The organism is Neobacillus sp. S1227 (assembly GCF_055385255.1).
The window spans coordinates 1,292,501-1,350,171 of the sequence record NZ_AP038276.1 but is presented as its reverse complement, the minus strand read 5'-3'; the positions used below and the strand labels follow the sequence as shown (position 1 = coordinate 1,350,171).

General features: G+C 40.5%; 50 protein-coding genes, 16 tRNA genes and 1 rRNA gene (1 of these 67 cut by a window edge). 11 read left to right on the top strand and 56 right to left on the bottom strand.

The annotated features are described in order from the left end of the window. The 12 genes from ACZ5AE_RS06815 to ACZ5AE_RS06760 form a co-directional block, all read right to left on the bottom strand. Nucleotides 1-460, bottom strand: partial view of a sugar kinase gene (locus ACZ5AE_RS06815; protein ID WP_464570670.1) — the beginning only. 524 nt of this gene lie to the left of the window's left edge; 460 of the gene's 984 nt are visible here — the first part of the coding sequence; its start codon is at nucleotides 458-460; its stop codon lies beyond the left edge, outside the window. Further along, nucleotides 447-1,097 (bottom strand): bifunctional 4-hydroxy-2-oxoglutarate aldolase/2-dehydro-3-deoxy-phosphogluconate aldolase, encoded by a 651-nt coding sequence (locus tag ACZ5AE_RS06810; RefSeq protein ID WP_464570668.1) that lies wholly within the window; start codon nucleotides 1,095-1,097, stop codon nucleotides 447-449. The genes ACZ5AE_RS06815 and ACZ5AE_RS06810 overlap by 14 nt, the downstream gene beginning before the upstream one ends. A gap of 64 nt (nucleotides 1,098-1,161) precedes the next feature. Continuing rightward, on the bottom strand, nucleotides 1,162-2,649 hold the full coding sequence (locus ACZ5AE_RS06805) for a UxaA family hydrolase (protein ID WP_464570666.1): 1,488 nt from the start codon (nucleotides 2,647-2,649) through the stop codon (nucleotides 1,162-1,164). 14 nt (nucleotides 2,650-2,663) lie between these two features. Further along, the gene (locus ACZ5AE_RS06800; protein ID WP_464570664.1) at nucleotides 2,664-4,133 is read right to left on the bottom strand and encodes a tagaturonate reductase; all 1,470 of its coding nucleotides are present in this window, start codon (nucleotides 4,131-4,133) and stop codon (nucleotides 2,664-2,666) included. Between the two features lie 89 nt (nucleotides 4,134-4,222). Then, on the bottom strand, nucleotides 4,223-5,221 hold the full coding sequence (locus tag ACZ5AE_RS06795) for a LacI family DNA-binding transcriptional regulator (RefSeq protein WP_464570662.1): 999 nt from the start codon (nucleotides 5,219-5,221) through the stop codon (nucleotides 4,223-4,225). Nucleotides 5,222-5,379: 158 nt separating this feature from the next. Then, nucleotides 5,380-6,786: a glucuronate isomerase gene (uxaC, locus tag ACZ5AE_RS06790; protein ID WP_464570660.1), complete on the bottom strand. Its 1,407-nt coding sequence runs from the start codon at nucleotides 6,784-6,786 to the stop codon at nucleotides 5,380-5,382. A 298-nt stretch (nucleotides 6,787-7,084) separates the two neighbouring features. After that, a complete protein-coding gene (locus ACZ5AE_RS06785) occupies nucleotides 7,085-7,831 on the bottom strand; it encodes a response regulator transcription factor (protein WP_464570658.1) in 747 nt (248 codons plus the stop codon). 59 nt (nucleotides 7,832-7,890) lie between these two features. Further along, nucleotides 7,891-9,717: a sensor histidine kinase gene (locus ACZ5AE_RS06780; RefSeq protein WP_464570656.1), complete on the bottom strand. Its 1,827-nt coding sequence runs from the start codon at nucleotides 9,715-9,717 to the stop codon at nucleotides 7,891-7,893. A 178-nt stretch (nucleotides 9,718-9,895) separates the two neighbouring features. Further along, a complete protein-coding gene (locus ACZ5AE_RS06775) occupies nucleotides 9,896-10,936 on the bottom strand; it encodes a TRAP transporter substrate-binding protein (protein ID WP_464570654.1) in 1,041 nt (346 codons plus the stop codon). A 59-nt stretch (nucleotides 10,937-10,995) separates the two neighbouring features. Continuing rightward, complete coding sequence (locus ACZ5AE_RS06770; protein WP_464570652.1) at nucleotides 10,996-12,291, bottom strand: TRAP transporter large permease; 1,296 nt, start codon at nucleotides 12,289-12,291, stop codon at nucleotides 10,996-10,998. Between the two features lie 2 nt (nucleotides 12,292-12,293). Then, nucleotides 12,294-12,791, bottom strand: coding sequence for a TRAP transporter small permease (locus tag ACZ5AE_RS06765; protein ID WP_464570650.1), 498 nt, complete (start codon nucleotides 12,789-12,791; stop codon nucleotides 12,294-12,296). 236 nt (nucleotides 12,792-13,027) lie between these two features. Continuing rightward, nucleotides 13,028-13,315, bottom strand: coding sequence for a hypothetical protein (locus tag ACZ5AE_RS06760; RefSeq protein WP_464570648.1), 288 nt, complete (start codon nucleotides 13,313-13,315; stop codon nucleotides 13,028-13,030). Nucleotides 13,316-13,442: 127 nt separating this feature from the next. On the opposite strand from ACZ5AE_RS06760, the gene ACZ5AE_RS06755 reads away from it, so the two are divergent. After that, nucleotides 13,443-14,705, top strand: coding sequence for an ATP-binding protein (locus ACZ5AE_RS06755; protein WP_464570646.1), 1,263 nt, complete (start codon nucleotides 13,443-13,445; stop codon nucleotides 14,703-14,705). Between the two features lie 152 nt (nucleotides 14,706-14,857). On the opposite strand, the gene ACZ5AE_RS06750 is transcribed toward ACZ5AE_RS06755, so the two are convergent. The 5 genes from ACZ5AE_RS06750 to nagA all read right to left on the bottom strand — a co-directional run bounded on the left by ACZ5AE_RS06750 (nucleotide 14,858) and on the right by nagA (nucleotide 19,429). After that, nucleotides 14,858-15,538: a CAP domain-containing protein gene (locus tag ACZ5AE_RS06750; protein WP_464573565.1), complete on the bottom strand. Its 681-nt coding sequence runs from the start codon at nucleotides 15,536-15,538 to the stop codon at nucleotides 14,858-14,860. Between the two features lie 418 nt (nucleotides 15,539-15,956). Then, on the bottom strand, nucleotides 15,957-16,694 hold the full coding sequence (locus ACZ5AE_RS06745; RefSeq protein WP_464570644.1) for an SIS domain-containing protein: 738 nt from the start codon (nucleotides 16,692-16,694) through the stop codon (nucleotides 15,957-15,959). Nucleotides 16,695-16,713: 19 nt separating this feature from the next. Beyond that, complete coding sequence (locus ACZ5AE_RS06740; protein WP_464570642.1) at nucleotides 16,714-17,436, bottom strand: GntR family transcriptional regulator; 723 nt, start codon at nucleotides 17,434-17,436, stop codon at nucleotides 16,714-16,716. 59 nt (nucleotides 17,437-17,495) lie between these two features. Next, the gene (gene nagB / locus ACZ5AE_RS06735; protein WP_464570640.1) at nucleotides 17,496-18,233 is read right to left on the bottom strand and encodes a glucosamine-6-phosphate deaminase; all 738 of its coding nucleotides are present in this window, start codon (nucleotides 18,231-18,233) and stop codon (nucleotides 17,496-17,498) included. After that, the gene (gene nagA, locus ACZ5AE_RS06730) at nucleotides 18,230-19,429 is read right to left on the bottom strand and encodes an N-acetylglucosamine-6-phosphate deacetylase (RefSeq protein ID WP_464570638.1); all 1,200 of its coding nucleotides are present in this window, start codon (nucleotides 19,427-19,429) and stop codon (nucleotides 18,230-18,232) included. The genes nagB and nagA overlap by 4 nt, the downstream gene beginning before the upstream one ends. 253 nt (nucleotides 19,430-19,682) lie before the next feature. Here nagA and nagE point away from each other — a divergent pair, with 253 nt between their 5' ends. Continuing rightward, nucleotides 19,683-21,575: an N-acetylglucosamine-specific PTS transporter subunit IIBC gene (nagE, locus tag ACZ5AE_RS06725; protein WP_464570636.1), complete on the top strand. Its 1,893-nt coding sequence runs from the start codon at nucleotides 19,683-19,685 to the stop codon at nucleotides 21,573-21,575. 552 nt (nucleotides 21,576-22,127) lie between these two features. Here nagE and menC read toward each other — a convergent pair. From menC to ACZ5AE_RS06690, 7 genes are all read right to left on the bottom strand, one after another. Next, nucleotides 22,128-23,234, bottom strand: coding sequence for an o-succinylbenzoate synthase (gene menC, locus ACZ5AE_RS06720; protein WP_464570634.1), 1,107 nt, complete (start codon nucleotides 23,232-23,234; stop codon nucleotides 22,128-22,130). Between the two features lie 96 nt (nucleotides 23,235-23,330). Further along, nucleotides 23,331-24,815 carry an amino acid permease gene (locus tag ACZ5AE_RS06715; protein WP_464570632.1) on the bottom strand — a complete coding sequence of 495 codons (1,485 nt, stop codon included), beginning with the start codon at nucleotides 24,813-24,815 and terminating at the stop codon, nucleotides 23,331-23,333. A gap of 320 nt (nucleotides 24,816-25,135) precedes the next feature. Next, nucleotides 25,136-25,984: a MurR/RpiR family transcriptional regulator gene (locus ACZ5AE_RS06710; RefSeq protein WP_464570630.1), complete on the bottom strand. Its 849-nt coding sequence runs from the start codon at nucleotides 25,982-25,984 to the stop codon at nucleotides 25,136-25,138. Between the two features lie 417 nt (nucleotides 25,985-26,401). Beyond that, nucleotides 26,402-27,571, bottom strand: a complete 1,170-nt coding sequence (gene yhbH / locus ACZ5AE_RS06705) for a sporulation protein YhbH (protein ID WP_464570628.1) — start codon at nucleotides 27,569-27,571, stop codon at nucleotides 26,402-26,404. A gap of 262 nt (nucleotides 27,572-27,833) precedes the next feature. Further along, a complete protein-coding gene (locus ACZ5AE_RS06700; protein ID WP_464570626.1) occupies nucleotides 27,834-29,729 on the bottom strand; it encodes a PrkA family serine protein kinase in 1,896 nt (631 codons plus the stop codon). A 318-nt stretch (nucleotides 29,730-30,047) separates the two neighbouring features. After that, entirely contained in the window at nucleotides 30,048-30,521 is a 474-nt protein-coding gene (gene trmL / locus ACZ5AE_RS06695; protein ID WP_464570624.1) for a tRNA (uridine(34)/cytosine(34)/5-carboxymethylaminomethyluridine(34)-2'-O)-methyltransferase TrmL, read from the bottom strand. A gap of 60 nt (nucleotides 30,522-30,581) precedes the next feature. After that, entirely contained in the window at nucleotides 30,582-31,496 is a 915-nt protein-coding gene (locus tag ACZ5AE_RS06690; protein ID WP_464570622.1) for an amidase domain-containing protein, read from the bottom strand. A gap of 323 nt (nucleotides 31,497-31,819) precedes the next feature. Here ACZ5AE_RS06690 and ACZ5AE_RS06685 point away from each other — a divergent pair, with 323 nt between their 5' ends. Continuing rightward, nucleotides 31,820-32,302, top strand: a complete 483-nt coding sequence (locus tag ACZ5AE_RS06685; RefSeq protein ID WP_464570620.1) for a YndM family protein — start codon at nucleotides 31,820-31,822, stop codon at nucleotides 32,300-32,302. A gap of 259 nt (nucleotides 32,303-32,561) precedes the next feature. Here ACZ5AE_RS06685 and queG read toward each other — a convergent pair whose 3' ends face one another. Beyond that, nucleotides 32,562-33,692, bottom strand: coding sequence for a tRNA epoxyqueuosine(34) reductase QueG (gene queG / locus ACZ5AE_RS06680; protein WP_464570618.1), 1,131 nt, complete (start codon nucleotides 33,690-33,692; stop codon nucleotides 32,562-32,564). Nucleotides 33,693-33,799: 107 nt separating this feature from the next. Between queG and ACZ5AE_RS06675 the strand changes: the two genes are divergently transcribed. Continuing rightward, nucleotides 33,800-34,471, top strand: a complete 672-nt coding sequence (locus ACZ5AE_RS06675) for a B3/B4 domain-containing protein (protein ID WP_464570616.1) — start codon at nucleotides 33,800-33,802, stop codon at nucleotides 34,469-34,471. A 59-nt stretch (nucleotides 34,472-34,530) separates the two neighbouring features. Here ACZ5AE_RS06675 and ACZ5AE_RS06670 read toward each other — a convergent pair. Continuing rightward, a tRNA-Gly gene (locus tag ACZ5AE_RS06670) sits at nucleotides 34,531-34,604 on the bottom strand. Between the two features lie 236 nt (nucleotides 34,605-34,840). On the opposite strand from ACZ5AE_RS06670, the gene ACZ5AE_RS06665 reads away from it, so the two are divergent. Then, entirely contained in the window at nucleotides 34,841-36,043 is a 1,203-nt protein-coding gene (locus ACZ5AE_RS06665; RefSeq protein WP_464570614.1) for an MFS transporter, read from the top strand. Between the two features lie 108 nt (nucleotides 36,044-36,151). On the opposite strand, the gene ACZ5AE_RS06660 is transcribed toward ACZ5AE_RS06665, so the two are convergent. Genes ACZ5AE_RS06660 through ACZ5AE_RS06645 form a run of 4 tightly spaced genes read right to left on the bottom strand, consistent with a single transcriptional unit; the run spans nucleotide 36,152 to nucleotide 40,062 of the window. Further along, nucleotides 36,152-37,135, bottom strand: coding sequence for an NAD(P)/FAD-dependent oxidoreductase (locus ACZ5AE_RS06660; RefSeq protein ID WP_464570612.1), 984 nt, complete (start codon nucleotides 37,133-37,135; stop codon nucleotides 36,152-36,154). 24 nt (nucleotides 37,136-37,159) lie between these two features. Continuing rightward, nucleotides 37,160-37,984, bottom strand: a complete 825-nt coding sequence (locus ACZ5AE_RS06655) for an ABC transporter ATP-binding protein (protein WP_464573564.1) — start codon at nucleotides 37,982-37,984, stop codon at nucleotides 37,160-37,162. Between the two features lie 12 nt (nucleotides 37,985-37,996). After that, the gene (locus tag ACZ5AE_RS06650) at nucleotides 37,997-39,007 is read right to left on the bottom strand and encodes a FecCD family ABC transporter permease (protein ID WP_464573563.1); all 1,011 of its coding nucleotides are present in this window, start codon (nucleotides 39,005-39,007) and stop codon (nucleotides 37,997-37,999) included. 8 nt (nucleotides 39,008-39,015) lie between these two features. Then, nucleotides 39,016-40,062, bottom strand: coding sequence for a FecCD family ABC transporter permease (locus tag ACZ5AE_RS06645; protein WP_464570610.1), 1,047 nt, complete (start codon nucleotides 40,060-40,062; stop codon nucleotides 39,016-39,018). Between the two features lie 260 nt (nucleotides 40,063-40,322). Here ACZ5AE_RS06645 and ACZ5AE_RS06640 point away from each other — a divergent pair, with 260 nt between their 5' ends. After that, a complete protein-coding gene (locus tag ACZ5AE_RS06640; RefSeq protein WP_464570608.1) occupies nucleotides 40,323-41,270 on the top strand; it encodes an iron-hydroxamate ABC transporter substrate-binding protein in 948 nt (315 codons plus the stop codon). Between the two features lie 619 nt (nucleotides 41,271-41,889). On the opposite strand, the gene ACZ5AE_RS06635 is transcribed toward ACZ5AE_RS06640, so the two are convergent. Together ACZ5AE_RS06635 and ACZ5AE_RS06630 are read right to left on the bottom strand one after the other, a co-directional pair. After that, nucleotides 41,890-43,545: an FAD-binding dehydrogenase gene (locus tag ACZ5AE_RS06635; protein WP_464570606.1), complete on the bottom strand. Its 1,656-nt coding sequence runs from the start codon at nucleotides 43,543-43,545 to the stop codon at nucleotides 41,890-41,892. A gap of 174 nt (nucleotides 43,546-43,719) precedes the next feature. Further along, a complete protein-coding gene (locus tag ACZ5AE_RS06630; protein WP_464570604.1) occupies nucleotides 43,720-44,340 on the bottom strand; it encodes an NAD(P)-dependent oxidoreductase in 621 nt (206 codons plus the stop codon). A 590-nt stretch (nucleotides 44,341-44,930) separates the two neighbouring features. Here ACZ5AE_RS06630 and ACZ5AE_RS06625 point away from each other — a divergent pair. Both ACZ5AE_RS06625 and ACZ5AE_RS06620 read left to right on the top strand, forming a co-directional pair. Next, on the top strand, nucleotides 44,931-45,053 hold the full coding sequence (locus tag ACZ5AE_RS06625; protein ID WP_464570602.1) for a YjcZ family sporulation protein: 123 nt from the start codon (nucleotides 44,931-44,933) through the stop codon (nucleotides 45,051-45,053). 37 nt (nucleotides 45,054-45,090) lie between these two features. Next, a complete protein-coding gene (locus tag ACZ5AE_RS06620; protein WP_464570600.1) occupies nucleotides 45,091-45,216 on the top strand; it encodes a YjcZ family sporulation protein in 126 nt (41 codons plus the stop codon). Between the two features lie 322 nt (nucleotides 45,217-45,538). Here the strand turns inward: ACZ5AE_RS06620 and ACZ5AE_RS06615 are convergent, their stop codons facing one another. The 4 genes from ACZ5AE_RS06615 to ACZ5AE_RS06600 form a co-directional block, all read right to left on the bottom strand. Further along, nucleotides 45,539-46,171 carry a class I SAM-dependent methyltransferase gene (locus ACZ5AE_RS06615; protein ID WP_464570598.1) on the bottom strand — a complete coding sequence of 211 codons (633 nt, stop codon included), beginning with the start codon at nucleotides 46,169-46,171 and terminating at the stop codon, nucleotides 45,539-45,541. A 320-nt stretch (nucleotides 46,172-46,491) separates the two neighbouring features. After that, a complete protein-coding gene (locus ACZ5AE_RS06610; RefSeq protein WP_464570596.1) occupies nucleotides 46,492-46,956 on the bottom strand; it encodes a hypothetical protein in 465 nt (154 codons plus the stop codon). Nucleotides 46,957-47,028: 72 nt separating this feature from the next. Next, complete coding sequence (locus ACZ5AE_RS06605; protein WP_464570594.1) at nucleotides 47,029-47,469, bottom strand: hypothetical protein; 441 nt, start codon at nucleotides 47,467-47,469, stop codon at nucleotides 47,029-47,031. Nucleotides 47,470-47,546: 77 nt separating this feature from the next. Continuing rightward, nucleotides 47,547-48,596, bottom strand: coding sequence for a DUF3231 family protein (locus ACZ5AE_RS06600; RefSeq protein WP_464570592.1), 1,050 nt, complete (start codon nucleotides 48,594-48,596; stop codon nucleotides 47,547-47,549). Nucleotides 48,597-48,955: 359 nt separating this feature from the next. On the opposite strand from ACZ5AE_RS06600, the gene ACZ5AE_RS06595 reads away from it, so the two are divergent. Then, nucleotides 48,956-49,102, top strand: coding sequence for a hypothetical protein (locus ACZ5AE_RS06595; protein ID WP_464570590.1), 147 nt, complete (start codon nucleotides 48,956-48,958; stop codon nucleotides 49,100-49,102). A 255-nt stretch (nucleotides 49,103-49,357) separates the two neighbouring features. After that, complete coding sequence (locus ACZ5AE_RS06590; RefSeq protein WP_464570588.1) at nucleotides 49,358-50,551, top strand: YbfB/YjiJ family MFS transporter; 1,194 nt, start codon at nucleotides 49,358-49,360, stop codon at nucleotides 50,549-50,551. A 304-nt stretch (nucleotides 50,552-50,855) separates the two neighbouring features. On the opposite strand, the gene nadR is transcribed toward ACZ5AE_RS06590, so the two are convergent. Genes nadR through ACZ5AE_RS06575 form a run of 3 tightly spaced genes read right to left on the bottom strand, consistent with a single transcriptional unit; the run spans nucleotide 50,856 to nucleotide 53,410 of the window. Further along, the gene (gene nadR / locus ACZ5AE_RS06585; protein WP_464570586.1) at nucleotides 50,856-51,884 is read right to left on the bottom strand and encodes a multifunctional transcriptional regulator/nicotinamide-nucleotide adenylyltransferase/ribosylnicotinamide kinase NadR; all 1,029 of its coding nucleotides are present in this window, start codon (nucleotides 51,882-51,884) and stop codon (nucleotides 50,856-50,858) included. Continuing rightward, nucleotides 51,881-52,579, bottom strand: a complete 699-nt coding sequence (gene pnuC / locus ACZ5AE_RS06580; protein ID WP_464570584.1) for a nicotinamide riboside transporter PnuC — start codon at nucleotides 52,577-52,579, stop codon at nucleotides 51,881-51,883. The genes nadR and pnuC overlap by 4 nt, the downstream gene beginning before the upstream one ends. 60 nt (nucleotides 52,580-52,639) lie before the next feature. Beyond that, nucleotides 52,640-53,410 (bottom strand): NUDIX domain-containing protein, encoded by a 771-nt coding sequence (locus ACZ5AE_RS06575; protein ID WP_464570582.1) that lies wholly within the window; start codon nucleotides 53,408-53,410, stop codon nucleotides 52,640-52,642. A 198-nt stretch (nucleotides 53,411-53,608) separates the two neighbouring features. On the opposite strand from ACZ5AE_RS06575, the gene ACZ5AE_RS06570 reads away from it, so the two are divergent. Then, a complete protein-coding gene (locus tag ACZ5AE_RS06570) occupies nucleotides 53,609-54,364 on the top strand; it encodes a vWA domain-containing protein (RefSeq protein ID WP_464570580.1) in 756 nt (251 codons plus the stop codon). Nucleotides 54,365-54,438: 74 nt separating this feature from the next. On the opposite strand, the gene ACZ5AE_RS06565 is transcribed toward ACZ5AE_RS06570, so the two are convergent. From ACZ5AE_RS06565 to rrf, 17 genes are all read right to left on the bottom strand, one after another. Further along, nucleotides 54,439-55,620, bottom strand: coding sequence for a NupC/NupG family nucleoside CNT transporter (locus tag ACZ5AE_RS06565; RefSeq protein ID WP_464570578.1), 1,182 nt, complete (start codon nucleotides 55,618-55,620; stop codon nucleotides 54,439-54,441). 400 nt (nucleotides 55,621-56,020) lie between these two features. After that, nucleotides 56,021-56,102: transfer RNA gene (locus tag ACZ5AE_RS06560), tRNA-Leu, on the bottom strand. 6 nt (nucleotides 56,103-56,108) lie between these two features. After that, nucleotides 56,109-56,182, bottom strand: a tRNA-Cys gene (locus tag ACZ5AE_RS06555). 8 nt (nucleotides 56,183-56,190) lie between these two features. Beyond that, nucleotides 56,191-56,265 (bottom strand) — tRNA-Gly (locus ACZ5AE_RS06550). A 7-nt stretch (nucleotides 56,266-56,272) separates the two neighbouring features. Next, nucleotides 56,273-56,344, bottom strand: a tRNA-Gln gene (locus ACZ5AE_RS06545). Nucleotides 56,345-56,384: 40 nt separating this feature from the next. After that, a tRNA-His gene (locus ACZ5AE_RS06540) sits at nucleotides 56,385-56,460 on the bottom strand. Nucleotides 56,461-56,471: 11 nt separating this feature from the next. Further along, nucleotides 56,472-56,545, bottom strand: a tRNA-Trp gene (locus tag ACZ5AE_RS06535). 5 nt (nucleotides 56,546-56,550) lie between these two features. After that, a tRNA-Tyr gene (locus tag ACZ5AE_RS06530) sits at nucleotides 56,551-56,635 on the bottom strand. Nucleotides 56,636-56,663: 28 nt separating this feature from the next. Continuing rightward, nucleotides 56,664-56,736 (bottom strand) — tRNA-Thr (locus ACZ5AE_RS06525). A gap of 15 nt (nucleotides 56,737-56,751) precedes the next feature. Continuing rightward, a tRNA-Phe gene (locus tag ACZ5AE_RS06520) sits at nucleotides 56,752-56,827 on the bottom strand. Nucleotides 56,828-56,947: 120 nt separating this feature from the next. Next, nucleotides 56,948-57,024 (bottom strand) — tRNA-Asp (locus tag ACZ5AE_RS06515). Nucleotides 57,025-57,027: 3 nt separating this feature from the next. Then, a tRNA-Met gene (locus ACZ5AE_RS06510) sits at nucleotides 57,028-57,101 on the bottom strand. 9 nt (nucleotides 57,102-57,110) lie between these two features. Beyond that, nucleotides 57,111-57,186: transfer RNA gene (locus tag ACZ5AE_RS06505), tRNA-Val, on the bottom strand. 6 nt (nucleotides 57,187-57,192) lie between these two features. After that, nucleotides 57,193-57,267: transfer RNA gene (locus ACZ5AE_RS06500), tRNA-Glu, on the bottom strand. A 20-nt stretch (nucleotides 57,268-57,287) separates the two neighbouring features. After that, a tRNA-Ser gene (locus ACZ5AE_RS06495) sits at nucleotides 57,288-57,378 on the bottom strand. Nucleotides 57,379-57,383: 5 nt separating this feature from the next. Beyond that, nucleotides 57,384-57,458, bottom strand: a tRNA-Asn gene (locus tag ACZ5AE_RS06490). A gap of 11 nt (nucleotides 57,459-57,469) precedes the next feature. Further along, a 5S ribosomal RNA gene (rrf, locus tag ACZ5AE_RS06485) occupies nucleotides 57,470-57,586 on the bottom strand. Nucleotides 57,587-57,671: the final 85 nt, after the last annotated feature.

The following is a 57,671-nucleotide window of genomic DNA, read 5'->3' as shown; positions in this document are numbered from 1 at the left end:
TGCGGACAGCTTCAGCGGCATTTTCACTTAAGGCCGGTGTTATTCCAGTGACATGCAAGTGCCTCACACCTTCAAACCACTCTTTTTGCACATCTTCCGGCTGAAGATTGCTGGCGGCTGAGTTTTTCCGATAATAATAAACATTAGGATCCCCATAGCTTTTACTTTCTTTAAAATACACAGCCGTAGGTTTCTCCGCATCACGGAGGGCACAGGATACATCTACACCCTCTCCGCCAAGTGTAGACAAAATAAAGTCACCAAACGGATCTTTTCCTAGTTTACTGACCCACCTGACCCTCTTTCCTAACCGTGTCAGTGTGATAGCAACATTTGATTCAGCACCGGCCAGGGACTTTGTAAACAGCGGTTCATACTTAATCCCTTTTTCCCCGATAGTTTGAAAAAGAACCATGCTTTCCCCAATTGTCAGTACATCAGTACGGTTATTTGGCTGCATGTACCTGCACCTCTTTAGCTAGTCTGCTATACGCTAAAGCTAATTGCGTAATTTGCTCGAAATCACCTTTTTTAATTAATTCATTGTTAACTAGATTTCCACCGAGGCCCACAGCAATTGCCCCGTATCCTAACACTTCTTTAATGTTATCCAAATTCACTCCACCTGTTACCATCATCGGTATATGGTTAAGAGGTCCACGAATATCCTTGATATATTTCACGCCCATTGAGCCGACTGGAAAAACCTTTACAGCGCTTGCCCCGAGGCGATATGCCCGGACAATCTCAGTAGGAGTCAATGTTCCAGGCCAAACTTCAACACCTTGTTCCAGCCCGTAAGCCAATACCTCTTCGTCCAGGTTTGGTGAAACTAGATATTCTGCCCCTGCCTGAACAGCTTCCTTTGCCATCTCAAGGTCCAACACAGTTCCCGCACCAATGCGCAATTGGCTATACTTCCCTTTTAAATCATGAATCATGTTAAGAGCGCCATCAGTGTTTAAAGTAACTTCTAAAAAGGAAATTCCTCCTGTTGCCAGAGCTTTGGCTGTCTGTTCACCGCTGCCATTTGGAATGCCGCGAATAATCGCCACAATTTTTTCTTGTTTTAATAAAGAAACTAGGTTTTGCTCCATTGAAAACCGCCTCCATTACTGAGTTTTTTCCCGCAAAAGGACATTACATCTATTCTATCAAAACTTATAACGTTACGCCTGTTTTAAAAATAGCAATCTCTCTAAAGTCGTTTTTCTCGTTGTTTACAAATTCACCGCTGGCCACTTTAATGACATAGTCAATAAACTCCCTTAAAACAACATCTGCAGACTTCTCAAGCAACACACCGGCATCAAAGTCAATCCAATGAGGCTTTGCTTCAAACAGCGGGGTATTGGTTGAAATCTTCATGGTTGGAACATAAGTGCCAAACGGTGTTCCCCGTCCGGTTGTAAAGAGAACCATTTGACAGCCTGCCGAAGCAAGGGCTGAGGCTGCAACCAGATCATTACCAGGCGCGCTCAATAGATTTAATCCCTTCTTCGTTAATCTCTCGCCATATTTTAATACATCCGTCACCGTGGAAGTGCCCGCTTTTTGAGTACAGCCAAGCGACTTATCTTCAAGAGTGGTAATCCCGCCAGCTTTATTGCCTGGTGAAGGGTTCTCGTAAACAGGCTGGTTATTCGCCATAAAGTATTGTTTAAAGTCATTGATTAATTCAACCGTTTTTTCAAATACTTCTTTATTTTCAGCCCGCTCCATAAGAATCGTTTCCGCCCCGAACATTTCAGGTACCTCGGTTAATACCGTAGTTCCTCCTTGTGCGACAAGGAAATCCGATAATCTTCCAAGCAATGGGTTTGCGGTAATCCCTGAAAGTCCGTCTGAGCCTCCGCACTTCAAGCCGATTTTCAGTTCGGATAATGGGACCTCTTCCCGCTTATCATTCTTGCCATTTTCATAGATTTCCTTTAAGAGCTTAACCCCTTCCTCAATCTCGTTGCCGACCTCTTGGGAAGCAAGGAATTTCACACGACTTTCATCAAATTCTCCGAGGCTTTGTTTGAATTCATATAGATTATTATTCTCGCAGCCCAGCGCTAACACCAAGACACCGCCTGCATTTGGATGAAGGACCGCATCTTGCAAAATCGTTCTCGTATTATCATGGTCGTCGCCAAGCTGTGAGCATCCATAATTGTGCTTTAACACAAGGACGTTTTCAAATGGGCTGATATCGCCCACTTCCTTTTGGAATCGCTTAATGACCGTTTCCGCTACACCGTTAACACATCCCACTGTCGGGACAATCCACAACTCATTGCGGATTCCAACCGTACCGTTTTTCCGGCGGTAACCTTTAAAGGTAAGGTTCTCATTTAAATAAGGATTTTCCGCTAATTTCTGGTTAAATTGATAGTCTGCGATGCCGTCAAGGTTGGTTTTCGTATTATGGGTATGAACGTGCTCGCCGGCAAGAATCACCTTGGTGGCGTGGCCAATTGGATAGCCATATTTCACGATAAATTCATTTTCTGCGATGTCTTTAACCGCCAGCTTATGGCCGCGGCTCAGGTCTTCCTTTAGCACAACCTCCCGGCCATTGACTGAAATGGATTGGCCTTTTTGCAAATCCTTCAAGGCAACGACTACATTATCACTTTCATTAATTTGGATAAATTCCAACATTGCTATGATCCCCCTTATCTTTGCGCTTTCTCCTTTAAGACTGCCTGGACAGCCTCCTTCATTCCCTTTGTTTCAATTTCATACAAATAATTTGTAACAGCATCCGCTAGCCCTGTAACTGTATTTAAATCTATATCCCAATTCTTCTCATATCCTAAAACGGCACGAACAATTGCTTTTAGACTTTCAAAAGTTCCGTCAAAAGTACCCCATTGTGCTTTGAACAACTCAAGTATGTCTTGGTCATCACTTAAATTAATTTTTTCGGTTCCTCTCTTTCCCTTATAAAAAGCGATTAGTGCAGCTAGAGAGAACACTAATTTTTCAGGTAATTCATTTTTGCCGTTTATATACTCTAATAATGATGGCAGGTCTCTTGTTTTAAATTTAGAGATGGAATTCAGTGAGATGCTCATCAAAAAGTGTTTGATATATGGATTTCTAAATCGATCGAGAACATCATTCGCAAACGAGGTTAATTCCTCTGCAGGCAGATCCAATGTCGGAATGATTTCATCAAAAATCACTTCCTTAATAAAGCTTCCGATTACCGGATGTTCGACTGCCTCGGCCACCGTGTCTAAACCGTAAAGGTAAGAAACTGGCGTCATCGCTGTATGGGCACCGTTTAAAATCCGCACTTTCCTTGTCCGATAAGGTGTCAGGTCATCAACAAACATTGTGTCCAACCCGGCTAAATCTGTTGGGAACTCCTTTTTTATCCACTGAGGTCCTTCAATGACAAAGTTGTAGAATTGTTCGCTCGCGACAACGAAATCATCCTGGTAGCCAAGCTCTTCCGTTATTTCATCGATAGTTTCAACAGGAAAGCCGGGAACAATCCGGTCCACAAGGCTGTTGCAAAATGTGTTAGCATCTTCAATCCATTGCTCAAATTCTGCCCCAAGGTTCCAAGCACCCGCATGCTGGAGAATGATTTCTTTTAGTTTTTCGCCGTTTTTTTCAATCAGTTCACAAGGAATGATGATTAAACCTTTGCCCTTGTCTCCGTTAAAGGCCTGAAAACGATGATAGAGAAATGCAGTCAGCTTTCCTGGAAAGCTCTTTTGCGGACGGTCGTCCAATCTGTCTGATTCCTCATAAGTGATTCCTGCTTCAGTCGTATTGGAGAAGACAAAGCGAAGCTCCGGATTTTTCGCGAGTTCAATATATTTTTCATATTCGGTATATAGGTTCAGACCTCTGCTGATGGATTGGATCAACGTATGCTCTTTAACCGGCTTACCTTCCTTCATCCCTTGCAAATAAAGGGTATACAAACCATCCTGCGCGTTTAATTTTTCAACCTTTTCATAGCCGCGCGGCTGAACAACCACAATACTGCCATTAAAGAGGTTTGCTTTATTCATTACATCGATTTGCCAATCAACAAATGCCCGCAAAAAATTTCCTTCACCGAATTGCAGTACCTTTTCAGGAAAGGTTTTAATGCCTTCCACCGAGTTCTGATTAAGTTTTTGCAAAGTACATCTCTCCCTTTTTATGCACACGTGAACATTTTGTCGTTTTATAAAACCGTTTAAATGATGACTTCATTTTAAACGGTTTTCACTTATTTTATGAAGGATGCAGATTTTCTGATGACTAATTCAGTTTCAACAAAAATCTTTTCACCTTTATGATCATTATTTTCAATCACTTCAAGAATCTTTTTAGCACCTAGTTTACATATTTTTTCAACCGGCTTTTTTACTGTAGATAACGGCGGATTTGTATATTGCGCCGAAGCAATATCATCAAAACCCGTGATGGAAATATCTTTTGGAACCTGCAGCCCCTTTGCAAATGCTGCATTAAGTGCACCTACTGCCATATCATCATTTGAGCAAAAAACAGCCGTAGGCCGGTTATCTAAAGAAAGCAGCGTTTCCATTGCTTCATATCCGCTTTGCAAGTCATAATTTCCTTTTACCATATATTCCTTGCAAATTGGGATATGTTGATCAATTAAGGCTTGCAGATAGCCTTCTTTACGTTCAACCGTTGATTGGAAACCTGTAATCCCTTCGATAAGGGCAATATTCTTATGGCCATTCTCGATCAGATACTTCACAGCACTATACGCGCCCTCGCGATCATTTGATAGGATGTTAATAATCGAATGATCATTGATTTCTCTATTAATCACAACAATTGGAATCTTTTGGTTTACCACATGATATATGAAAGAATTGTCGGCATCACTTTGGCTCATCAAGATAATCCCGTCAAACCTTTTGCTGTGAATGGTAGAAAAGTCTTCATAATCGTCAATCCCTCTAACAAAGAGGTTGTAATCCTCATTGATGACAGCATTCACACCTGTTACCGCGTCAGCAAAGAAACTCGAGGATGTTCCATTTGATATGCTCGTAAAGAATAGACCAATGGTATAAGACTTCTGCGTGACAAGACTTTTTGCATTAAAGTTAGGTGTATAATTAAGCTGTGAGGCAATTTCCAGGATCTTTTTTTTGGTACCCGGCTTTATAAGCGGACTGTCATTTAAGGCCCTGGAAACAGTTGTATGAGATACATTTGCCAATCTCGCTATATCTTTAATTGTGACCATAATAATTCACCCTTTATTTAACCTTCCGCTTTATTTTACCAGGAAATCTCCTATTATAAAATCACATAAAGCGTAAAAATAGCACCCTAGTATATAGTGGGTCGGTATACTAAAGACGAGAAACTAGATTAATCTCTCGCCCTTGTTCATTATCTAAATTAAAGTTCGAATCCAAAGTATTCTTTCGCATTATTATAGCTGATGCCTTGGACAATTTTTCCTAAGAATTCGATGTTGTTTGGTACCTCTCCATTTTCAACCCACTCTGCAATCAGAGCACACACGATTCTTCTGAAATATTCATGTCTTGTATAAGATAGAAAACTTCTTGAATCAGTCAGCATTCCAATGAAGCGGCTGAAAAGTCCCATATTGGATAGTGACTTCATTTGCTCAATCATGCCTTCTTTATTGTCATTAAACCACCAGGCTGTTCCAAATTGGATTTTGCCTGGAACTCCTCCGCCTTGGAAGTTGCCAATCATGGCAGCAATGATATTATTATCGTTTGGATTTAATGAATAAATAATGGTCTTAGGAAGACCGCTTTCCTGTTCAATTAAATCTAGAAGTTTAGAGAGCGGCTTTGCAATGTTTTCATCATTAATTGAATCCCAGCCAGTGTCCGGCCCCATTTCCTTAAACATTCTTGAATTTGTATTTCGTAAAGCGTTTATGTGCAGCTGCATTGCCCAGCCTAATTCCGAATAATGCTTGCCTAAAAACTTGAAGGTATAGGTTTTGAATTTCTTTTCATCCTCTAAGGAGACCTTATTACCTTTTAACGCTTCGCTGAAAATTAACGCTACTTCTTCTTTCGTTGTGTCGGCGTATAACATTTGATCAATCGCATGGTCTGAAACCCTGCAGCCGACGGAATTGAAAAACTTGATTCTTGATTCTAGCGCTGCTAAATAGTCATCATAAGACTCAATAGTAATACCTGATACGTCCTGCAGCTTTTCAACCCACGGAAGGAAAGTGTCACGGTTGATTTCTAATCCTTTGTCTGGTCTAAAGCTTGGCAAAACCTTAACATCGAAGCTTGAATCCTCTTTTAATTTAAGGTGGTATTCAAGGCTGTCTGTTGGATCGTCGGTTGTGCAAACTACTTTCACATTGGATTTCTTAATGAAATCTCTTGCGCCAAACCCTTCACTGGTTAATAAACCATTTACTTTTTCCCAAATTTGTGGTGCACTTTCCTCATCAAGCAGATCATAAATTCCAAAGAATCTTTGTAATTCTAAATGGGTCCAATTATAAAGCGGGTTTCCGATTGTCATTGGAACTGTTTTTGCCCATGCCATGAATTTGTCATAGTCACTGGCGCTGCCGGTAATGTACTCTTCCTCGACACCATTGGCTCTCAGTGCACGCCATTTATAATGGTCACCATATAACCATGCTTCTGTAATATTTTTAAATGTCTTATTTTCATAGATTTCCTGCGGACTTAAATGGCAATGATAATCGATGATTGGCATTTGCTTTGCATAGTCGTGATACAAACGAATGGCAGTTTCATTGTTTAGCAAAAAGTTTTCATCCATAAAGTTTCTCATATGTCCACCGTCTTCCTGGTAAGTAAAGTAATATAATGTTAACGTTAAAATAGTTTCCGAAAATTCCGCCTTTTTTTACAGCTATTTCCAACATTCATCCTTAATGTTAACGTTAACATTTTATGTTATCATTTTACCCCAGAAAAGAATAGATTGCAATCGGTTTCAATAGAATGTAATTGAAAAATAGAAGATTGAGAGTCGGTAGGAGATTCATGGAGGGCAGTTGAATTTATGAATGGGGTAAGAAACCCGTATAGAATAATTCTATACAGGTTTTTACACTCCAGCCTGTTTGTCAATTTGTCCGGACGCGCTTCCGGTATTCAGATGGAGTCACTCCAATTTTGCGCTTAAATATATTGCTAAAATAGGTGATATCCGAATAACCCAGTCTGTCTGCTATTTCGGATATCCTTAAGGAAGTCCTCTCAAGCAGATTTTTCGCTTCATTCATCCGAATTTCAAGAACAAAGTCTACAAAATTTTGCTCTGTTTTGTCTTTAAAAAGCTTACTAAGATAGCTTGGATTCAAATGCACGTAGTTTGCCACTTCAGATAATGTGACTTCTCCCGGAACTTTGCTCTTGACGTATTGAATAACCTTCTCTATAGTGGATAATTCCGACGGATCAGCTTCTTTGACGTTAGCAGCTGCCAATCCTTCCTTTTCCTCGCGATGCTTTATCCATTTGTCCAGACATTCCTTCAATTCTTCAAGCTCGACCGGCTTAAGCAGGTAGTCAACTACACCTGACCTTAGTGCATGCTGAACATACTTAAAATCATCATAACCGCTGATCATTATACAGTCAGTACGATACTCGGCATTTGCTAGTGCTGTAACGAAGGCTAACCCGTCCATCACTGCCATCCTTACGTCTGTCATAACGAGATCAGCCGGCCTCTCCTTTAAATAATCCAGAGCCTCCAGGCCATTGGTGCATTCCCCTATCACCTCAAAGGGCATCTCGGTCTTGGCGATTGTATGCCGCAGTGCCGTTCGCACCCATTTCTCGTCATCAACCAAGAGTATTGTATACATGCAATCACTTCCCAATCAAACAACAAAAATGTATATCCTAACTTTAGTACTCTAATTAGCTAACCCATTAACGGCAAGCGAATACTTATGATTGCCCCGCTGCCTTCACAGCTTTCTATGCTGATACCATATTCGTCTCCAAAAAGGTGAACAATCCTGCGGTGTACATTTACCATACCGATTCCTGGACCGCCTTCCATCACATCTTTTTTGCTTAGGTTCTGGCGGATTTCTTCCAGCCTCGTATCGGAAATTCCCACTCCATTGTCCTGAATTCTAATGGCATATGCATCCTCCGACTCCTTGGTCGCCGTGATGCTTATTTTTGAGATACCGCCGGACGGTTCAAGCCCATGCTTAAACGAATTTTCAACAATCGGCTGAATAGAGAATTTCGCAATGGTCTGTTTTTTTGCCCAGTCCGGAATCAAACAATCATACTCGAATTTCTCACCAAAACGATGTTTCTGAATCCGCAGGTATACCTTTGTATGAAGAATTTCTTCATCCAACATAACAACTTGCGATTTATTATTTATATTATAACGCAATAATTTGGCCAATGCCGCGGAAATATCCGATATTTCCTCCATTCCATGTTCTAAAGCCATTCCGCGAATGGTCTCTAGAGAGTTAAACAAAAAATGCGGGTTAATTTGCGCCTGAAGTGCCTTTAGTTCAATTTCTTTTTGACGCAGAAGCATTTCCGTTTCCCGTATTCTTGAAAGATACACTTCATCTACAAGCTCATTTAATCGAATTAACATTTTATTAAACCCCTGCGTTAGGTCGCCAATTTCATCTCTGGATAGAACATCGACCTGGCCGTTGAAATCCCCTTTTTCCACTCGCCTCATCATTTTTTGAAGCCCCTTAATTGGCTTTATAATATTTTCCGCCAAACCGGCTCCGAGAATCACAGCAAATAACATGGTGATGATTGCCATAATATATATGGTATTTCGAATATTGACAGAGCTTTTAATTAGCTCATTATACGGAATCGATGTAATGACCGTCCAGCCAAGGAATCCAGAATGGTTATACGTGAGAAGATCCTTCTGTTCCCCGTTTGTGACAAAGGAACCGCTCTCTCCATGAATTATATGCTTCATATTTTGAAGTGACGCCCTTTTCCCCAGCTCCGAAAAATCTGGATTATAGACGTAGTTTCCCTGTGAATCGACGATATACATAAACCCAGAATGGCCAATATTGACCTGGCTGGCAATTTCCTTAAACCTTTTGAAGTTGACATCCACAACTATAAAGCCAACCGGTTTCAAGGTTTTCGGACTAAACAACCTTCTGGCAATGGAGATAACGTGCTCCTTATTTTCATCGTCTTCAAGTGTACGTGTGAAAATAACAGGCTCGGCTGTGTCCGGAAGGATTCTCTCAAAAAAGCTTGGTTGAAAAGACTCGATTGGATGGAACCGATTGTAGCGGACATTAATGGCATCGACTGTAGCTACATTATTCAGAGAGATTGTAATGTTGGCAATGTCAGATCTAGAATAGGCTGCATTTTGCAGCACCTTTTTGATATTAGCTGTCCCGCCCTTTGACTCCAATTCCTCCACGGTTGTCATTAGGAGAAACCGGTTTACCGATTGGTTATTCAAAATTTTTAGTATTTCAATCTCGAAATCACCCACATAATATTCAATATGGGTATTTACCTGCCTAATGATTTGCCAGCTGTATGAACGTGCTTCACTCTCAAGTGCTTCCACTGATTTCTGGTACGAAAAATAACCTATAAAACTAATCGGAATAATAACAAGAAGTGCTGAAAAAACAAACAGCTTACGAACCAGCGATTGGTCTTTCAGGAGCAGTGCGTGTGTCAGCCTCTTAAACAAATTACTTCTATATTTTTGCATAACTCACCTTATTTCTATGGAACATCAATCAAATCTCGCCGATTGGCGAGCATATGGACGATTCATGAGGCGTTGTGAATTCTCCATTATGCTTATTAGCTAAAAACAGAAAGACTATGCGAAAATGATTACATTTTTAGCATAGTCTCTCAAGTTATTTTTTCCTAAATTTCAACTATTATTTTCTAGCCGCATCGATTGCATCAAGAATATCGCCATAATCAGCACGGTACTTATCGATTACAGGTTTAACTTTATCCTGCCAAGGCTTAAGATCTTTCACCTCAACAATTTTCACACCAGACTCTTCAATTTTCTTTTGAGAGTCTTTCTCCATTTTTTCCCATTCTTCACGTTCTGTTTTTACAGATTCTTTTGCAGCTTCTTGGATAATCTTTTTATCTGCATCGCTTAATTTATCCCAAACGGTTTTGCTTCCTAAAAGGATTTCAGGTACACGCTGGTGTCCGTCAAGAATTAAATTCTTTGCTACCTGATAGTGGTTAGCAGAAACGTAGCTTGGTGCATTGTTTTCAGCTGCGTCGATAACGCCTGTTTGAAGTGAGCTAAATACTTCCCCATAAGGCATTGGAGTAGCGTTTGCATCAAGTGCTTCAATTAGGTCAATATTAATCTGGTTCTGCTGCACACGGATTTTTTGGCCTTTAAGATCAGCAACGTTCTTGATAGCCTTAGTAGAATAGAAGCTTCGGGCACCTGAATCATAATAAGCAAGACCTTCCATTTTAGCTGATTCTAAGCTCTTTAACAATTCCTCGCCCTTATCGCTGTTTAAGAATTTCCATTCGTGTTCAGTGCTGTCAAAGATATATGGAAGACTGAATACACCTAGAGGCTTACTGAATTCAGCCAACGGCCCTGCACTAACACGAGTAAACTCAACGGCTCCTAATTGAACCTGCTCAATAACAGACTTCTCATCACCCAGCTGTCCATTAGGGAATACACTAATTTTGATACGGCCATTTGATTTCTTGTTAACAAGCTCGGCAAATTTCTTATCCCCCAATACAGTTGGGTAGTTATCTGGATGGGCATCAGCCAAACGGAAAGAGTAAGTTTTCCCTTCTGATTTTGAACCATTATCTCCAGAGGCTTTCTCTTTATCTCCAGCGCCGCCGCAAGCGGAAAGAACTAAACTTGCTCCAAGGACTGTAGTTAGTGCAACGGACATACGTTTTGTTGACTTCTTCATCATAAATCCCCTTTCTAAAATTAAGAACGAATTTGTTTTATAGTAAACTATTGAAACCGATTTTAATTACCTAACACTTTAGGCAGCCACAATGAGATATCTGGTACGTAGGTTAGTAGCATCAATGCTGCCAGGAGGACCAATCCAAATGGTGCCATTGCCTTGGCCGCTCGCATGATAGGGACTTCGCCGATCGCAGATCCAATGAAAAGAACTGTTCCAACCGGAGGTGTTAATAGTCCAATCCCTAAGTTCAACATTAGAATGATACCGAAATGTACCGGGTCCATGCCCATTGCTGTAACAACAGGAAGCAGGATTGGTGTCATAATCAAGATCAGCGGTGCCATATCCATGCCGCATCCAAGGATGAGGAGCAACACGTTGATAATCAACAAGATAATTACCGGATTATCCGAGATGCTTAATAATCCATCTGTGACCATGTTAGGTATTTGCAGGAACGCAAGTACGTAACCTAAAGCGTTGGATGCTGCAATCAGGAACAGTACCATGGAAACCGTCCTGAAGGTACGGATCAGGATCATCCACATCCTGCTGAACGGAATTTCCTTGAAGACGAAGAATGTTACGATAACTGCATACAATACTGCAATAGCTCCTGATTCAGAAGCAGTAAACCAGCCCGAGAATATTCCACCCAGGATAATCACGATCGGCATGATTGAAATGATTCCATCTTTAATAACTTTTGGTCTATCTTTTTTCTCAATAACAGTTGTTTGAGTGAAGCCTTGGCGGATAGCCAAAATGCGGGCTACAACCATAAGCGTTACGCAAAGCAGGATTCCTGGTACTACACCAGCCATAAATAAGGTTGCAATCGATACGCCGCCGGAAGCAAGAGAGTATAGAATTAAGTTATGACTTGGCGGAACAACTACACCCTGAATCGCAGCAGCGGAAGTTAAACCAGTCGCAAATTCCTTACTGTAACCTTTTTTCTTCATCATCGGAATCATAACAGAACCGATTGACGAAACGTCCGCAGCAGCCGAACCCGAAATATTACCGAACAATAGACAGGCAAGTACGTTTACCATCGCCAAACCGCCGCGGACACGTCCGACTGCAAGCATGGCAAAGTTAATTAAGCGAGCAGCCAATCCCCCTTCATTCATTAGCTGTCCAGCCAGAATGAAAAACGGGATTGTTAAGAGCGCAAATGAATTCACACCTTGTATCATCCGTTGACCAACAACCTCAAGCGGTATGTTTAAATACATCATTGTGATGACGGTGGAACCTGCCAATGTCAATGCCACTGGAAAACGCAGCAACAGCATGATAACAAAGCTTGATAGAAGAATGATTATGGCAATTGTTGTTTGATCCATGGTTAGTGGCCACCACCTTCAATATTATGTCGTCTTGTGTCAATACCAATTAGTTGTAAAAAGGCATAAATGATCATCATAAAACCTGTAATTGGCATAACAGCATATCCCCATGCATTCGATAATTTAGTTGCTGGTAAAGTTGAATCACCCATTAACACAGTAAAATCCCAGCCATATTTCAATAAATAATATCCGAATGCCATGGTAGAAAGCGATACCACTTTATCGATGATGTTTATCACTGCCGGAGGCAGTTTAGCGGTAAAGGATTCAATCGCTAAATGCAGTTTTTCACGGACGCCGATGGCAATTCCCATAAACGAAAACCAGCATAGCAACAGAAGAGTAACTTCCTCTGACCAAAACAAAACAAAGTTAAACAATTTTCGCGTAAAAACTTGCAATGTTACGATGATAATCATGACGAGCAGTGAGCCAATCGCTACTTTTTCAAAGAGGCTATCTATAAACAAACAAAATCGTTTTAGCGCTTTCACTACCAAATTCTCCTCCTTTTTTTGATTTTTTTAATTGTTCATTATTTTGTAAGTGCTTTCTAAAATTATTGTAAATGTTTTCATTCCTATCGTTAACCCTGCTGATTTTAGATTTTTTTATACTTTTTTTAGGTTAGCGCAAAAATTCGACAAAAAATTGACTGAATTCAAAAAAAGGAAGAACGGGGCATCGTAGACTTTGCCCCGTTCTCCATTATTTTTATTTTTCTTTAGTACTACCCTTCCGCTTCATTCATTTCGCAAGCTGAAATTTCACAATTTATGATCGCTTCATCAAACGTTGTTGCGGCACCAGTGATTCTTGCAGAACCGTAAAATTTGCGTCCCAATTCAATAGCACTTAATTTTAATTTCTCATTCTTCGGATCCTTTTCCAATTCTGCCAATGCTTCATAATACTTGGATTTATTCTCCGAAATGGTTGATGATTTCAATAAAAAGATGGGGCCGAAAACAATAAAAGCAGCTAAGATAGGCGCAGCATAATAGAGTAAATGAACCAATTGAATCCCTCCGATATACTTTTACCACTTATTTGTCGTAATTTTGAGAAAAAGAGGTAATATTTGTTGAAACCTGCGGAATTTACCTGTAAAATTTTCCTAACAGGTCTTTTGGATGGTGAAGTTAATGGAAGTAACAAAACACCTTTTTTTAAATCTATCCATTTTAATCATCTTTCTCTTTTTCAGTTTTATTTTAGTCGACAAAAGTAAAAAAATTACCCTTTCTAAGTCCTCTTATATCGTATTTTTTATTTTGATGCTTTGGATTTGTATACAATTTTCCTATAATCCTATTTCTTCCGCCAGGTTCGATTTAAGAATCATTCCTATCGTCATTGGCGGATTATATATAGGTATTGGTCCTGTCCTGGTAGCGGCCACCATTATTATGAGAAGTTTTTTTGGAATTAATTCTGGGTTGTTTTTAACGATCCTGCTTTTTCTTCCCTATGCCATTGTTGTTTGGCGGATTTCCCCATGGTTTTGGAAGCAAGGTCCTAGGAGACGTGTTATTATATCTATTTGCTTTGGAATAACTCTGAGTGCTTTGACAGTAATGGGCATGGTATTAACGGATACCCATGCTTATTGGCTTGATGTTTGGATCGCTTATTTAATAATCCCTGCACTTGGAATTGGAATTATCGCATATGCTATTGAATTCATTCAAAAAAATATAGAAATGAGACAGCAATTAGTGAAGGCGGAAAAGTTAAAAGCGGTGGAACAAATGGGGGCAGCCATTTCCCATGAAATCAGAAACCCCTTGACAGCTGCAAGCGGATTTGTACAGCTTTTAGAGGATGACCATCTCCCGAGGCAAAAAAGAAAAGAATACTTATCCATTGTCAAAGATGAGCTAAATTCTGCAGAAAGAGTTATCCAAGATTATTTGACTTTTGCAAAGCCTTCCATCGAAACGTACGAGGAACTTAATCTTAAAAGTGAACTCAAGCAAATCATAAATATTGTCCAGCCTTTAGCCAAACAGAATTCTGTTGAGATTATTACAGACTTTTCAGTTATTGGGATGATTAAAGGTGATCGGCAAAAATTTCGCCAATGCTTTGTGAATGTTTTAAAAAATGCCATTGAAGCAATGCCAAGTGGCGGATATTTGACTGTATCTACAGAATTTAATCAAACCTATGTAACGATTTGTATCAATGATACTGGTATGGGCATGACTGACAAACAAGTTGAACGGCTTGGAGAGCCGTTTTACTCAACAAAAGGGAAAAACGGCACAGGACTGGGTATGATGGTTGTCTACAGTATTGTCCGGGCCATGGGCGGAACTATCTCGGTAGAAAGCAAAGTAGGCGTAGGGACAACCTTTTTATTCAAATTTCCCACTCTTACCTCCTTTTTGAAAAAACAAATATGATGAAAACCGACGGTACATTCGTGCCGTCGGTTTTTTACAGCTTTCTTAGCTAATAAGCATAAACTTACTGTCGAAAGCTTTATACTTAACGCATAAATTCAACTGCACCTCATGAACCGTCCTCACGGACTCGCCAATCGGTGAGTCTTCATTTATTTCCCGATAAACATTTGCGACCAATGCTTGCCTGTTTCTTCAAACCCTACACCAATATGGGTAAAGTTGGGGCTAAGAATGTTTTTGCGGTGGCCTTCACTGTTCATCCAGGCATTGACTACCTCTTGTGGGGTCCGCTGTCCTTGGGCAATATTTTCTCCTGCTGATTTATAAGTGACTCCAAAGTCCCTCATCATGTCAAATGGTGACCCATACGTCGGGCTTGTATGAGAGAAATAATGGTTTTGCTGCATATCAAGGGCCTTCTTTTGAGCAACACTACTTAACTGTGCATCAGCCTTTAAGGCGGGAAGCCCATTTTTGCTACGCTGGGCATTCGTTAAATCAATCACTTGTTGCGCATATTGACTGACTGTGCCAGTAGTCGGTGCAGTACTTTTGGCTGGTGCCTTAGGCTGTGGCGCCGGCTGTGTTTGCTTTGGTGCCGGTGCTGGAGCCGGGGCAGGTTGAGTCTGCTTCGGTGTTGGTGCCGGCGTCGGCACGTTTACGTTTGGCCCCTGTAGGAACGGCTGCGCCTGCTCAATTACTCCTTTTTGAAACCAATTGCCTTGACTAGGGTCAACACGGACAAATTGATATTTAGCATCCTTCATTAAGACAGCCCTTGTATGAGGATATTGATCGCTGTTCAACGCCGTGAAATAAGCCGAAACCATATCATCATTAGTTCGTCTTACTTTTCGTTTATCATCAAACAAGTTTGCATCGAAATCCGGGTCATTGTTGTCATTATTTGTATAATCTTCCGTCAGTGGACCATTATGGTCAATCCCATCATCTCTGCCATTACGAACATCGAAAATGCCATTATTTCTGTTGTTCGTATCCAGCCCCACTCTGTCACGATCGTTAATGTCATTTCTATCATTGTTACAAGCGGCCAAACCCAATGTTAGGATGGCAGTTAAAGCTAGGCTAACTGGTTTTTTTATCAATTGTAATGCCCCCTTTAGAAAAAATTTTCGCTTGCTTACTTATTTTCTAAATTTCTTAAGGAAAGTATTAATGGAAATTAACGTCTTAAGACACAAAAAAAGCCCGCGATCTCGCAAGCTTTTTAAGTAATTAAATTCTTTATTTATCCAGCATAGGAATTCTGTTTTTATATTTATTGATTAACTCACGATTATACTCAGCTGCACCATCAGCATTGCCGCTTTTAAAGATAGGCGGAGTAAACTGATGTTCCACCATTATATTTACCGCCTCGACCATTATTCCATTGGCGATCGCTGTTCCCACAACAGTGGACCCCGACCCAAACGGTACTTCTAAATTTGGCAGCTCCATCATGGCATCCCCTATTGGAATGTGGTTATCGATGACAAGATCCGCTGCCTGAAATAGAAAATGTCCGTCTTTATGTCGGGACGAAACAGTTTTTGGATAAGCTAGTGAAGTAATGGCAATGACAAAGGCCTTCTGTTTCTTCGCCCATCTTACCACATCAATGGGGACCGGATTTCTTCCTGATGTAGAAACAACTATGACAACATCATTTGATGCTATTCTGATGTTCCCCATAAATGAATCTGCAAAACCATTTTGCTGCTCCAGTTGAGACGAACGTACCGCTCCTTTATGAAGCATAAGATCTTCGATCAGGATGGGATTTATAGGAACCAATCCTCCAGCACGATAAAAAAGCTCTTCCCCAATCATGTGAGAGTGGCCGCAGCCAAATACATGAACAATACCATCATTTTCAATACATTCGGCAATTTCGTTTGCTGCCGCTTTTATGTTTTTTACTTCCAACCCTTCAACAGCGGTCAAAAGCTCTTTTAGTTTTTCAAAGTATTGTTTGAACATACCAAGATCTCCATCATTTTTATCTTTTCATTTGAATCATGAATTTATAGCGGTCCGCCCGGTAAACTGACTTTACAAGCTCAACAGGGGTTCCATCCCTTAAGTAAGTGTTTCGCTGTATGAGCATGACAGGTGCGCCTTTGCTGATTTTAAGCAATTTTGCTTCATTTTGATTCGCAATCGAAGACTCAATTATCTGGGAGGCGCTGTCAATTTTGAAATGTAACTGCCCTTCAATATAGGCATATAACGATTGATTGACAATTTGTTCTGTAAGTCCTTTAATGAGATTGGCTGAAATGTAGTTTGTTTCAAATGCCATGGGAACACCATCTGCCAAACGAATCCTTTTGATTTCATATACTGGAGCAAACTCCGAAATGGAAAGTTGACTGGCGACTTGTTTTGATGCCGGAATCATTTCAAAATGAATTAACTGACTCCCCGGAGTCATTCCTCGTGTCTTCATATCCTCTGTAAAGCTGGTTAAACCTTGTAGGGGCTGCTCGATTTTCCGCTCTGCAACAAACGTTCCCTTTCCTTGCAAGCGATATAAATAGCCATCATTGACAAGCTGCGTAAAGGCCTGTCTAACTGTCATACGACTGATTTTATATTTTTCAGCGTATTCCCTTTCCGGAGGCAGTGCATCTCCCGGCAGTAGTTCCCCTCTTTCAATTAACTCTTTTATATGCTCTTCCAATTGATAATAAATAGGAATGGGGGAGTTCTTATTAATCATTTTGCCATTAACACCTTTCTCTTTTTACTCGGGACGTTTGTATGTCATAATACCTGCCGTTAACAAGGAAGCTTTAAACCCGCAACAGCCGCTTTATCTGCAATTATTGTAACATAAGGATGTTTTTTCAGAGCAGAGGCTGGGAAATTTTCTGTTAATTCCCCATTCAACAGCTTAAACATGGCATCATTTTTTGATTCTCCAGAAACTAAAAGCAAAATTTCCTTGCTTCTTAATATGGAAGCAATCCCCATGGTAATGGCTTTGGTTGGTACTTCTTTTATATTGTTAAAAAATCTGGCGTTAGCTTGAATAGTTGACTGTGCTAACTGAACGACATGCGTATTGGAACGAAATGAGGTTCCTGGTTCATTAAAGCCGATATGACCGTTTTGGCCAATTCCCAGTAGTTGCAAATCAATTCCGCCATGTTTTTCGATTAAATCGTCATAATAAAGGCATTCAGCTTGCATATCTTTAACATTCCCGCGGGGAATAAAGGTTTTACTTTCATGGATATCGATATGGTTGAACAATTGCTCATTCATAAAATAACGATAGCTGTTTTTATTGTCGCCAGATAGCCCTATATATTCATCCAAATTAAACGTTGTAACGTGTTGATAGGAAGTTCCATTCTTCCGATGATCGGCAATTAAATTTTTGTATGTTCCAACAGGGGTTCCGCCTGTAGCTAAACCAAGTTTTATTCGCGGATTGTTTATAACTTTGTCAATGATATATTCCGCCGCTTTCAGACTCATTTCGGTATAATCTTTGACTTCGATAATTCTCATTTTATTTCTGCCTCCTTTTTAAAAGCAACTGCTCCCCGGCAAAGAGTCATGAAGACTTCCATATTGTTATCAAGAATGACGATATCTGCATCTTTTCCAGCCGCAATGCTGCCTTTCTTGTCATATATATTTAGCTGTTTTGCCGGATTCACGGAAGCCATTTGAACAGCCTCTTCAAGAGTACAGCCTGTAAATGATAGGACATTTTTTACTGCATGTCCCAATTTCAAAATACTGCCGGCTAGAGTGCCATCCGCAAGTACCGCTTTGCCATCTTTCACAGTTACCTCTTGGCCGCCAAGGTCATAATGGCCGTTTTTCAAGCATTTAGCCCGCATCGAGTCAGTAATTAATATAATTCCAGCACTATGTTTTTGTTTAAAGGCCAGTTTGACCATTTCAGGGTGAACGTGCACCCCATCAGCAATCATCTCTGCCTTTAACTCATCATGCAAAAAGGCAGCACCCACTATGCCTGGTTCACGATGATGAAGGCCTCTCATTTGATTGAATAAATGTGTTACATGATTGGCACCGGCTTTAACTGCTTCCCCTACTTCTTCAAAGGTGGCATCCGAATGTCCGATTGAAGCAATAATACCGTTTTCCTTTAAATAACGGACCATCTCTAAACCGCCTGGCCGCTCGGGAGCTAAGGTGACTAGTTTAATCATTCCATTGGATCGTTCTTGCCACTCTTTTAATAATGAAAGATTGGGGTCGATGATGTATTGAGTGGGCTGTGCCCCTGCGCGGCTGGCATTGACAAACGGCCCTTCCAAATGAATCCCAATAATTTCTGCCTGGCCTTTATCAGGTTGTTTGGAAATATAATCACCAGCATTGATAATGGCTTTTTCAATTTGTTCTGGTTCCTGGGTCATTGTAGTGGCTAAAAAGCTTGTTGTTCCTTCACCAGGCAAGGACGACGCCATGTTGTCCAAGGCTTCTTTTGTTGCATCCATCGTATCGGCACCGTTTACTCCATGGATGTGGACATCAATGAATCCTGGTACCGCAATATAATTGGAAGGAACCTCAATTATTTCAAAGTTTTCTTCATTGGAAAGATTCTCTAATCTCCCTATTTCGATGATGTGGTTATTTTTAATTTTTATATATCCTTTTTCAATAATGCGATCTTCTGCATAGATTTTTATATCTTTAATTAAGCTAAGATTATCTTTTGGGTTCATGTTTTCATTACTTCCTTTCAGATTCTCACTTAATATTAGCATTACTATTTTCTAGTTGTCTATACCAATATTTCATTCAAGAAATAAATTGGTAATTATCTAACTATTATAAACGCTGATTTACCAAGTATTTAGATTATTTTAAATAGTGATACTTTTTAAATTGGTATAGACATCTATAATTTAGTGGTGTTATATTTGTAAATGAAAAGCGCTTTCACAAAGATAATCTTTTTAAAGGAGAGAAAACATCATGTTAGGCTTTTTACAACGAATCGGTAAAGCTCTCATGCTCCCTATCGCGGTATTACCTGCAGCAGGATTGCTGCTTCGTTTTGGGCAGCCAGATTTATTGGATATACCGTTTATTGCCAATGCGGGGAATGCTATCTTTGCAAACCTAGCTTTGATATTTGCGATTGGAGTAGCAATGGGATTTGCTAAAGATAATAACGGAGCTGCAGCATTGGCAGGTGCCATTGGGTATTTAGTTTTAACAGAAGGAACAAAAGCAATTGATAAAAATATAAATATGGGTGTCCTTGGAGGGATTCTCACGGGGATTATCGCAGGACTGCTTTACAATCGCTACCGTGATGTGAAGCTTCCTGAGTGGTTAGGATTCTTTAGCGGCAGACGTTTTGTTCCAATTGTTACGTCCGTAGCGATGGTCATTTTAGCGGGTATTGCAGGGTTTGTTTGGCCGCCGATCCAGGATGCCATTAATGGAGTGGGCAACTGGATTATTGGATTGGGCGCCGTAGGCTCCGGTATTTTCGGATTCTTAAACCGCCTGCTTATTCCTTTAGGTTTACACCATGTATTAAACAGCTTATTCTGGTTCCAGTTTGGCGAGTTTCAAGGAAAGGCCGGGGACATTGCCCGCTTCTTCGCAGGCGATCCAACAGCCGGGGGATACATGACTGGATTCTTTCCGATTATGATGTTTGGACTTCCGGCAGCAGCATTCGCCATTATCGCTGCCGCTAAACCGGAAAAGCGAAAAGCAACTTCTGGCATGTTTATCGGCCTAGCGTTAACATCATTCTTAACCGGTATTACCGAACCAATTGAATTTTCTTTCATGTTTATCGCACCACTTCTTTACGGAATTCACGCTGTCTTAACAGGGTTGTCGATGTGGATTACTTCCCTTTTAGGAATTAGGGACGGATTTACTTTCTCGGCAGGTGCGATAGACTATTTGTTAAATTTCAATATCGCTGAAAAACCTATTTTGTTATTAGTTGTCGGCCTTGTTTATGCTGTTATTTATTTCGCTATTTTCTATTTCTTAATTAAGGCACTTGATATTAAAACACCAGGACGTGAAGACGAAGCTGCGGACGAAACTTCAGAAGCTCCAGCTGTTACAACAAATAGAGGCAACAAATATGAAACGATGGCATATCATTTTATCAATGATATCGGCGGTCGAGATAACATTACAGCGATTGATAACTGTACAACCCGCCTGCGCTTAAATGTGAAGGATATGGATAAAGTTAACGATTCTGCCTTGAAAATGCATGGTGCTAAAGGGATCATGAAATTGAATAAAACGAACCTGCAGGTTGTTGTCGGTACTGAGGTTGAATTTGTGGCCGACGCCATGAAGAACATGGATAAGAAGACGGTAAATTTCGATAAAAGTGTGGAAGAAAATACACCGGTAGTTTCAAACCGTCTCCAGCCATTAACTGATAAAGACTTTGTGATGCCGATTGAAGGGGAAATCATCCCGTTAACCGAAGTTCCCGACCAGGTATTCTCGCAAAAAATGATGGGTGACGGCTTTGGCATTGTCCCTGCCAGCGGGGTAGTTGTATCACCTGTAGACGGAGAAATAATGAATGTATTTCCAACAAAGCATGCGATTGGCATCAAATCGAAGCAAGGCTATGAAATCCTTATTCATATTGGCTTAGACACAGTAAATTTAAAAGGCGAAGGCTTTAACGTACTTGTTCACGAGGGCCAGAATATAGTAAAGGGTCAAGAAATTTTGAAGTTTGATTTGGATTTTGTTAAGAAATCAGTACCATCTATAGTAACACCAGTTATTTTTACAAATTTAACAAAATTAAATGTAAAGAAGCTTGGAAATGCAGAACAAGGTAAGAGCGGGATCTTATCAATTGAATAGAAATAAAAGGCTGTTGAAGAACTTTCGACAGCCTTTTATTTCGACCTGTTTCTTTAGTTACTAACACAAAAAGGGGTAATCTATAGAGAATAATCGAAGGAATCTTAGAGGGAAATGTCTCACATTACCATTTATTTGGATATACTTTCTGTTTTGGTTTGCTTACTTTCCAAATGGGGAGAGATACTTGTTTTATTCATGATTTTATTTACACTTCTTAACCATATACTTACCTGAATACCTGATTTACTTACCAACCTTATTTTACAGGGGTAATTCACCCCAAAAAGCCAGGCCGCGAGCCTGGCTCAGGTAACATATGAAATCTTAAAAATACCTTTTTAAAATTTACTCGCTTGATCTCTGGTTTTACTCGTCAAAAGCCAGGATTTACTCGCCAACTTTTGACTTTTCTCGCCTGATTTTAAAATTTACTCGTGCAAATCAAGATTTTACTCGCCAACCCCTAACTCCTGCTGGATGGATGGTAATTTAGGTTTAGATAAAATAAAAATCGCCGAGAAATATATTTTTTCTCGGCAATTTTTTATTTTATCGGTATATCTTGCTGTATAAGGTATATTTATTAACTTTATCCATGCTTACTTCATATCCCATTCCAGGTGTGGTTGGCACGGTGATGGTACCATTTTCAGCAGTGACTTCAGGCTCGATGATGTCTTCTGCCCAGTAAAGTGATGAACCGGCCGTATCCCCTGGAAGGGTAAAGCCAGGCATGGCGGTCATGGCGATATTGTGAGCCCTGCCGACACCTGCTTCGAGCATACCGCCGCACCAAAGAGGGACATTCCGCTCTAGGCAGTAGTCATGGATCTTCTTAGCCTCCGATAAACCGCCAACACGGCCGACCTTTACATTAATAATTTTACAGCTTCCTAATTTCAAAGCCTTTTTTGTATCCTCAAGTGAATGGATACTTTCATCAAGGCAAATTGGCGTATTTAAATTCGCCTGCAATTCAGCATGGTCAATAATATCATTGTACGCCAAAGGCTGTTCAATCATCATTAGATTATAATCATCCAGCGTTTTTAATAAATTCATATCTGCTAATGTGTAAGCGGAATTGGCGTCCGCCATGAGCGGAATATCTGGGAAAACTTTACGAACCTTATCAATTAATTCAACATCCCAGCCCGGCTTAATTTTTAACTTAAAGCGTTTATAGCCTTCTGCACGGCGCTTTTCAATTACATCCAAGGTTGCCTCAATGGAATCCTTGATGCCGATACTTACGCCTACATCGATTGTTTTTTTCGTTCCTCCTAGAACACTAGCTAGAGATGCATTTTGCTCTCTGGCATATAAATCCCAAACAGCCATATTCAAGCATGCCTTCGCCATATAGTTGCCGCGAATATGAGCAAATTTCTCAACAAGTTCTTCTGGATGGTGAAACTCGCTATTTAATAAAATCGGAATCAGAAAATCCTCCAGCATGTGCCAATTGGTTTTGACTGTTTCTTCATTATAGTAAGGAGTCGGCATAGCCACATTCTCAGCCCAGCCAACAAGCCCATCCTCATTGATGATTTCAACAAGGATAAAATCTTTATCATACTCTGCCCCGAAACTTGTTACAAATGGATAAAGCAGATCCATCTTTAAATGTCGCAGGATAACCTGTTTTATTTTCACCTAGTGCCCCCTCCTCAAATTGATATGTATATCATTCATTATTTCATAATTTTTCAAAAAGCCAAACCGCCTTTTTTCGGCGGTTTGGGTGCAAAATTATTCGCGGCTAAAATCACAGTCTTGAAGAGGAACCATTTTGGATTTCTTCGTAATTTTATAACTTAAATACCCCATGATAAATAATGGCAGTCCAATGTAGGAAACAGCAATTCCATACCAGTCAATCTTGTCGCCAATAAAGGCTCCATAGTTGGTGCCGAGCATCGCGACTAAACATAATGCTGTAGCCAAAATTGGGCCTAGAGGGAACCATTTGGCGACATAAGGCAGGTCTTTCAAATCTCTGCCCTGTGCTTTATAAGCTTTTCTAAACCGGTAGTGAGTTACAGAAATAGCTAACCACGAGAGATATCCTGCTAATCCTGCAGCATTTAATAACCAATTATACACCGTTCCGTCGCCAAACAGAGAGGTAAGGAAACATAACATTCCAACTAACGTTGTCAAATAAATGGCGTTAACCGGTACACCGCCTTTACTTACTTTTTTCAAAAATCCAGGTGCTTTGCCTTCCTCAGCAAGTGTCCAAAGGACACGAGAGCCAACATATAAAGAGGAATTCCCTGCCGATAAAACTGAAGTTAGAATTACAGCATTCATAGCAGCAGCAGCAAAAGCAAATCCTGCATGTTTAAACACAAGTGTAAACGGACTGACTGCAATATTTTCCAAATCGCCGCCTAATAAATTTGGATCTTTATAACTGATTAAAGCACCAATAATAATAATCGCTAGAACATAGAACAAAAGAATCCGCCAAAAGATTTGTCTGATGGAACGCGGCATATCTCTTTCCGGATTTTCACTTTCACCCGCAGCAACACCGACCATTTCCGTTCCTTGGAAAGCAAATCCGACTACCATGAAAACACTGAAGATCGCAAAAATGCCGCCTTTAAATGGTGCTTCCCCTTTTGTGAAGTTTTCAAATCCGCCAGTATGACCGCTCATAATTCCGAAAATCATTAATAACCCAATGGCGATGAAAACAATGATCGTGACAACCTTGATAAGTGAAAACCAGAATTCTGCTTCACCATATCCTTTAACAGATAAAATATTTAATGCAAAAATAATAGCTAGAAAACTTGCACTCCATACGATTCCCGGTGTATTTGGAAACCAGTATTTCATGATTAATGAAGACGCAGATAACTCCAAGGCCAGAATGATTGCGTTATTGTACCAATAGTTCCAGCCAACTGCAAACCCAAGAGCGGGGTCCACAAACCTTGCTGAATAGGTGGAAAATGATCCGGAAATCGGAATAAAGGCTGCCATTTCAGCCAAGCTGGTCATTAGGAAATAAACCATGATTCCAGCAATCATATAGGCTGCAAGCGCACCGCCAGGACCAGCATCATGAATGGTTGCACCACTTGCCAAGAATAGGCCGGTACCAATCGTCCCGCCGATCGCAATCATCGTTAAATGTCTGGTTTTAAGCTTACGTTCTAAATGTTCTTTTCCTTGTGGTAAAGTATGAACAACAGCATCCGCTTTACGAGCAGTATTTTGCATAAAACACCTCTTTTTTTAGTATTCTTCTAAAGCTAGTAAAATGGCTTTGGTTATGATTTTCGCGCCATAATACAGTGCGTCTAATTGAAATGTCATCTTGTGATGATGCAGGCCAGAAGCAAGGCCGCAGCCTAATCCCAATCATTGTAGCAGGAAGTCCTGGGTTTTTCACTGTGTATAAATGGAAGTCCTCACCCCCTTGCGAAACAAAGACAGGAACAACCTGTTGGTCCCTGAGAGTATCTTTGATAGCGTTTTCAACAAACTTCATAAGCTCGTCCATTCTTATTTATCTCATGAAAGAACCCTTTCTTTGCGAATTATTCACTAAAAACATTAAAACTTGAATATATTTCTTCTAATCTTTGTTGATGGGTCCGGATCCTCTCCTGGTCTTTTTCATGGATTCCTTCAATAATTAAATCCACTAAGCTAATGACTGATGCAATTGAATTGCTTCCTGTTTGAACATTTTCTTCAGTGGTCAGAACAATATTGGAAATTCTTCCCACTGGAGAAAGCATCCGGTCTGTCACCGCAATTAAAAAAATTCTATTTTCTGCCGCATATTCAGCTAACTTTATGGTTTGAGTGGAGTACCTTGAGAAGGAAAATACAACAACAACAGAATTTTTAGTCAGATTAGATAATTTCTCGATAAAGTCCCCTGTTGGGGAGTACAGGTTTACTTGGTCCCTGATCGAACCAAGCATATAGGAAAACCAATAGGCAGCAGCGTGGGAAAGCATATGCCCGGCGATTAACACTTGGTCTGCCTTTATAAGGGCATCAACTGCTTTCCAAAGCTCCTGGACATTTCTTCTATTAATTAGTTGTTTTAAAATCTGAATTTCGTTCAAGATGACTCTTTTAAAAGGGTCGCTAGTACCAATCGGTATGATGGTCTGCTCGCCTATGGCGGCTTGATTTTCGCGGAGCAGTTCTTCTTGAATGACAGCCTGCATCTCACTAAAGCTTTCAAAGCCCAATGCATACGAAAGACGAATCACTGTGGTTTCACTCACTGCCGCTTGACGGCCGATTTGAAAGGCCGTTTTAAAGGCAGCTTGGTTAAGATGTTCAATCAGGTAGTTGGCCACTTTTTTTTGACCTGTTGACAAACCGGGAAATTTTTCTTTAATTCTTTGTTGAAATGATTGAGAGTCCATTCCTTCACCTCACTGAAGAATGAAGGTAATCCTTCATCTATAATATTTGTTGCAGGAAATCCTTTATTTAAGATTACACTATCACAAATTCATCAAAATTCAAAGAGGAATTTTAATTGTTTGAAAAATTCCACCCCCCTCTAAATCTTGTTAACGAAAGGCTCTTTTCGTAAAGTTTGTTGTTTTTGGGAATAACACTGTCCGTTCCTTTCCGCTACAGTCGCTTGCTTTCCGCGGGGAGGAAGTCGAGCCTCCTCGACGTTCCGTCTCCGGGGTCTCGACCTTTCCTCTATTTCCCGCAGGAGTCAAGCGCCTTTCGCTCCAATCCACTCGGTGTTTTCAATATAGTTAAAAGCAACAATCTCTGAGAAAAGTGCCAAACGAAAAAACGGCAGGTGTCATTGCACCTGCCGTTTTTTATGCAAATACTTCGTTCTCCTCTTTTTGGAAGAAGCTTTTCATGGCGTGGAATACGTCTGCTTTCTGCTTGAGGATATAGTGGCGGAAATGCTCATCTTTGATGTTTTTATAGGCGGACATTAGAGTAGAGTGACGGTTGTATTGATTGACTTCTCCATAACCAAACATATTGGATACCTTCATTAATTCCTCCACCAGCTTTACGCAGCGTGCATTATCTGATGTAAGATTATCTCCGTCTGAAAAGTGGAACGGGTAAATATTATACTTGCGTGGATTGTATTTCGCTTCGATAATCTCTAAGGCTTTTCTGTAGGCAGAGGAGCAGATTGTTCCACCGCTTTCCCCTTTCGAGAAAAAGTCTTCCTCCGATACGACCTTAGCCTCGGTATGGTGGGCAATAAACTCAATTTCAACCGTTTCATATTTCGTCCTTAAGAAACGGGTCATCCAAAAGAAGAAACTTCGTGCCATATATTTTTCCCATATCCCCATCGAACCGCTTGTATCCATCATCGCTAGCACCACAGCCTTAGAATCCGGCTTCACCACTTCATTCCAGGTTTTAAATTTCAAATCCTCTTTATAAATCGGGTGGAATGCCGGTTTCCCGCTCATCGCATTTCTCTTAAAAGCAGTCATCATCGTCCGCTTTTTATCGATATTGCCCATCAGCCCAGTTTTTCGGATATCGTTGAATTCGATGTTTTCAACGAGATGTTCCTGATCTTCTTTTTTCTTTAAATTTGGCAGCTCCAATTGCTTGAAAAGGGCTTCTTCAAGCTCCATTAGAGAAACCTCCGCCTCGAAATAGTCCTCTCCCGCTTGGTCTCCAGCTCCCTGTCCTTTGCCTGGACCTTTTTGACCGCTGTTTGACCCATCACGCGCCACAACGTCCCCTACTTGACTCTCACCGTCACCTTGGCCCACGTGTTTGTTTTTATCATAGTTATATCGAATTTTATATTCGTCCAAAGAACGTATCGGAATTTTTACCACATCTCGACCGTTAGACATGATAATACTCTCTTCTGTAATTAGATCGGGTAAATTATTGCGAATAGCCTCTTGGACTTTTTCCTGATGGCGCTGCTGGTCATCGTGGCCTTTACGGTGGAGGGACCAATCTTCTTTCGAAATCACAAATTGATGGTTATTGTTTGACATTGAAAACCCCTCCTTAATGAAATCTTTCAATTAATCACACATTTTTATCAAAAAACATACAATAACGAGAATGGAAAAATGAAGAGAAATATGGATTACTTTATCCTATGCAGAAAAGGAGAATAATTTACAAATTATTTTGACAATTGGTTTGTTAGCCTACCAAAATGGACGAGCCATTTGTTACCATGGTCCGCTTTGAGTCTTATTCATGTGGTGAAAAAAACAGACTGGCAGAATAACATCCACCAGTCTTTTAACCCTACCTATTTAACAAACTGCCTACATACCGTAATAATTCATTTGCGGATGTTGAATTGTAGCCATGCTCATCAATTAAGCGGGCGACAACCTCGTTAATTTTTTTCAGTTGCTGCTCATCCGGCGTTTTTGTAGAAGTGGTAATCTTCACTACATCTTTCAGGTCAGCAAACAGCTTCTTCTGAATCGCTTCACGGAGACGGTCATGGGAATTATAATCGAACCGTTTACCTTTCCTTGCAAAGGCAGAAATCCGAATTAAGATTTCCTCACGGAAGGCCTTCTTGGCATTCTCCGAAATGCCAATTTGTTCTTCAATCGAACGCATTAGCTTTTCATCCGGATTGATTTCTTCTCCGGTTAACGGATCGCGGAGCTTGGCTTTGTTGCAATAAGCCTCGACGTTATCGAGATAATTATCCATCAGCGTTTTCGCAGACTCTTCATAAGAATAAACGAACGCTTTTTGAACTTCCTTCTTAGCAATATTATCATACTCTTTACGAGCTAAAGAGATATAATTCATATAACGTTCGCGCAGTTCAGCTGTAATCGATGGATGCTGGTCAAGACCGTCCTTCAATGACCTTAACACATCCAATGCATTAATAGACGGCACTTCTTTACGGATAATGGTAGATGAAATACGGTTGATGACGTAACGAGGGTCGATTCCGCTCATACCTTCATCCGGATATTCCTTCTTAAGTTCATCCACATCGGCGGAATTAAATCCTTCGACACTTTGGCCGTCATAAAGGCGCATTTTCTTAATGAGATCAATATCGCCCTTTTTCGGTTCCTTCAGCCGTGTTAGAATCGTAAACATCGCTGCTACCTTTAATGTATGCGGTGCGATATGAACATCGGAAACATCACTTTCACGGATCATTTTTTCATAAATCCGCTCTTCTTGGGAAGCCTTTAAGTTATACGGAATTGGCATGACGATAATCCGTGAATGCAAGGCTTCATTTTTCTTGTTGGAGATGAAGGAGCGGTATTCGGTTTCGTTGGTATGGGCGACAATAAGCTCATCGGCACTGATGAGCGCAAATCTTCCCGCCTTGAAATTCCCCTCTTGGGTTAACGATAATAAATGCCATAGGAATTTCTCATCACATTTCAGCATTTCCTGGAATTCCATCATCCCGCGGTTAGCCTTATTTAATTCCCCGTCAAAACGGTAAGCACGCGGATCTGATTCAGAACCAAATTCTGCAATCGTTGAAAAATCAATACTGCCTGTTAAGTCGGCAATATCCTGCGACTTTGGATCAGATGGGCTAAATGTCCCAATACCGGTTCGCTTATCTTCCGAGAAAAAGATTCTTTCTACCTGAACATCTTCAATGCGGCCGCCGTACTCCTGCTCTAACCGCATCATATTTAGCGGTGATAGATTTCCTTCAATTCTGATTCCATATTCATCAAAGAAATCCTGCCGAAGATGATGAGGAATCAAATGGAGCGGATCTTCATGCATCGGGCAGCCTTTAATGGCAAATACCGAACCGCGATCGGTATGGGAGTACTTTTCCAATCCTCTTTTTAACATCGTTACAAGAGTAGATTTTCCTCCACTTACCGGTCCCATTAACAGCAGGATCCGTTTCCTGACATCGAGCCTTTTAGCAGCCGGATGGAAGTATTCCTCCACCAATCGCTCTAAGGCTTCTTCCAATCCGAATAACTCATTGCTAAAGAAATTATATTTCTTCGTCCCGTTTACTTCTTCAATTCCGGCATCCTTAACCATATTATAAACTCGAGAATGTGCAGACTGTGCAACCCATGGCTTTTCCTTTAACAATTCCAAATAATCAGCAAACGTTCCTTCCCAGCGAAGTTTCTCTTCTTCTTCTCGGTACCTCTCGATTTTTTTTAGAATGTCCATAAGGCCCTCCCCCTGTAGTTAATCAGAGACGATTAATATACTCTATGCACCTTAACAATCGAACATGCGTAACCAAGACGTTTTACTCTTTCTTTTTCTTTTTTTTTCACGATCTTGCCCTTTTCATTTTTGGAAGTTAGGCTATAATAATTATATGTGTATAAAATGAAAACTTGATTAAAGAAGGGGGATATACATAATGGGTACTTTTCTAGTCATTTTAGTAATGATCGCATTTTTAACAGCTATTTTCACTTCTGGATTCAACGACAAACCAGGTTCGAATAAATAAAAAAAGACTGCCCCGGCAGTCTTTTTTTATTTAAGGTTTGGATAATGCTGCTGGCGCAATGCCTCGTAAATGACAACCGCTGCGGTATTGGACAGGTTTAACGAACGTACATTGTCATTCATAGGAATCCTTAAGGCAAGGTCCTTATTTTTGTCAATGACGTCTTTCGGCAGGCCGGTGGTTTCGCGGCCAAAAATAAAATAATAATCCTTGGCGGTATCGCTGTAGTCAAAGGTTGAATACGGTTTTGTGCCGAATTTCGTTACATAAAAAAATTCGCCGCCAGCATTTTTTTCAAAAAATTCATCTAATGAATCGTAGTAAAGCATGTTTACAAATTCCCAATAGTCTAGCCCTGCTCTTTTCAGCATTTTGTCTTCTAAAGAAAAGCCTAATGGCCCAATTAAGTGTAAGTTAGTATTAGTGGCAGCACAGGTACGTGCGATATTACCGCTGTTAGATGGGTTTTCTGGCTGGTATAGGACAACGTGCACTGACATGAATTTCACCTCAAATAAAAACTCTAAGAGCTATTATACCACTTTTTCAAGAATTGGACCTTAGCCGTCAATAATAGAATAAAACTTATATTTAATGTTTGGCGTGTAGGCGGAAGAATCTTCATATGCCCAGTACCGCATCCGACTGTTGTACGTATGGGCATTGACGAGCGGCATCCCGTACGCATCCCTGCCCGTTACGATCGTATTATGATTAAACCTGCCGTCCCCTTCAAAATCATAGCAAATGATATCTCCCAATGTTAACTGGTCGGGGCTTGAAACCTCTTGTGCTCTTAGCCCTAGCTTCGATTGCGCAAAATACATTTTGAGAGAGTGGGCCACTGCCCAACTGAAGCTCCAATTTTGATTTCGCAGCCACCATCCTGTGCCCCGGTTTGGAAAGCCCCGCATTGGAGCTTCCCCAGCATGAAGGCATTGCGAGATAAAGTTGGTACAGTCGTTTTCAAATTTTTTATAGGTGGGATTATAGCTGTTCCACCAGCGTTCTGCGTACTGGACAGCTTTGAGTCGGTTATATTGGTAGTTGATTCGTTCTTCATTGGATTCAGCGGGCCCGGCTTCGGATGGGGGCGGGTTTTCATGTTGATTCTCCTGATAGAGTGGCGGGTGGATTTCTTCATCCATAATTAAGGCCCCCTGATAAAACTTTGCCATTCTTTCTTCTGTCTCTTCCTCAAGATATAGACTTCCTTTTTGTTTGATTAAATATTGATAATGGGCAAGGTATTTCACCTGCTGGAAATCATCTTCATCTGCGGTGGTAAGGATTTTTCCAGTCGCTTTCACCTTAACGATTTCCGCCGACCTTTTTGAGAGAGTTTCCCGTTTCTGCTCGGCTTTTGGAAAAAAGTCTTTGGCATTTCGCTGGCTGGCTACGAATTGCTGCACCCTGAACTCGAAAAGCTGCTGAAGGGCATCACGCATTTGGCTTTTCACTCCTTTCACTTTCATACATATGAAAGGAAGCGGGATAAAATAAAGAATCTGTACATTTTCATTCGGGAATTTAATTATTTTGGGTTTATTTTCCTAGTAATGCGGGGCTTTCTTGACTGATAGGCCGTAATTTATGAAAGTACATATCTTCACATACTCTAGATGATACTGATATGTTGCTTTTACCTATTAGCTTAATCTTCTATTTACTGCACTCATGGGGTTAAGTACAATCCTAATAAATTATTCACGACAAAAATATATTAATGATGGCTTCAGAGAGGTCGGTGTATATCTTAGGAGATTTTTTCGAAAAATACACAAAGGAGGTGTAAGAAATGAGGCATATTTTAAGAATTGTCTTGAAGTTTATTGCAGCTGTTGTTGTACTGGGTATTATAGATGCATTGGGCTACGATTTGGGTGCTTCTGATATCCTGGGCATTTCAGCAGTTTTAGCTATTGTTAGTTATGTATTGGGCGACTTATTTATTTTACGAGCTACAAATAACACAGTGGCAACGATTGCTGATTTTGTCTTATCGTTTGTCATTCTCTACCTAATGATCGATAATATGACCGCTGAGGATGACGTATTTTCCGCTTCACTTATTGGCTCGATTGTGATCACTGCTTTTGAAATCTTCTTTCATCGCTTATTAGGAAGAGAACCTGGCAAACAGGCCTCCAATCAGCGGCAAACCATCCAAGCTGGAAGACCACAATTTCAAACAGAAGCGTCTTCTGAATTAACTCCTGTTAAACAGGATGTAAGAAGTGCTCAACGGGACACGTCTCAGGAGGACCAGAATAAACAATAATAGTCTGAAAAAGCGTACATTCCAAATGAATGTACGTTTTTTCGAAAATACGAATTATTTCCATTAATCAATTTTCACATCAAATGTTGATGAAATTATATATACTCGGCAATTTACCCATCCAAATTTAAGTGTGAATTCCGTGCAAACGGTATACACAACAAAAAAATGAGTGCAAATAAATACACTCATTTTAATTAACATTTATAATATTTTCGATAATAAACAAAACACGTTAAGCAGTTATCTGCTCTTTATATCATTTAAAAAAATGCAACCCATTTTCAATCTCTTTCCGAACTTCGATGTCAGCTTCTTGTTCAAGCGCTTTTTCTAATGCTGCCAGCGCTGCTTCTCCGCCAATCTTGCCAAGCGCCCAGGCCGCTGTCCCTCTAGCAACGGGACTCGCCTCGTTTTCAAGAACTTCAATTAGGTCGTCAATTGCCGTCTCATCTTTAAAATGGGCCAGCGCAATCATCGCATTTCGCTGAATTGGCTTCTTTCCTCTCCATGATCCCGCCAAATAGCCAAAGCGATTTTTAAATTCGCGATTGCTTAATTTTAAAATTGGCTTCAGCAAGGGTTTTACCGCCTCAGGATCCGGCTCCATTTCGCCATGAAAATGAAAGTTTTTTCCCTTGTTATGCGGGCACGAGGTCTGGCAGGAATCGCAGCCATAGATACGATTACCGATTTTCTCGCGGAACTCGTCAGGAATAAATCCCTTCGTCTGCGTTAAAAAAGAAACACAACGATGCGCATTAATCTGACCACCTTGGATTAATGCTCCCGTCGGACACGCCTCAAGGCATTTCGTACAGGAGCCGCATTGATCTTCAACTAAAGAATCCGGTTCGAAAGGAATACTCGTTATCATTTCACCTAAATAGACATACGAACCGAACTCAGGGGTAATAATGGCACAATTTTTACCGCTCCAGCCAATACCCGCCCGCTCGGCAACAGCCCGGTCCGAAAGCTCGCCCGTATCGACCATCGATTTCAGCCGTGCTTCCGGAAGCTTCATTAAAATAAATTCCTCAAGCTTCTTTAGACGGTCCTTTATAATATGATGATAATCTTGCCCCCACGATGCGCGGGCATAAATTCCCCGCCGTTCTCCCTTTTTACTCTGGACACGGTTTGTCATTTTAGAGGGGTATGCTAACGCAATCGAAATAATCGACTGAGCACCTTCCATTAATAATGTCGGCGTGGTCCGCTTTTCAATATCAGGCTCTTCAAAGCCTGATTGGTAGCCCAGGTCCTGCTGGCGGATTAAGCGATTTTTCAATTCCATGAATGGGTCAGCGGTGGTAAATCCGATTTTATCGATGCCGATATCTTTGCTGTAAGCTATAACTTCTTGCTTTAGTTTTCGAAAGTCCAATGGTTCAACCTCCCTTCAAAGGATTTTGATCTATAAAAAGTTGTTTAATTATTATCAGCCGTCTATCTATGATAAACTATTTTCAAATAAATTTGGAGGTGGAATCCTTGGAAATACAGGTTTCTTCGGAAATAACAGAGCTAATCCCCAATTTTAAAGTCGGTGTAATCGAATATAGCAATATTACAGTGAGCGAATCGCCGCAGATGCTAAAGGGGCGGCTTCGGCTTTTTCAGGAATCAATCTTTTTTGACTTAGAAGGAAAAAATGTCACGGAACTTCCAGGGATCCAGGAATGGCGTAATGTTTTTAAGAAGACGGGAAAGGATCCGAACAGGTATCGCCACTCGGCCGAAGCTTTGTTCAGGAGGGTAAAAAAACAAAATTACTTTGCATCCGGACAGAGTGCGGTTGACCTATATAATTTTTTCTCGCTTCAATATCAGGTGCCAATTGGCCTTTACGATCAGGATTTCTTGCAGGAACCAGTGGAAATTCGCATTGGAAAAACCGGTGAGGAATATATAGGATTAAACGGCAGAACCAATTCCCTTGAGTGTCTTATTTTAACCTCTGACGCAAATGGTCCATTTGGAAGTCCGTTTGTGGATTCAGAAAGAACCGCCGTCACCAATACAACGAAAAATGCTTTGCAAATCATTTACCAAAGACCTTCAACAGATATGGAAAATGCTAAAAAGCTGACAGAGTCATTGATGAACATGTTTGTCCAGATCCATGGCGGTGAAGCCTCTTATCGAATTCTTGGAGGCAAATAAAAATAAAACGCAGCGCAACGTTCTTTGCGAAACGGTACACTGCGTTGGTTACTATGTAATGGAGCGGGTGATGAGAATCGAACTCACAACAACAGCTTGGAAGGCTGTGGTTTTACCACTAAACTACACCCGCATATCAAAAACTTTAAAATATTTATGAACAAATTCGACCTTTATAATATTACATATTTCACAAACTTTCGTCAAGAGAAAAACACGAATTTTGTCGAATTTTTTTTAATGATAAAAACAGGCCTGCTTAGCCCGCCATCTCCTTCATGTTTGAGGAAATTATTTTCCCTTTTAATAATGAACTGAATATAGTATTTTTGTAGAATAGAAAATAATACTAGATTTTCAGGAGAACATATGTGGAGAAACAAAAATGTATGGATTATATTATCCGGGGAGTTTATAGCCGGGCTTGGCCTATGGCTTGGGATTATTGGAAATTTGGAATTTATGCAGGCAAAACTGCCCTCTGATTTCTTAAAGTCTCTTTTACTTGCCAGCGGTCTTCTTGCGGGAGTAGCAGTGGGGCCATACGCAGGCAGGCTCACAGACCGGGCGAGCAAGAAAACAGTCATGCTATTTGCTGGATTGGTCAGGGTTATGAGTGTGGTTTTTATGCTAATTGCCATTGCCACCGAGTCGATTTGGTGGATGGCCGTTTTCCTGGTGCTGCTGCAAATTTCTGCTGCCTTCTATTTTCCCGCCTTACAAGCAGCGATTCCGCTTGTCGTCGAGGAGAAAGAGCTGATCCGATTAAACGGTGTTCATATGAATGTTTCAACTTTATCGCGAATTATCGGTACTGCGGCAGCCGGTTTATTGATTGTAATCATGCCCTTATTCATTCTTTATTTAGGCTCTTTAATTGCTTATATCGTATTACTGGTCCTGACGTGGTTCTTAGACATTGATGAAGGTCAGTACATTCAGCAAGCGAAGATTAGTACATTAGAGAAAACAGGGTTCAAGGACGTTTTCCCATTAATTCAAAGGCTGCCGATTGTCTTTATGACCCTTATTATGACGCTGGTACCGGTACTTTTTCTTGGCGGTTTCAATTTGCTGGTGATCAATATCAGCGAGATTCAGGATAGTGCAGCCATCAAAGGCTGGATTTACACGGCAGAGGGAACATTTTTTATGATTGGTGCTTTTTTTATTAAGCAGATTAGTGACAAAATTTCACCGTACTTGATTTTGTTCGCTTGTTCATTCTTGATTGGGGTATCGCAGTTCCTTCTCTTTTTCGCTGATAATCAAGTCATCACAGTCGCGGCTTTTGCGGTGTTTGGTTTTGCTGTTGGCTGCTTTTTTCCAACAGCAGCAACCATCTTTCAAACAAAGGTACCGAAGGAGTTCCATGGACGTTTCTTCTCTTTCCGGAATATGCTGGACAGGGTCAGCTTCCAGGTGGTCCTCCTCCTTTCCGGCTTCTTGCTGGACTTGATTGGCTTGCAGAACATGTGCGTCCTATTTGGTGCGATATCCTTTACCGTCACAACAATCTTCTATATACGAAACAAACACATCCAAACCCGATTACTCGAAAAAAACAATTAAGCAAAAAAGGCACGTGCCCACTCATTGTGGATCGTGCCTTTTACTTTACACTGGGAATGTCCACCCCACACGGCCAAATATCCACGAACAGTGCCTGGCACCATTTTCCTAAAAATGGGTGGTCGAATAGATAGGCTTCAGTTCTTTTTCTGGTTGGATATAGGCTTTTGCGCTGTTGACGGCTGTGGGTCCTTCTGCGAATCCGCCTGCAATGAGGTGGAGTTTATTTTGATAATTGGCGATATCCCCAGCCGCGAAGATTCCCTCCATGCTCGTTTGCATGAACTGGTCTACTTTGAGGCCGCCTTTTTCAAATTCCAAGCCCCACTTTTTAATAGGACCTAAGTCGATTGCAAATCCATGGTTCACAAGGATTTCATCAACCTCAATCACTTGCTGTTCTCCTGTTTCCATATTTTTCACAGAAACACCTGTTAGCTTTTGACCATCCCCATAAAGATTTTCAAGAACACATGGAGTCATAATCTTTGCAGTGGAGTTTCTCAGGTTGGTAATGTACCGTTCAAGTCCGGAAAACTCATGACGCCGATGTACGACTGTTACATGTTTGGCTATCGGCAGCAGTTCATTTGCCCAATCCAAGGCCGAATTCCCTCCTCCTGAGATTAAAACGTGTTTATCCTTGAAATGCTTCATCGATTCCACGGTATAATGCAGGTTCCGCCCTTCATACTTGTCAGCTTCCTCGGTATCAAGCTTGGCACTTTTCAGTGCTCCGAATCCAGTGGCCAAGATGATCGTTCTCGTATGGTGCTTTTCTCCGTTATGGCTGGTTAATAGAAACGTTCCATCCTCTAACCGTTCCAACCCGACTACTTGTTGGTTTAAAACAATCGTCGGGTCAAAGGTTCTTGCCTGGTCCGCCAATTGCTTAATCAAATCCTCACCTGTTATCGCCGGAATGCCGCCAATATCCCGTATTGTTTTTTCAGGATAAAAATATGAGACCTTCCCCCCTAGATAGGGCAAGTATTCAATAATCTTTGTTTCCATTTCCCGCATTCCGCAATAAAAGGCGGTGAATAGACCAATTGGCCCTCCGCCAATGATGGTCACATCAAATAATTTCATTGTTTTCTCCGTCCATTCCCAAGATTAAAGATTAACTACCTTTTGTTTATTTGGATGCTGTTCCTTTTGAATTAAATCATAAGAAAGGCAGACAGGCTTTTTTGTTCGTGGATCTTTTACTATTTCAGCATCAATTTGAAAAACCTCTTTTAACACTTCTGAGGTCATCACTTCTTCAGCTGTTCCCTCTTTCACCAATTTTCCGGCGCGCATAGCCGCCATATGGTGTGAAAAACGGGCAGCATGATTAAGATCATGAATCACCATAACAATCGTTCGCCCTTCTTCTTGATTTAGTGTTTCCAGCAGCTGCAAGATCTCTAGTTGATGGGCCATATCCAGGTACGTTGTTGGTTCATCTAAAAGCAACAGGTCCGTTTCTTGAGCGATCGCCATCGCGATCCAGGCACGCTGCCGCTGTCCTCCCGATAGCGCATCGACTGATTGGCCCGCAAACTCCATTAATCTTGTCTTCTTCAACGCCCACTCAACAACATCCTTGTCCTTATCCGACAGTCTTCCAAAGCCGCTTTGATGAGGGGAACGCCCAAATGAAACTAACTCATATACGGTTAAACCGCTTGGTGCCTCAGGACTTTGCGGTAAGACTGCCATCTTCTTGGCAATTTCCTTTGTTGGAATCTTATGAATCATTTTCCCATCAAGATAAATGCTGCCCGATTTTGCTGGATGAACACGGGCAATTGTTTTTAAAATGGTTGATTTACCACAGCCATTTGCCCCAATAATCGTGGTAATTTCCCCTTTATTAATTTGCAAATTTAAACCTTCTACTATGACTTTATCTCCGTAGCCGATTTGCAGATTTTCGGTAGAAAGTGAAACCATCATTCGTTCCCCCTATCTTGCCTTCATTAACAAATATATAAAATATGGTGCGCTAAAAATGGCCACAACAATCCCTACAGGTATTTGGGTCGGTGCCAGCAGATTTTTGCCTAGCGTGTCAGCCAATAACACCAAGAATGAACCTAAGATAGCTGTCACCGGAAGCATCAGCTGATGCCTCGGTCCGACTAATCTTCTTGCAATATGCGGGGCCACCATACCGAGAAAAGCAATTCCTCCTCCGGCTGCCACACTAAATCCGGCCAAACCTACGGCAACGAGAAGCAGCAGCCTCCGTTGATTTTCCACCCTGATTCCAAGTCCAGTTGCCACCTGATCACCCAAATTTAATTGATTCAAAATGTGTCCTTTATATACAGCAAACACAAGGAGCAACAGAATTAATGGCGTCAGTACACTGACCATTCTCCAATTTGCTCCCCAGATATCGCCGGAAAGCCAGACAGCTGCCTGCATAAAATCTTGCGGATTCATTTTTAATTGAAAAATCACAATCGCTGCACCGAAGCCGGAATTCACTCCAATCCCAACTAAGATTAAGCGAACCGGGTCAATCCCTTTTTTCCAGGCAATCACATAAATCAGAAGTGCTGCGATAACAGCTCCAACCAAGGCAAAAAGGGGCATTAAGAAAATCCCCAATGTACTAATATCATTCATGGTGCCTTGAAAAAAATAAATGAATAATATCACCGCGAAACCAGCACCTGTATTAATACCCAGTATTCCCGGGTCCGCCAAATCATTTTTGGAAACTCCCTGGAGAATCGCCCCTGCCACCGCTAATCCTGCACCGATCAGCAGGGATAAAATCATTCGGGGAAGCCGGAAATCCACTAAAACCAGCTGATCACGAGCTGTCCCCATCCCAACAAGAGTCTTAAATACATCTAGGGGAGCAATACGAACGACACCCAAATTTAAGCTAACGATAAACATTATGATTGTCAGCAAAAACATTGTAATAATCGTGGTAATAAACTTTTGATGTTTTGTTTTCAGAACATTCATTACAGCCCTCTCCTTTCCCCGCGTGCCAGGTATAAGAAATAGGGAACGCCAATTAGAGCTGTAATGGCTCCAACCGGGGTTTCGAAGGGTGCATTCACCATTCTTGCAACAATATCAGACACGACTAGCAACAGCCCTCCGAATACAGCCGATAAAGGGATAATCCAGCGGTAATCAGAACCGATCATAAACCTGACAATATGAGGGATGACCAGCCCAATAAACCCTACTGCTCCTGCAACCGATACAGCAGCCCCTGTTAAAACCAAAACAACAATCACGCCGAGCGTTTTTACCAGCAGGGTATTTTGTCCAAGACCTTTTGATACTTCTTCTCCCAAACTTAAAATGGTAACCGACCGGGAAATATACATGGCAAGCAAAAGCCCTATACAACCCGCTCCAAGCAAAATTTTGACCGAACCCCAATTAATCGATGTTAAACCGCCCGCATACCAAAAACTCATATCTTTGGCCACCTGAAAATGAAGAGCTATAGCATTGGAAAGTGCACTTAGCATCGCACCGACAGCTACACCGGCAAGAGCAAGTTTAACCGGCGTCAGACCGCCTTTTGAAAAGGCACCAATCATGAACACAACAATGACCCCAAACCCTGCCCCTGCAAAAGATGCAAATGTAAGAGATAAAATGGTGGCAGCCGGGAAAAGGGCAAGCGTAAGGACTAAGGCAAACGCAGCCCCTTCTGTTACTCCCATGATTGAGGGAGATGCTAGCGGGTTGCGGGTTAATCCTTGCATTAAAGCACCAGAAACGGCAAGAAACGCTCCTATTAAAACCGCCCCTATTGCTCTTGGCAATCTAATTTCTTGAATAATTTGATGTGAGGTAAAATTTGGGTTAAATCGGCTAATCGCTTCCCATACTGTTGCCAGTTTTATGTCGGCAGCACCATAAGCAATCGATAAGCCAATGGAGAGTATGATTAGAAAAATCCCTAATACGAGAAAAATTGACCCTTTAAAGGATGTTCTCAATGCTTTTTTTTTGTAATCGTGATGTGTTAAAGTGGCATTGTCATTCAAAAATGAACACCCTTTCTCTATGTAAAAAACAATGAATTAGTAGTTTAAAATAATGATAATCATTATCATTAAGTATAAGCAGAGGTCTTATATTTTTCAATATGTAAGTAGGAAAAAATAAATATCCCATAAATCCCCTTCAATATTTATTCATAATTTGGGGATAATTTTATCGAATCTAGTATTGACTGATTATTTGAAAATGATTATCATTTGCATTATAAGAACTGGGATATACAGTACATAGGAGGCAAAACAAAATGTTAAACAAACGCTTTTATTTATCTTTTACTTTAATAATAATGTTATTTATCGTAACAGCCTGTAATAATACGGATCAGTCCCAGCCAAGCCAGAATGGAAATGATAAAAAAACCGAAACCACGTTAACGGATGCCATGGGAAAAGTGACGGTTCCAGCTAATCCAAAGCGGATTCTTGCACCTTATTTGGAAGATTCTCTCGTTGCATTGGGTGTAAAACCTGTGGCTCAATGGTCCATCGGAGATACTGTTTTAGACTATTTACAGCCAGAGCTAAAAGGTGTTCCGAAAATTGGCTGGGACCTGCCGCTTGAACAAACAATCAGCAACAACCCGGATTTAATCATCTTCAGTTCACCAACAGCCATACAAAAAGGACAATACGAAGAATATAAGAAAGTGGCGCCGACTTACGTATTTAAGGATGAGGTAAGTGGAGATTGGCGGAAACAGCTTACACAAATGGGAGACATCTTAAATAAACAGCAAGAGGCCAAGGATGCACTTGCAAAGTATGACGAAAAGATTAAAGACGCAAAGTCTAAAGTCCAGGTATCAATTGGTGATGAAACAGCAGCAATTATTTGGGTAATGGCCGATAAATTTTACCTAATGGAAAACAACAGATTCGCCGCAAATGTTTTATATAAAGATTTAGGCGTAAAACAGCCCGCTTTTGTAGAAAATTTAGGTCCTGCTGCAGCACAATGGGACCCAATAGCACTTGAAAAACTACCGGAAATTAAAGCGGACCACATCTTCCTGATCAGCAAAAAAGGCGAAGCAGGCCTAGAGATATTAGAGAAAAGCTCTATTTGGAACGGACTTGACGCAGTGAAAAATGGCCATGTATACGAAATGAACGACCCAAGCAACTGGACCATCAACGGACTAATCGCCAACGAAAAAACCGGAGACGAAGTTGTAAAAGCATTAACCAAATAAGTATAGTGCAAATTATAGAAAAAGCGTCGGTTCACCCCACGTACACTGACGCTTTTGTTTTTATTCATTGCCCCATTTTTAAACGCATCAGTTGTTTGAAAAGAAAATCTGTCTGCACAGCCACTACTACGACTCCCCTTCTTAGGATTTTGATAAAAAAAAGACTCACCCAATTACACCTGCAGCAATTGTGTGAATCTCCAGTTTATCCTTCACTTTGATTAACTTAATAAGGATATATAAGTGGACCTTAAAGTTTGTCAACGCTTACTTTTATTTAACTAGCAGTCGTTAATTCAGTAATATGGACTAATTCCACATTATATAAAGAGTCTATTTCTTTAATTTCGCAATAACCGGAAGTGTACCTGTAGATAATTTCATAAACTTTTCCCTTGTATCTAACATGTGTGTTTTGCTTCAATAGACTCACCTCAATAATATTTATTAATTTAGTTATATAATTTTTTTAGAGAAGAAACTATAAGCCATTTATACAAATTTTTTAATGAAGCTATTACTTTTGTAGGGTTTTTGGTGAAAAATAATTGAACATATTGTTATTTATGCAAAAAACGTCTTTACCTTTTCGTAAAGAAGTCCATATCCATCTATTAATCTAATTTAATACTGCAGCAATGGTCCTTCCTGCAACACGGCCTGTGAACAGACATCCACCCAAAAAAGTCCCTTCAAGAGCACGATAGCCATGGACACCGCCGCCGCCAAATCCTGATACTTCACCGGCAGCGTAAAGGCCTGGAACCGGATTGCCCGATTCATTCAAAACCCTTCCTGATAAATCTGTTTGCACCCCCCCTAATGTTTTCCGACTAACGATATTCAAGCGAACCGCGATCAGCGGGCCGTTTTTCGGGTCGAGGATTTTGTGTGGCGGTGCCACACGGATTAACTTATCACCGATATAATGACGCGCCCCGCGCATTGCTGTAATCTGAAGGTCTTTCGTAAATTTATTTTCAATTTCACGATCTCGTGCTTTTATTTGGCTTTCGATATCCGTGAAATTCAATAAATTACCCCCAGTCAGGTTATTCATTCCTTTGACCAGATCAGCCAAATTATCCGCGATGACAAAGTCCTCTCCTTTGTCCATAAAGGCTTTTACCGGAGCAGGAGCATCGCCAATTGCTCTCCCTAACACCTTTCGAATACTTTTACCCGTTAAATCTGGATTTTGTTCTGACCCGGATAAAGCAAATTCCTTTTTAATAATTTTTTTCGTTAAAATAAACCAGGAGTAATCATAGCCCGTCTGTTTGATGGCTTCTAAAGTGCCCAGTGTGTCGAAGCCTGGAAAGTTTGGAGCCTGAAAACGCTGACCGCGAGCGTCCAACCAAATGGAGGAAGGTCCGGGCAGAATCCGAATGCCATGCTTGCTCCATATCGGATTCCAGTTTTTGATTCCCTCCGTGTAGTGCCACATGCGGTCGCGATTGACAATGCGGCCGCCAGCTGCCTCGGTAATAGCGAGCATCCGGCCGTCAACATGAGCAGGTACGCCTGAGAGCATTTGTTTAGGAGGTTCGCCCAGCCTGCTTGGCCAATTTTTTCGAATCAATTCGTGGTTTCCACCAATACCGCCGCTTGAAACTAATACGGCCTGGGCACTGTATTCAAAGCTGCCTGCAACTTCCCTGCTGCTATCCTCCCCGCGGGCGGTGGAACTATTGACAAGAACAGAACCACTTACGCCTGTAGCAGCACCATTACTTGTAATCAGATTGTCCACCCGATGACGCGGACGGAACTGAACCAGCCCATTTTTCATGTGCTCACGGACACGACGTTCAAATGGCTCGATAATACCGGGACCGGTTCCCCAGACGATATGGAAACGCGGCACGGAGTTCCCATGACCCTCTGCAAGATAGCCGCCACGTTCAGCCCAGCCCACAACCGGAAAGAAGCGTACACCCATCTCATGCAGCCACGTGCGCTTTTCCCCAGCAGAAAAATCAATGTAAGCTTCTGCCCATTTACGTCCCCAATAATCCTCATCGTCTTCCCGGTCGAATCCCGCCGCCCCAAGCCAATCCTGCCAGGCTAGCTCTTTAGAATCCTTGATCCCCATTCGTCGCTGCTCTGGGGAATCTATTAAAAACAGACCGCCAAACGACCACCAGGCCTGTCCTCCCATCGAGGCATCGGGCTCTTGGTCCAAGAGCAGCACTTTTTTCCCGGCATCAGCAATCTCTGCCGTTGCTGTCAATCCGGCAAGTCCGGCACCTACCACAATTACGTCAAACTCCATTCGGCTTTCCTCCATTCATTATCTGTTATAATTTTCAGATAATGATATGTTACCATCTTTTTTGAGTTTTTTTAATAATCATCAGAAAATACATAGTTTTGCAGTATTGAGTAACTAGCTTGATACCTTGTGTCATTACCTTATGATAGCAAGTAATAATGTAAAAGAATATTATTAGTAGGCGATACCTACACGTGAATTAATATAATTGTTACTTTCAATCTGCTTATACGTAAATTCTGCTGTATCCGATACGGATATTTTAACTCCATTCACCGGCAAAAAATCACGTTCCACACGATATTCACCCAAACTTTCTCCATCCGGTAAATACGTAGGACATACAATAGTCCATTCGAGTGTTGATTGTTTTAGCATTTCGTAAACTTTATGATGCTCTTCTGCTGCACGAGTTGATTTACGTTTTGATTCACTTGATTGATATCGCAGTAAATTTGGGGTAGTTCTACTTTGCAGGATACCCGCAGTTCCTATAGTAATAAACCGTTGTATACCTTCGTTTTCCATTGCTGCGATAATATGTGGTATACTTTCAGACAAAGTTGCTGCCCCATCAGTATTTAACGCACTAATAACTACATCAACCCCTTCCATTGCACGTATGATATCCTCTTTGTTTAAAACATTTCCTTGAATAATAGTTAAATTTTCATTATTTATTTGAATCTTCTCTGGAGTACGGACTAATGCAGTTACATGATGTCCGTCATGTAGAGCATAATTAACTATTTGACCTCCAACTCGTCCAGTTGCACCTAAAATAAAAATATTCAAAAGTAAAATCCTCCTTATTACGAATACAAACATAACACTAAACTATAAATGCTATTATTTATTCTTTTGCTCTTTTCGTAAAGTTTGTTGTTTTTGGGAATAACACTGTCCGTTCCTTTCCGCTACAGGCGCTCAGCAAACCCGCGGGGAGGAAGTCGAGCCTCCTCGACGTTCCGTCTGCGGGGTCTCGACCTTTCCTCTATTTCCCGCAGGAGTCAAGCACCTTTCGCTCCAATCCACTCAGTGTTTTCAATATAGTTAAAAGCAACAATCTCTGAGAAAAGAGCCATTCTTTTTTAACCTATGCGGGATGACTATTAAGTATATAAATTCAAATTTCTTAAATGAAGTAGAAAAGAGACAATCATTTTACAATTATATAATGCAGAATCCCATGAGTACTGACAGGGAAGGCGTAAGCGTCAATTTTCCAAACATAAAAAAACAAACGAATTCCTTTTGGCTATTTTAAGTTAGCTAAGACCTTCTTCCCCTTTTCTTAACAATTTCAAAAAAATGGATGTAAGCCTTTCCCTCTTTTTTATTTTCTTCATACCTTATTACTACCGAAAAGTAAGGGAGGTATATAGATGGCAGATGGTGCAGGATTCGGTTCTGGATTTGCGCTGATTGTTGTATTGTTTATCCTTTTAATTATCGTCGGTGCTTCGTTTGTCGGCGGATACGGTGGCTATGGCGGCTTTTATTACTAGGTCGGTTTATTTAATTTAATAAAGGGGGGATTTTATAATGTTCGGATATGGCGGATTTGGCGGATATGGCTATGGCGGTTATGGCTATGGAGGCGGTGCTTTTGTTCTAATCGTTGTATTGTTCATTCTTTTAATCATTGTTGGCGCAGCTTGCTTTTATTGATTAAATAATACGCTTTCACATTTATAAAAATACAAAAGGTCAACTCTCAGCACGAATCGAAGAAGTTGACCTTTTGTTTGCTATTTTATTTTGTCAAATAGACATTTGCACCTTTTACTTAGAGACACGGTCATTTATTCTGTGGCTATTTCTTTTTAAATAGGATTTAGCCTTGTCAGGAAAAACAGTCAAGCATATCTTATTGTAAGCCATAGCTTTACAAGCATATGAATTACCTGCCATTAAGAAAGAAGTCTCTGCCCAAGACTTCCTTCTTTTTGTTATGGGTAGAATTCTTCTTCAACGCGATTTTTTGTGATTTTCATTTTAATCCTTTTTGACATTTGACCATTAAAAATTTAAATGGAGGTTTATTTTCCATATTCTTATGTGGCTCAATAATTTCCGAAATTTCTATCAGTCCATATTTTCCAAACTCTTGTTTGATTGAGTCAGAATCATAAAAAAACAGTGTTACCCCATCTTTTGTCTCGAAATAGTCTTTCCCCATTTGTTGGCCCTTTCCATACATTGGGGCTTCTTTGGAAATCGCAGTAAAAATCATATAACCGTTTGGCTTTAACTGATTATAGCAATCATTTATAAACTCCTCTCTCTCACGATGATTCAATAAATGAATAAGTGCATGACAAAATATCCCGTCATAAAGTTTGTTATCAAAAGGCATATCGGTTACTGAACCATGAAAAATACTAAAATTAAGCCCATTTTGCCTTGCCAAATCGATCGCTGTTTTTGAAATCTCAATACCTGTTACATTTATTCCGTTATCAATAAAAACCTTTGCATTCCTGCCATATCCAATACCAGGAATTAATATATCCTTCACTTTCTTTTCAAGGAAAAACTCCTTTGTTAAGATGGCGGAGTCTGAAGGTTCAAATCCCCACATCATTTGATTTTCTATAAAACTTGATTCCCAAAATTCAGTCATACCTCAAGTCTCCTATACAAAACATTAACCATTATTTATTCTCGAAATTATATCAAATTTCAACATTAATTTAAAACATCCCCAATTCAATATAGATTGAAAATGTCTGATTTTATTTATTTGGAAGCCCTGAGGGATTTCAAAAAAAGCAAAAGGTCAACTTGCACTGTTTGAGTAACTTTGTGATTTCGGATGTAAAAAGGCAGTAAAAACCTCGCTAACTCTGAGCCTTGTATAACAAAGTAAAACACACTGCGAAATCCAGTGTGTTTACATTGATAATTCATTGTTTGCACTTTTAAAGTTAACCCGTAAAATAACTACTCCTTTGGTAAATCCTTATGTTCATATTTTAAAAGCTTACTGGTAATGGAGGGTTTTGCTGGCCCGTCGGGATGGCTATCGACGATCACACCGAAGGTTAGAGTATCAGTCCCTAATGGTTTCTCGTTGGCAGGAATGACATTCACCTTTACAATAAATGGATATTCCTCGTTTTCGCCTGTTACTTGAGGCTCTGTCACCTCAACAACATTGTAGTTTTTCTCCCAGTCAAATGCCATACCAGAAATGTTTTGATCTTTATAAAACTCTCTTACAGATAGAATGATATCCTTGTGAATTAAATTAAGCATAAAATGTTTTAAATGTTGTTCTTGAGTCACATCATTCGTTACATTATACAAATCATCTTGTAAACCGTTCATATTGTACTCTTCTCCTTTTACAACACTTGGTATAGCTAAAAACAACAACATGAAGGGCAGGATTAAAATATTTTTCACACGTATCACCTCCTGAAAAATATTATTTGTTCGATACGGCAATTGGAATATATACATCTGCAAATCCTTTATTTAAATCAATTTTTTTATTATTAACCCGACAGCTAATCCAGGTATCACAAATAATATTGGAAGCCAAACAGGTCCAAATAATACCCCAAAAATCGTCAATTTTGATGAATAAATACAACCAACTGTTACAAAATAGGCTGAAAAAACAAACGGAAGATAAGAATGCTTTTCTTTTCCACCACCTGCATCTTTAAAGGCATCCCACATGGCAAAAAAATATAAACATGGATAAAACATTAACCATTGATAATTAGTTTGTTCAATCGCCCTTTTTATTTCTCCTTGAAAACTTAACATAATGATGGTATTAAAATTACTTTGAACATTAATTAGAAACTCTAAAAACACAAAAACTATGCCTTTTATTGGCTTACCATTTAGAAATTGACCAAATCCTGGGAGTGCAATACTCCATAACAACGCTTCTATACTATTCGCCACATCGTTCTATTCCTTTTCTACATTTCTTTTTCGACTAGCTATCAATTAGTCGTTGTTCAAGCTGTTTAAATTGTATCTTAAGTCCTGTCATAAGCTTTTGGCGGAGATTCCAACCATCCTTTATCAATTAAGATATTCATGCCGTCATCGACAAATAAGCCAATGTTTACTAGTGTTCTTATATATAACATATCGATATCTCTTCTTGCAGTTACCGCCAGTGAGTTACCGAATGCCCTAATCTTCATTGCGAACATATCCACTTTATGAAACAGCATTATTTTATCGGAAAAAGGGGGATATGTAGAAGTTGTAACCAAATGACCAAGGTAACCAGGCGATTGTATTTGCTCAATGTGCAGTTTCTCCTTATATTGCTTTACAGCCTTATCAGTCATGTCTAAACCTCTTTTAAATAAAGCTCTTATCTTTTCATCTTGAACTATTTGATGAAAACCCAATAATAATGCCATACTTGTTGTGTTATTCTCAATGTTATCCCAAAGATGAATGATTTCTAATGCCTGTAATGGCCGGACATTCCCAAGAAAACCAGTTGTGTAACTTTGTTTATCAATTTTATCAACTCCATCTGGTGTAGGAATGATAGGAGGCTTAGGAATAAACTTATTTTCAATTAAAACATTATTAATTTGCCCTAATAGGACTGTAGTACATTCATTACAATAAATGAAGAACTCTCTTATATCCTCTCTCAATACCAATGGAACTGCTACTGCGTAAAGGCTCATACCTGCCTTTGCCGCATATTTTAAATAATGAGCATAAAATTCATCTAGGTATAAGCGAGGGGCCCCAAGATTGACATCATCTTTAGTAAATCCAATAGGTATAGGGAAATTTTCTTTATTAAAAAATTCTTCTATCCGCTGCATGAAATCCCTGGATAGGGCTAAACCATTTTCCAATAGCAGCCTAATATCTTCATCATCACAATGTTGAAGAAAATAACTCAAGATTTGAATGGACATACTGTTTCCCATATAAGTAGCCCAGAGTTTACCCATTTCAAAAGTCGTGAAAGGTTGGGCAGCATCTAACTCACTTAAACTTATACCCAGTGGTTTCATTACATTCATTGGATTTAATCCTCTATCCGTGGTCATAAGTAATCTCCTTTTCCCGCATTTGCGCTTATGATTTCCATTGGATATTAATTTAATTCCAATAAATATGACCGTTCACTTATAACGGTAATGAAAAAAGGACTGAGAAAACAGTTTATTTTGTATTTACTGACAAGAGGTTAAACATTGAGGATATTTTGTTTTAAAATGAAAATAGACTAGTAGAATTTAAAAGACAATTTAATTTACGAGGGGTATCGGTATTTATTTAAAACAGCTGAACTTTTCATCTATAGCTTCACGACTTTTGCCAAGAGACCTTTGTTCCGTGTATTTATATGCTTCAACCATTTTTATTTTTAAGACAAAAGTTGGACATATTATTCGTAGGAGGTGATATGGTGGCTGACAAAAACAAAACTTCCGAACAAATAGAAAGAGACAGTCAATTAGATAGATACAACAACGATCGACATAATGTTAATGCTAGTGAGGCAGCGGCTCTAGAACCAGAAATTCCAAGAATTAATACGGAAAATCTTTAACAGCAAGAATATTATTCAAACATTTGAAATAGCATACCGAATAACAAACTAATACTTGACCTTTCAACGCTTGGATCTATGAATCCAAGCGTTATTAATTGTAATATGCTTTATTTCTCTTCCACTCGTTATTTGTTTAATCATTTTGATATATAGAAAAGTGATATCGATACATTAATTTTTAGTATTGTAGCACGCAGCTAAAAACAGATAAGATAAAAATATAATAAAATTATTATAATTGAAGGTGAAAATTTGAATAAAAATCCTTTTTTATTTTTGATTGGAGGAATTTTTTCATTAATGATTGCGATGGGAATTGGAAGGTTTGCTTATACTCCAATCTTACCGCTCATGCAGGAGGCTCTTGCCTTTACTGATGCAGCTGCGGGCTACCTCGCTTCAAGCAATTATGCAGGGTACTTTGCCGGGGCTTTTTTAGCAGGAGTTCTCCCTTTGAAAAAGCATAGAACAATTTATTTAAGAATTAGTCTTGCGGTAAGTATTATTACCACTTGCTTGATGGGGCTGACTCACTCCTACACTCTGATGCTCATCATTCGCTTTATTTCAGGAGTGTCTAGTTCATTCATTTTTGTATTAGCTTCAAGTATTGTTCTAGATAAACTGGCCATTGCAGGAAAAACAAATTGGGCAGGCTATTTTTACTCAGGGGTAGGCTTTGGAATCTTTTTTTCGACACTCTTTATACCGAGTTTTAACGATTTATTTATGTGGGACGGTGTATGGATAGGGCTAGCCATTTTAGGCGGTATCCTTACTATCTTCGTATGGTTTTGGCTTAAAGATTCCCCAAACACGAAGGAAAAAAAGGCTAACCAAATGGTTACTATACAAGCTCCACCCCTAAAATGGCTTCCTTGGTTAATTATTGCCTATGGACTAGAAGGGTTAGGGTATATTGTTACAGGTACATTTATTGTGTCAATTGTTGAAAAGACCTCAATTTTCAGCATTGACCCTGCAATTGTCTGGATGGTTGTTGGTTTAGGTGCAATTCCCTCATGTATCGTTTGGTCAACCCTTGCAAAAAAATGGGGCTTTGTAAAATCATTAGTGATTTCGATGATTCTCCAATCAATCGGAATTGCACTGCCCGTTTTCTGGTTGACCCAATCCAGTATAATGATCAGTGCATTATTATTTGGGGCAACTTTTATGGGGATTACCACACTCGCCACAACATTAGCACGCCAAATGAGTCCATCAAATAGCAGTCGAATTATTGGTTACCTTACCGCCATTTATGCTGCCGGTCAAATGATTGGACCAACAATCGCTGGAATTCTATTATCTTATACTCAAAGTTTTAATACAGCGTTAATCGGAGCTGCTAGTGTAGTATTCATTGGATCTATGTTACTTGTAAGTGGTATTCGATTTGATCGAATGCCACACTCAGAATCATCGTCTATAAAAGCAAACTGAAAGAGAGAGATTAGGAAACTTTGACCCGCCTCATCACTCATATTTATAAAAATTCGGCTTAACTTTTCACCTGCACAGCCCACGATTACACGACTTTTGCCGTGTAATCGTGGGCTGTGTTTCAAAATGTGTTTCAAGCTAGTTTAAAGCCCTATAACGCCCGAACGGGATTGTGACCTTTCGTTCAGGTGGTTATGAGGGGCTTCATTACGCCCGGACCGAAAAGTGACCTCAGCCCAGGTAGTTTTGACGCCATAAACCGAAGGAGTCCCTTAACAGGCGATTTCCTAAACCAAATAATTACCTATACTCTCTCAAACATTCCACCTATCATCTCAATCGATTTTTCCAACCGTTCTTGATAGGTCCCGCTGATGCTTACAAATTCGATTCCGTTTCCTTTTAATAATTCCTTCAAACGGAGATTATTTTCTTCTCGGACCGTTTGTTCTCCATGTACCCTTAATCCGTCATCCACCCATTTGACGTCAGGCTCTAAAAATAGGCATAGATGATACTGTTGAATCCGGGCGATTTCATCCAAGACCTGTTGATGTCTCTTGTTATACAGTTCGGAGTAAAATTGAGTGACCGCGGCTTCAGTGTCAATAAAGACGATTTTATTTGCCTGTTTAATAGCTTCATATTCTTTCAGTTTATGTCCATAGGCAATGATTGGGTAATCCTCCTCTAAAATAACTCCATCACAGCCTCCTAAATCTTCACAGTACTCTCTACCGTATTCTTTTACATAAGTCGTATTATAGATGAGCGCTAGATTCCTCGTAAGTGTTGATTTCCCACAGCTTTCGGTCCCTAAAATGACGACCTTTTTAATGAAATAGGGCTTCGCTACGTCAGGTATGTAATCCCAATAATGGAAGACTCCTTTATTCCTGATCTGCGTTGCCGAGATGGGACATTGTTCCCTTTTTTCATCAATCAAGATGTGTTCAGCCTTAGGATAGAGCTCTTTAAAAATCGCGTCATAGTCGATTTCAGAGCTAAATACCACAGCGATTTCCTTCCCGATCACCTCGCTTATTTTTAAGGCCCCTTCCTTCCAATTGTAATCCTTATCACCGTCATGATCCTCTACTTCCACGACCTTGACGTGTTCCATCTCCTTCGTCAGTTGAAAAAGCCAACGCAGCCGGACCCGACTTGGAATATAGGAAAGCTTGCTTCCCTTACATAATGCCTCATCCCTTTTTTGACTATGTGACAAGACCACATACAATTCATCGACCATCGTGGAAGCTTTGATGATGGCGTACACATGACCTTGATGCAAAGGCAAAAACTTTCCACCGTAAAATCCAATCTTCTTCATAACACCCCTTCTCCCTTCTGCTGTTTATAAACTTTAGACCAGTTGTAATAGCCGTATATACTGTTGATCAGAAAAGCGGACCACATCACAAGCATGGAGACATCGTTCCCATCTTGTAAAATTAATGCCTTTATCCAAAGGGCAATCGAAAGCACATTCACCGCAATCCAAAATAACCACTGTTCAGTTAATCTTTTTAACATGAGCAATTGGGCAATAACCGATAATGTCGTTGAAGCAGAATCGATCCAGACTACATTGCCTCCTATTTTTTCGAGCAGGTAAGCGTATAGAACAAAGATAACCAAAAATATGGAAAGCGTAATGGCCCACCCTTTTTTCGTCAAAGAACTGACTTGAATTTCTTCCCCTTTAACTGTGTGATCCGTTTTATGTTGCTTCCATAAATAGATACCAACGAACTGCAGCGGGAAATAAAACAGGGCATTAAGCATGACCTCACCAAATAGACCATAACCGTAAGAAATGTAGGCATAGGTTCCGGTTTGGATAATACCGAAATAGTAATTGCTCACCTTCCCTTTGGCGACCAACACAACACAAAGCATGCCTGAAATGGAGGTAATTAACCCAAGAATCGTATCGTCCCAGACAAAAAACAAATACACATTCACGAGTGTAAACGTAACAAGCCATAGCTTTTCAAATAGGGTCCAGTCTTTCAGGATCTTCATCTTTTATCTCCCCTTCATAGGAATTGATTAACAAATTGTTAATTGTAACGAAGAAAAAAATTAGTATTTTGCATTATAAATGGATACATACGGATCAAAATCATTAAAACGGTAGAGCTGTGCTTTATTCTTTGACCACCGATTAGTTTTTTGCGGCTCTCCATCCTTCTCTACTTTTTCAATAAATGGGAGAGTTGGGGCCTTTCTAAAAAATTGAGCATCAAGCTTTAGCCAAGGCTCATCCATGACAGTCAGCAAAACCCCTTGCAGCTCAGAAAGGACAAATTCCTTTGGTAAAAAGTTTTTGGCGAGCGTTGTTAAAGACATATCCTTTTTGATAAACCACAAAGCATCGTCAATTATTTGCTTGTGATCAAAAGCTAGGTTCAACTGAAACACTTCATCCATCGAGAATAATTCTACCTCCGCTGCATCGTCTGCAGCCCTCCTTTTGACCAGCTTATTTTCTGGAACAATCGCATAATGGGCATTCGAAATAATCCAGCCCCGCTTGTCACGGCCAAATTGGTCATATACGCCAAAGTGCTTGATTTTTAATCCTGCTACACCCGTTTCCTCTCTTAACTCGCGAACAGCTGCATCATAGGCAGTTTCCTCATGTCTAATAAAGCCGCCGGGCAAAGCCCATTTCCCCCCCTCGATATTGGGGCAGCCTTCTTTTGTCCGCTCTGCTCGTTTAATCAGCATGATTTTTAATGTTTTTTGAGGCGGCTTATAAGGGCCCACTTCCGTTGAAATAATCGTAAAAACGGCAATATCACTCGTATATCCATCAGGAGTTCGATATTTATTCACATCATAGTTTAACAAAGCTTCGTTCACCTATTTCTGTTGTTTTATTAATTAACATTTTGTTAATTGTTATTTGTATTATATCACTTGTTACCACTTCATGTTACATAAATAGTTCGACAAAATGAGAGAATTAACAAAGGATAATATTGGCAATTTTTGTTGACAGAATACTATAATATAAATGGATAATAGATTAGGGTGAGGAGGATGGAAATGGCGACAATCGATTTGCAGAAGAAATCAGTGAAGATTGTTTTAGAAAAGAAGAATTTAGTAAAGGTAACTGCTCGAGTCGGGTTGGTCCTCGATATTACCGGTTCCATGAGAAACTTGTATAAAAACGGGACTGTTCAGAGAGTGGTCGAGCGGATTTTAGCGATCGCTGCTCAGTTTGATGATGATGGCGTGTTGGATATTTGGGTTTATGATAATGAATTCTCCCGGTTAAAGCCTGTGACTGAAAGGGATTTTGAAGGCTATGTGAATCGCATTATTCTCGAGGATGCATTAGTACATAAATTCGGAAGAAATGAAGAATTGCCTGTTATGAAGGACGTGTTGAAAAAGTATCTTGAAGAAGATCCCTCACCTGCCCCGGCCTATATCGTGTTTATCAATGACGGCGGCTGCAAAAAGTCGATTAAGTCATTAATCGAAAGCTCGGCAAAGTATCCGGTCTTTTGGCAGTTTGTCGGCATCGGAAATGGGAACTTTGATTTTCTTAGGACACTAGATACTTTGGAAGGTCGAGTGGTCGACAACGCCAATTTCTTGCATATTGAAGAAATCGATAACATTCCAGATCATCAACTTTATGAATCATTGTTAAATGAGTTCCCTAGCTGGCTTAAAGACGCACGTCAAAAAGGGATCATTAAAGAGTCAGAACCGAAGCCGCCATCAAACACACCATCTGAACAACAAGAAGAAAGGAAATCAGGTTTTTGGAATAAAGTTTTTGGACGATAAGGAATCAGCAGAAAAAACCCCAGCGCATATTAGCGCTGGGTTTTTCATTAATGCCTCAAACTCTAATTCGGGTTTTATAAAATAATACTTACAATTGCACCCGAAAGAATGCTGACCAGTGTGGCTCCGTATAACAGTTTCAACCCGAAACGGGCGACCACGTTGCCCTGCTTTTCATTCAAACTTTTAACAGCACCGGTTATAATGCCGATAGATGAAAAGTTGGCGAAGGAAACGAGAAATACGGAAAGAATCCCGAGTGTCCGGTCACTGAAGTGGTGAGTGTCCTTAGACAAGTCCAACATTGCGACGAATTCATTGGTCACCAGCTTCGTTGCCATAATACCCCCAGCACTGACTGCCTCAGATAATGGAATCCCCATAATAAAGGCAATAGGGGCAAAGACATACCCTAATAATTGCTGAAAAGAAATGCTGAACAGCAACTCAAACACATTATTAATGGCAGCCATTAGCGCAATAAATCCAATCAGCATCGCACCGACAATAACAGCAACCTTAAATCCATCCAGGATATACTCACCCAGCATTTCGAAAAAGGTCTGTTTCTCCACATTTTGAATCTCCAAAATATCTTCACTTGGCTTTACCTCGTAAGGATTGATGAGCGATGCAACGATAAAACCGCCGAATAAATTTAGAACTAAAGCTGTGACTACATATTTCGGCTCCAGCATCGTCATATAGGCCCCTACAATCGACATCGATACAGTCGACATGGCCGAAGCACAGAGCGTATATAGACGCTTTTTTGAAAGCATGCCCAGTTGCTTTTTTACCGTAATGAAAACCTCCGATTGCACGACCATTAACGATGCAACCGCATTATACGATTCCAGCTTTCCCATGCCATTCACCTTACTTAACAGCCATCCGATTCCCCTCATAAAGATCGGGAGAATTTTCAAATATTGAAGGATTCCTATTAATACAGAAATGAAGACTATTGGCAGCAGCACGGTTAAGAAGAATGGTGCCTCTCCTTTATTCGCCATTCCGCCAAACACAAAGGAAACTCCTTCATTTGCATAGTCAAGCAATTTGCTGAATACTTTTGAAATACCCTGGATGATGATAAAGCCAAACTCAGTATTTAACAGCAATACGGATAAGGTTAGTTGAATAGCAATCATCACAATAATGGGTATAAATTTTACCTTTTTTCGATTCGAGCTTGCTAACCAAGCAGCAAACACGACAATTAGAATACCAATGAGTGAAATAATATAGTGCAATTTTTACCTCCTGATGCGTTGAAACATTATGTACGGGTTCCCTTCCCGATTGTATATAGTGTTGTAACCATCTATCTCCGCAGAAAGCATTGGTATATTTTGTTCATATATTATTAAAATAATTAATAGAATGATTTGAGTTGAATAGGGCTTTAAAAAGAGGAGTGAGTTAGTGATTAATCTAGTAAAAGGAAAGCTTTTTTAAGCGTAGAGGCACATTGAAATGTTATACGCAACCGATCAAGTGATATTCCAAAATGTTCAGTCGCATATAGCGAGGCTATAAATTTAATCCTGTTATTAGAGCAGTTTTTATTTCCGGCCAGCTACTCATGCCATGCAGCTGGCCTAGCTTTACGCAAAATAAAAAGCACTCACATATATATTGAGTGCTTTTTGATACCGGTGGTCGGGGTCGAACCGACACTCCTCACGGAACACGATTTTGAGTCGTGCGCGTCTGCCAATTCCGCCACACCGGCATAATATGGAGGCGGCAACCGGATTCGAACCGGTGGTAAAGGTGTTGCAGACCTGTGCCTTACCACTTGGCTATGCCGCCATATTGTTTGGAGCGGAAGACGGGATTCGAACCCGCGACCCCCACCTTGGCAAGGTGGTGTTCTACCACTGAACTACTTCCGCATATTGACTGGGCTAGCAGGATTCGAACCTACGAATGACGGAGTCAAAGTCCGTTGCCTTACCGCTTGGCTATAGCCCAATAATACAACATTTTCACTAATTCATCAATAGAAAGTTAATGGGGCGGCTGATGGGAATCGAACCCACGAATGTCGGAACCACAATCCGATGCGTTAACCACTTCGCCACAACCGCCATTACAGCATTGGCAGGGGTAGTAGGAATCGAACCCACACCAAAGGTTTTGGAGACCTTCGTTCTACCTTTAAACTATACCCCTAAAAATGGTGGAGGGGGACGGATTCGAACCGCCGAACCCTGAGGGAGCGGATTTACAGTCCGCCGCGTTTAGCCACTTCGCTACCCCTCCATCTATATATGCACTTGCTGCTTGCAAGTGCCGGCAAGAGGACTTGAACCCCCAACCTACTGATTACGATTCAGTTGCTCTACCGATTGAGCTATACCGGCAAAATTGAATCAATATGGTGGCTCAGGACGGAATCGAACCGCCGACACAAGGATTTTCAGTCCTTTGCTCTACCGACTGAGCTACTGAGCCAAATTTAAATGATTTCCTATAACTAATTCCAGATAAGTTCTTTCTCACAGATTGCTGCAGAAGCTTATTCGATGATGTGAGCAATATGCTCTACCGGCTGAACTGCTGAGCTATCATAAATGGCGGTCTGGACGGGACTCGAACCCGCGACCTCCTGCGTGACAGGCAGGCATTCTAACCAACTGAACTACCAGACCGAATTGCGGGGGCAGGATTTGAACCTGCGACCTTCGGGTTATGAGCCCGACGAGCTACCGGACTGCTCCACCCCGCGATAATATTATGGTGGAGGATGACGGGATCGAACCGCCGACCCTCTGCTTGTAAGGCAGATGCTCTCCCAGCTGAGCTAATCCTCCGTTAAATGGTGACCCCTACGGGATTCGAACCCGTGTTACCGCCGTGAAAGGGCGGTGTCTTAACCGCTTGACCAAGGGGCCGTTTTAAAAAAAGTTTATAATGGCGGAGAGCAAGGGATTTGAACCCTTGATACGCGGTTAACGTATACACGATTTCCAATCGTGCTCCTTCGGCCACTCGGACAGCTCTCCATAAATGGCTCCGCAGGTAGGACTCGAACCTACGACCGATCGGTTAACAGCCGATAGCTCTACCACTGAGCTACTGCGGAATAATATAACAGCCTGGCAGCGTCCTACTCTCACAGGGGCTTTCGCCCCAACTACCATCGGCGCTGAGAAGCTTAACTTCTGTGTTCGGGATGGGAACAGGTGTGACCTTCTCGCCATTACCGCCAGACCATTTATCAGACACTATTTTATTATAATATCTTTTTCATATTTTGCAAGAGGAAATTCAAAAATTTTTCATTCCCTCAAAACTA

What these genes read in the sequence shown, in the direction of transcription:
- ACZ5AE_RS06810 (WP_464570668.1), bottom strand. Translation starts at nt 1,097, where the DNA reads ATGGAGCAAAACCTAGTTTCTTTATTAAAACAAGAAAAAATTGTGGCG.
- ACZ5AE_RS06805 (WP_464570666.1), bottom strand. Translation starts at nt 2,649, where the DNA reads ATGTTGGAATTTATCCAAATTAATGAAAGTGATAATGTAGTCGTTGCC.
- ACZ5AE_RS06795 (WP_464570662.1), bottom strand. Translation starts at nt 5,221, where the DNA reads ATGGTCACAATTAAAGATATAGCGAGATTGGCAAATGTATCTCATACA.
- uxaC (WP_464570660.1), bottom strand. Translation starts at nt 6,786, where the DNA reads ATGAGAAACTTTATGGATGAAAACTTTTTGCTAAACAATGAAACTGCC.
- ACZ5AE_RS06785 (WP_464570658.1), bottom strand. Translation starts at nt 7,831, where the DNA reads ATGTATACAATACTCTTGGTTGATGACGAGAAATGGGTGCGAACGGCA.
- ACZ5AE_RS06780 (WP_464570656.1), bottom strand. Translation starts at nt 9,717, where the DNA reads ATGCAAAAATATAGAAGTAATTTGTTTAAGAGGCTGACACACGCACTG.
- ACZ5AE_RS06775 (WP_464570654.1), bottom strand. Translation starts at nt 10,936, where the DNA reads ATGATGAAGAAGTCAACAAAACGTATGTCCGTTGCACTAACTACAGTC.
- ACZ5AE_RS06770 (WP_464570652.1), bottom strand. Translation starts at nt 12,291, where the DNA reads ATGGATCAAACAACAATTGCCATAATCATTCTTCTATCAAGCTTTGTT.
- ACZ5AE_RS06755 (WP_464570646.1), top strand. Translation starts at nt 13,443, where the DNA reads ATGGAAGTAACAAAACACCTTTTTTTAAATCTATCCATTTTAATCATC.
- ACZ5AE_RS06750 (WP_464573565.1), bottom strand. Translation starts at nt 15,538, where the DNA reads ATGGTTTCGGCTTATTTCACGGCGTTGAACAGCGATCAATATCCTCAT.
- ACZ5AE_RS06745 (WP_464570644.1), bottom strand. Translation starts at nt 16,694, where the DNA reads ATGTTCAAACAATACTTTGAAAAACTAAAAGAGCTTTTGACCGCTGTT.
- ACZ5AE_RS06740 (WP_464570642.1), bottom strand. Translation starts at nt 17,436, where the DNA reads ATGATTAATAAGAACTCCCCCATTCCTATTTATTATCAATTGGAAGAG.
- nagB (WP_464570640.1), bottom strand. Translation starts at nt 18,233, where the DNA reads ATGAGAATTATCGAAGTCAAAGATTATACCGAAATGAGTCTGAAAGCG.
- nagA (WP_464570638.1), bottom strand. Translation starts at nt 19,429, where the DNA reads ATGAACCCAAAAGATAATCTTAGCTTAATTAAAGATATAAAAATCTAT.
- nagE (WP_464570636.1), top strand. Translation starts at nt 19,683, where the DNA reads ATGTTAGGCTTTTTACAACGAATCGGTAAAGCTCTCATGCTCCCTATC.
- ACZ5AE_RS06715 (WP_464570632.1), bottom strand. Translation starts at nt 24,815, where the DNA reads ATGCAAAATACTGCTCGTAAAGCGGATGCTGTTGTTCATACTTTACCA.
- ACZ5AE_RS06710 (WP_464570630.1), bottom strand. Translation starts at nt 25,984, where the DNA reads ATGGACTCTCAATCATTTCAACAAAGAATTAAAGAAAAATTTCCCGGT.
- yhbH (WP_464570628.1), bottom strand. Translation starts at nt 27,571, where the DNA reads ATGTCAAACAATAACCATCAATTTGTGATTTCGAAAGAAGATTGGTCC.
- ACZ5AE_RS06700 (WP_464570626.1), bottom strand. Translation starts at nt 29,729, where the DNA reads ATGGACATTCTAAAAAAAATCGAGAGGTACCGAGAAGAAGAAGAGAAA.
- trmL (WP_464570624.1), bottom strand. Translation starts at nt 30,521, where the DNA reads ATGTCAGTGCACGTTGTCCTATACCAGCCAGAAAACCCATCTAACAGC.
- ACZ5AE_RS06690 (WP_464570622.1), bottom strand. Translation starts at nt 31,496, where the DNA reads ATGAAAGTGAAAGGAGTGAAAAGCCAAATGCGTGATGCCCTTCAGCAG.
- ACZ5AE_RS06685 (WP_464570620.1), top strand. Translation starts at nt 31,820, where the DNA reads ATGAGGCATATTTTAAGAATTGTCTTGAAGTTTATTGCAGCTGTTGTT.
- ACZ5AE_RS06665 (WP_464570614.1), top strand. Translation starts at nt 34,841, where the DNA reads ATGTGGAGAAACAAAAATGTATGGATTATATTATCCGGGGAGTTTATA.
- ACZ5AE_RS06660 (WP_464570612.1), bottom strand. Translation starts at nt 37,135, where the DNA reads ATGAAATTATTTGATGTGACCATCATTGGCGGAGGGCCAATTGGTCTA.
- ACZ5AE_RS06655 (WP_464573564.1), bottom strand. Translation starts at nt 37,984, where the DNA reads ATGGTTTCACTTTCTACCGAAAATCTGCAAATCGGCTACGGAGATAAA.
- ACZ5AE_RS06640 (WP_464570608.1), top strand. Translation starts at nt 40,323, where the DNA reads ATGTTAAACAAACGCTTTTATTTATCTTTTACTTTAATAATAATGTTA.
- ACZ5AE_RS06635 (WP_464570606.1), bottom strand. Translation starts at nt 43,545, where the DNA reads ATGGAGTTTGACGTAATTGTGGTAGGTGCCGGACTTGCCGGATTGACA.
- ACZ5AE_RS06625 (WP_464570602.1), top strand. Translation starts at nt 44,931, where the DNA reads ATGGCAGATGGTGCAGGATTCGGTTCTGGATTTGCGCTGATTGTTGTA.
- ACZ5AE_RS06620 (WP_464570600.1), top strand. Translation starts at nt 45,091, where the DNA reads ATGTTCGGATATGGCGGATTTGGCGGATATGGCTATGGCGGTTATGGC.
- ACZ5AE_RS06615 (WP_464570598.1), bottom strand. Translation starts at nt 46,171, where the DNA reads ATGACTGAATTTTGGGAATCAAGTTTTATAGAAAATCAAATGATGTGG.
- ACZ5AE_RS06600 (WP_464570592.1), bottom strand. Translation starts at nt 48,596, where the DNA reads ATGACCACGGATAGAGGATTAAATCCAATGAATGTAATGAAACCACTG.
- ACZ5AE_RS06595 (WP_464570590.1), top strand. Translation starts at nt 48,956, where the DNA reads ATGGTGGCTGACAAAAACAAAACTTCCGAACAAATAGAAAGAGACAGT.
- nadR (WP_464570586.1), bottom strand. Translation starts at nt 51,884, where the DNA reads ATGAAGAAGATTGGATTTTACGGTGGAAAGTTTTTGCCTTTGCATCAA.
- pnuC (WP_464570584.1), bottom strand. Translation starts at nt 52,579, where the DNA reads ATGAAGATCCTGAAAGACTGGACCCTATTTGAAAAGCTATGGCTTGTT.
- ACZ5AE_RS06570 (WP_464570580.1), top strand. Translation starts at nt 53,609, where the DNA reads ATGGCGACAATCGATTTGCAGAAGAAATCAGTGAAGATTGTTTTAGAA.